Annotated in this window: 50 protein-coding genes and 1 riboswitch (2 of these 51 only partly in view); of the genes, 21 read left to right on the top strand and 29 right to left on the bottom strand. The window is 62.4% G+C overall.

Going from position 1 to position 56,837, the window contains the following annotated elements:
• On the top strand, window positions 1–181 hold the final stretch of the coding sequence (locus PQT43_RS17520) for a cytochrome b (RefSeq protein ID WP_102881143.1). The gene continues 371 nt to the left of window position 1, outside the view; 181 of the gene's 552 nt are visible here — the last part of the coding sequence; its start codon lies off the left edge, out of view; the stop codon is at window positions 179–181.
• 32 nt (window positions 182–213) lie between these two features.
• The gene (locus tag PQT43_RS17515) at window positions 214–810 is read left to right on the top strand and encodes a YceI family protein (RefSeq protein WP_031320659.1); all 597 of its coding nucleotides are present in this window, start codon (window positions 214–216) and stop codon (window positions 808–810) included.
• 303 nt (window positions 811–1,113) lie between these two features.
• Here PQT43_RS17515 and PQT43_RS17510 read toward each other — a convergent pair whose 3' ends face one another.
• The 4 genes from PQT43_RS17510 to ahcY form a co-directional block, all read right to left on the bottom strand.
• Window positions 1,114–2,991: a DEAD/DEAH box helicase gene (locus PQT43_RS17510; RefSeq protein ID WP_272754360.1), complete on the bottom strand. Its 1,878-nt coding sequence runs from the start codon at window positions 2,989–2,991 to the stop codon at window positions 1,114–1,116.
• A gap of 222 nt (window positions 2,992–3,213) precedes the next feature.
• A complete protein-coding gene (locus tag PQT43_RS17505; protein WP_110594367.1) occupies window positions 3,214–4,029 on the bottom strand; it encodes a substrate-binding periplasmic protein in 816 nt (271 codons plus the stop codon).
• Between the two features lie 120 nt (window positions 4,030–4,149).
• The gene (gene metF, locus PQT43_RS17500) at window positions 4,150–4,995 is read right to left on the bottom strand and encodes a methylenetetrahydrofolate reductase [NAD(P)H] (protein WP_102881139.1); all 846 of its coding nucleotides are present in this window, start codon (window positions 4,993–4,995) and stop codon (window positions 4,150–4,152) included.
• 189 nt (window positions 4,996–5,184) lie between these two features.
• Window positions 5,185–6,594, bottom strand: coding sequence for an adenosylhomocysteinase (gene ahcY / locus PQT43_RS17495; protein WP_102862047.1), 1,410 nt, complete (start codon window positions 6,592–6,594; stop codon window positions 5,185–5,187).
• A 21-nt stretch (window positions 6,595–6,615) separates the two neighbouring features.
• Window positions 6,616–6,722, bottom strand: a riboswitch (S-adenosyl-L-homocysteine riboswitch).
• A 199-nt stretch (window positions 6,723–6,921) separates the two neighbouring features.
• Here ahcY and PQT43_RS17490 point away from each other — a divergent pair.
• A complete protein-coding gene (locus tag PQT43_RS17490; RefSeq protein WP_060841501.1) occupies window positions 6,922–7,317 on the top strand; it encodes an acyl-CoA thioesterase in 396 nt (131 codons plus the stop codon).
• Window positions 7,318–7,435: 118 nt separating this feature from the next.
• Complete coding sequence (locus PQT43_RS17485; protein WP_102862046.1) at window positions 7,436–8,323, top strand: formate/nitrite transporter family protein; 888 nt, start codon at window positions 7,436–7,438, stop codon at window positions 8,321–8,323.
• On the opposite strand, the gene PQT43_RS17480 is transcribed toward PQT43_RS17485, so the two are convergent.
• Window positions 8,324–9,583 carry a cation:proton antiporter gene (locus PQT43_RS17480; RefSeq protein WP_123389898.1) on the bottom strand — a complete coding sequence of 420 codons (1,260 nt, stop codon included), beginning with the start codon at window positions 9,581–9,583 and terminating at the stop codon, window positions 8,324–8,326.
• Window positions 9,584–9,948: 365 nt separating this feature from the next.
• On the opposite strand from PQT43_RS17480, the gene PQT43_RS17475 reads away from it, so the two are divergent.
• The gene (locus PQT43_RS17475; protein ID WP_170001831.1) at window positions 9,949–10,782 is read left to right on the top strand and encodes an EamA family transporter; all 834 of its coding nucleotides are present in this window, start codon (window positions 9,949–9,951) and stop codon (window positions 10,780–10,782) included.
• Window positions 10,783–10,816: 34 nt separating this feature from the next.
• Window positions 10,817–11,200: an MAPEG family protein gene (locus tag PQT43_RS17470; RefSeq protein ID WP_102862043.1), complete on the top strand. Its 384-nt coding sequence runs from the start codon at window positions 10,817–10,819 to the stop codon at window positions 11,198–11,200.
• Window positions 11,201–11,266: 66 nt separating this feature from the next.
• Here PQT43_RS17470 and mltA read toward each other — a convergent pair whose 3' ends face one another.
• Entirely contained in the window at window positions 11,267–12,442 is a 1,176-nt protein-coding gene (gene mltA / locus PQT43_RS17465) for a murein transglycosylase A (RefSeq protein WP_267269046.1), read from the bottom strand.
• Window positions 12,443–12,574: 132 nt separating this feature from the next.
• On the opposite strand from mltA, the gene PQT43_RS17460 reads away from it, so the two are divergent.
• Entirely contained in the window at window positions 12,575–13,024 is a 450-nt protein-coding gene (locus PQT43_RS17460; RefSeq protein ID WP_025131121.1) for a c-type cytochrome, read from the top strand.
• Between the two features lie 67 nt (window positions 13,025–13,091).
• Here PQT43_RS17460 and PQT43_RS17455 read toward each other — a convergent pair whose 3' ends face one another.
• From PQT43_RS17455 to PQT43_RS17440, 4 genes are all read right to left on the bottom strand, one after another.
• Window positions 13,092–13,487, bottom strand: a complete 396-nt coding sequence (locus PQT43_RS17455) for a DUF1090 domain-containing protein (protein WP_102862041.1) — start codon at window positions 13,485–13,487, stop codon at window positions 13,092–13,094.
• 124 nt (window positions 13,488–13,611) lie between these two features.
• Window positions 13,612–15,294, bottom strand: a complete 1,683-nt coding sequence (gene ligB, locus PQT43_RS17450) for an NAD-dependent DNA ligase LigB (protein WP_272754359.1) — start codon at window positions 15,292–15,294, stop codon at window positions 13,612–13,614.
• A gap of 216 nt (window positions 15,295–15,510) precedes the next feature.
• Window positions 15,511–16,701, bottom strand: a complete 1,191-nt coding sequence (gene metK / locus PQT43_RS17445; protein ID WP_110594377.1) for a methionine adenosyltransferase — start codon at window positions 16,699–16,701, stop codon at window positions 15,511–15,513.
• 19 nt (window positions 16,702–16,720) lie between these two features.
• Window positions 16,721–17,716 (bottom strand): ArsR/SmtB family transcription factor, encoded by a 996-nt coding sequence (locus PQT43_RS17440; protein WP_110594379.1) that lies wholly within the window; start codon window positions 17,714–17,716, stop codon window positions 16,721–16,723.
• A 257-nt stretch (window positions 17,717–17,973) separates the two neighbouring features.
• Between PQT43_RS17440 and tkt the strand changes: the two genes are divergently transcribed.
• The 6 genes from tkt to fba all read left to right on the top strand — a co-directional run bounded on the left by tkt (window position 17,974) and on the right by fba (window position 24,309).
• Window positions 17,974–19,971: a transketolase gene (gene tkt / locus PQT43_RS17435; protein ID WP_102862037.1), complete on the top strand. Its 1,998-nt coding sequence runs from the start codon at window positions 17,974–17,976 to the stop codon at window positions 19,969–19,971.
• Between the two features lie 157 nt (window positions 19,972–20,128).
• Entirely contained in the window at window positions 20,129–21,208 is a 1,080-nt protein-coding gene (gene epd / locus PQT43_RS17430) for an erythrose-4-phosphate dehydrogenase (RefSeq protein WP_110652412.1), read from the top strand.
• Window positions 21,209–21,225: 17 nt separating this feature from the next.
• Window positions 21,226–22,389: a phosphoglycerate kinase gene (locus tag PQT43_RS17425; protein WP_159889477.1), complete on the top strand. Its 1,164-nt coding sequence runs from the start codon at window positions 21,226–21,228 to the stop codon at window positions 22,387–22,389.
• A gap of 32 nt (window positions 22,390–22,421) precedes the next feature.
• The gene (locus PQT43_RS17420) at window positions 22,422–22,643 is read left to right on the top strand and encodes a hypothetical protein (RefSeq protein WP_102881132.1); all 222 of its coding nucleotides are present in this window, start codon (window positions 22,422–22,424) and stop codon (window positions 22,641–22,643) included.
• A gap of 60 nt (window positions 22,644–22,703) precedes the next feature.
• Window positions 22,704–23,033: an MliC family protein gene (locus PQT43_RS17415; RefSeq protein WP_102862033.1), complete on the top strand. Its 330-nt coding sequence runs from the start codon at window positions 22,704–22,706 to the stop codon at window positions 23,031–23,033.
• A 211-nt stretch (window positions 23,034–23,244) separates the two neighbouring features.
• Complete coding sequence (fba, locus tag PQT43_RS17410) at window positions 23,245–24,309, top strand: class II fructose-bisphosphate aldolase (RefSeq protein ID WP_003229012.1); 1,065 nt, start codon at window positions 23,245–23,247, stop codon at window positions 24,307–24,309.
• Between the two features lie 73 nt (window positions 24,310–24,382).
• Here fba and PQT43_RS17405 read toward each other — a convergent pair whose 3' ends face one another.
• Window positions 24,383–25,054 carry a polysaccharide lyase family 7 protein gene (locus PQT43_RS17405; protein WP_102881131.1) on the bottom strand — a complete coding sequence of 224 codons (672 nt, stop codon included), beginning with the start codon at window positions 25,052–25,054 and terminating at the stop codon, window positions 24,383–24,385.
• 319 nt (window positions 25,055–25,373) lie between these two features.
• Here PQT43_RS17405 and PQT43_RS17400 point away from each other — a divergent pair, with 319 nt between their 5' ends.
• From PQT43_RS17400 to PQT43_RS17390, 3 genes are read left to right on the top strand one after another with little or no spacing between them, the layout of a single operon-like run.
• Window positions 25,374–27,497: a putative bifunctional diguanylate cyclase/phosphodiesterase gene (locus PQT43_RS17400; protein ID WP_267269044.1), complete on the top strand. Its 2,124-nt coding sequence runs from the start codon at window positions 25,374–25,376 to the stop codon at window positions 27,495–27,497.
• Window positions 27,498–27,539: 42 nt separating this feature from the next.
• Complete coding sequence (locus PQT43_RS17395) at window positions 27,540–28,052, top strand: M48 metallopeptidase family protein (protein WP_102881129.1); 513 nt, start codon at window positions 27,540–27,542, stop codon at window positions 28,050–28,052.
• A gap of 23 nt (window positions 28,053–28,075) precedes the next feature.
• On the top strand, window positions 28,076–28,372 hold the full coding sequence (locus tag PQT43_RS17390; RefSeq protein WP_102862029.1) for a winged helix-turn-helix domain-containing protein: 297 nt from the start codon (window positions 28,076–28,078) through the stop codon (window positions 28,370–28,372).
• Window positions 28,373–28,375: 3 nt separating this feature from the next.
• Here the strand turns inward: PQT43_RS17390 and PQT43_RS17385 are convergent, their stop codons facing one another.
• Window positions 28,376–28,828 carry a GNAT family N-acetyltransferase gene (locus tag PQT43_RS17385; RefSeq protein ID WP_102881128.1) on the bottom strand — a complete coding sequence of 151 codons (453 nt, stop codon included), beginning with the start codon at window positions 28,826–28,828 and terminating at the stop codon, window positions 28,376–28,378.
• Window positions 28,829–29,105: 277 nt separating this feature from the next.
• Between PQT43_RS17385 and PQT43_RS17380 the strand changes: the two genes are divergently transcribed.
• Window positions 29,106–29,843, top strand: coding sequence for a substrate-binding periplasmic protein (locus PQT43_RS17380; protein ID WP_102881127.1), 738 nt, complete (start codon window positions 29,106–29,108; stop codon window positions 29,841–29,843).
• A gap of 97 nt (window positions 29,844–29,940) precedes the next feature.
• Here PQT43_RS17380 and yccS read toward each other — a convergent pair whose 3' ends face one another.
• From yccS to betI, 9 genes are all read right to left on the bottom strand, one after another.
• Window positions 29,941–32,133 (bottom strand): YccS family putative transporter, encoded by a 2,193-nt coding sequence (yccS, locus tag PQT43_RS17375; protein ID WP_272754355.1) that lies wholly within the window; start codon window positions 32,131–32,133, stop codon window positions 29,941–29,943.
• Window positions 32,134–32,362: 229 nt separating this feature from the next.
• Entirely contained in the window at window positions 32,363–33,541 is a 1,179-nt protein-coding gene (locus tag PQT43_RS17370) for an NAD(P)/FAD-dependent oxidoreductase (protein ID WP_110594383.1), read from the bottom strand.
• 125 nt (window positions 33,542–33,666) lie between these two features.
• Entirely contained in the window at window positions 33,667–35,004 is a 1,338-nt protein-coding gene (dbpA, locus tag PQT43_RS17365; RefSeq protein ID WP_253084176.1) for an ATP-dependent RNA helicase DbpA, read from the bottom strand.
• Window positions 35,005–35,247: 243 nt separating this feature from the next.
• Window positions 35,248–36,678: a multidrug transporter subunit MdtD gene (mdtD, locus tag PQT43_RS17360; RefSeq protein ID WP_102881123.1), complete on the bottom strand. Its 1,431-nt coding sequence runs from the start codon at window positions 36,676–36,678 to the stop codon at window positions 35,248–35,250.
• A 75-nt stretch (window positions 36,679–36,753) separates the two neighbouring features.
• Window positions 36,754–38,091 (bottom strand): TldD/PmbA family protein, encoded by a 1,338-nt coding sequence (locus PQT43_RS17355; RefSeq protein WP_272754354.1) that lies wholly within the window; start codon window positions 38,089–38,091, stop codon window positions 36,754–36,756.
• The gene (locus tag PQT43_RS17350) at window positions 38,091–39,533 is read right to left on the bottom strand and encodes a TldD/PmbA family protein (RefSeq protein ID WP_110594386.1); all 1,443 of its coding nucleotides are present in this window, start codon (window positions 39,531–39,533) and stop codon (window positions 38,091–38,093) included. The genes PQT43_RS17355 and PQT43_RS17350 overlap by 1 nt, the downstream gene beginning before the upstream one ends.
• Window positions 39,534–39,774: 241 nt before the next feature.
• Window positions 39,775–41,478 carry a choline dehydrogenase gene (gene betA, locus PQT43_RS17345; RefSeq protein ID WP_102881120.1) on the bottom strand — a complete coding sequence of 568 codons (1,704 nt, stop codon included), beginning with the start codon at window positions 41,476–41,478 and terminating at the stop codon, window positions 39,775–39,777.
• Between the two features lie 174 nt (window positions 41,479–41,652).
• Window positions 41,653–43,125, bottom strand: coding sequence for a betaine-aldehyde dehydrogenase (gene betB, locus PQT43_RS17340; protein ID WP_102881119.1), 1,473 nt, complete (start codon window positions 43,123–43,125; stop codon window positions 41,653–41,655).
• Window positions 43,126–43,206: 81 nt separating this feature from the next.
• Window positions 43,207–43,827 (bottom strand): transcriptional regulator BetI, encoded by a 621-nt coding sequence (gene betI, locus PQT43_RS17335; protein ID WP_016966359.1) that lies wholly within the window; start codon window positions 43,825–43,827, stop codon window positions 43,207–43,209.
• Window positions 43,828–44,313: 486 nt separating this feature from the next.
• Between betI and PQT43_RS17330 the strand changes: the two genes are divergently transcribed.
• A complete protein-coding gene (locus PQT43_RS17330; protein ID WP_240322063.1) occupies window positions 44,314–46,266 on the top strand; it encodes a BCCT family transporter in 1,953 nt (650 codons plus the stop codon).
• 188 nt (window positions 46,267–46,454) lie between these two features.
• On the opposite strand, the gene choV is transcribed toward PQT43_RS17330, so the two are convergent.
• The 3 genes from choV to PQT43_RS17315 form a co-directional block, all read right to left on the bottom strand.
• Window positions 46,455–47,633 (bottom strand): choline ABC transporter ATP-binding protein, encoded by a 1,179-nt coding sequence (choV, locus tag PQT43_RS17325; RefSeq protein WP_253084015.1) that lies wholly within the window; start codon window positions 47,631–47,633, stop codon window positions 46,455–46,457.
• Window positions 47,630–48,475, bottom strand: coding sequence for a choline ABC transporter permease subunit (gene choW, locus PQT43_RS17320; protein WP_102862017.1), 846 nt, complete (start codon window positions 48,473–48,475; stop codon window positions 47,630–47,632). Before choW ends, choV begins: the two co-directional genes overlap by 4 nt.
• Window positions 48,476–48,540: 65 nt before the next feature.
• On the bottom strand, window positions 48,541–49,485 hold the full coding sequence (locus PQT43_RS17315; protein WP_102881117.1) for a choline ABC transporter substrate-binding protein: 945 nt from the start codon (window positions 49,483–49,485) through the stop codon (window positions 48,541–48,543).
• Window positions 49,486–50,179: 694 nt separating this feature from the next.
• On the opposite strand from PQT43_RS17315, the gene PQT43_RS17310 reads away from it, so the two are divergent.
• Both PQT43_RS17310 and PQT43_RS17305 read left to right on the top strand, forming a co-directional pair.
• Window positions 50,180–51,556, top strand: coding sequence for an L-serine ammonia-lyase (locus PQT43_RS17310; RefSeq protein WP_102881116.1), 1,377 nt, complete (start codon window positions 50,180–50,182; stop codon window positions 51,554–51,556).
• A gap of 447 nt (window positions 51,557–52,003) precedes the next feature.
• Window positions 52,004–53,107 (top strand): GlxA family transcriptional regulator, encoded by a 1,104-nt coding sequence (locus PQT43_RS17305; protein ID WP_060841469.1) that lies wholly within the window; start codon window positions 52,004–52,006, stop codon window positions 53,105–53,107.
• On the opposite strand, the gene aac(6') is transcribed toward PQT43_RS17305, so the two are convergent.
• Window positions 53,108–53,554 (bottom strand): aminoglycoside 6'-N-acetyltransferase, encoded by a 447-nt coding sequence (aac(6'), locus tag PQT43_RS17300; protein ID WP_253084014.1) that lies wholly within the window; start codon window positions 53,552–53,554, stop codon window positions 53,108–53,110.
• 65 nt (window positions 53,555–53,619) lie between these two features.
• Complete coding sequence (locus PQT43_RS17295; RefSeq protein ID WP_025131152.1) at window positions 53,620–53,883, bottom strand: hypothetical protein; 264 nt, start codon at window positions 53,881–53,883, stop codon at window positions 53,620–53,622.
• A 313-nt stretch (window positions 53,884–54,196) separates the two neighbouring features.
• On the opposite strand from PQT43_RS17295, the gene PQT43_RS17290 reads away from it, so the two are divergent.
• On the top strand, window positions 54,197–54,625 hold the full coding sequence (locus PQT43_RS17290) for a DUF4952 domain-containing protein (RefSeq protein WP_110594394.1): 429 nt from the start codon (window positions 54,197–54,199) through the stop codon (window positions 54,623–54,625).
• Window positions 54,626–54,877: 252 nt separating this feature from the next.
• On the opposite strand, the gene PQT43_RS17285 is transcribed toward PQT43_RS17290, so the two are convergent.
• From PQT43_RS17285 to PQT43_RS17275, 3 genes are all read right to left on the bottom strand, one after another.
• Window positions 54,878–56,038: a gamma-butyrobetaine dioxygenase gene (locus PQT43_RS17285; RefSeq protein ID WP_115581119.1), complete on the bottom strand. Its 1,161-nt coding sequence runs from the start codon at window positions 56,036–56,038 to the stop codon at window positions 54,878–54,880.
• A 25-nt stretch (window positions 56,039–56,063) separates the two neighbouring features.
• Window positions 56,064–56,540, bottom strand: a complete 477-nt coding sequence (locus PQT43_RS17280) for a thioesterase family protein (protein WP_110652404.1) — start codon at window positions 56,538–56,540, stop codon at window positions 56,064–56,066.
• A gap of 109 nt (window positions 56,541–56,649) precedes the next feature.
• On the bottom strand, window positions 56,650–56,837 hold the 3' portion of the coding sequence (locus tag PQT43_RS17275; RefSeq protein WP_267269038.1) for an L-carnitine dehydrogenase. Its footprint extends 778 nt past the window's final position; the window shows 188 of its 966 coding nt (coding positions 779–966); the start codon falls outside the window, past its right edge; the stop codon is at window positions 56,650–56,652.

Below are 56,837 nucleotides of genomic sequence, written 5' to 3'. Positions count from 1 at the left end.
GTTTGAAGTTCCTGCCCTGGTTTCCGGACTGCCGGACCAGGCAGATGTAGCAGGCGTGGTGCATCTGTACCTGGCCTGGGCGCTGGTGATCTTTGCCGGCATCCATGGTCTGGCGGCCTTGAAGCACCACTTTATCGATCGTGATGCGACCCTCAGCCGAATGCTGGGTCGCAAAGCCTGATGTTCAACCTCGACTCAAAAGGAATAGAAAGCATGTTGAAAAAGACTCTCGCCGCTCTGGCAATCGGATCGGCTGTATTGGCGGCCGGTCAAGTGATGGCAGCGGACTATGTGATCGACAAGGAAGGCCAGCACGCCTTCGTCGACTTCAAGATCAGCCACCTGGGCTACAGCTTCATCACCGGTACCTTCAAGGACCTGGACGGCAAGTTCAGCTTCGACGCGGCCAAGCCTGAAGACGCCAAGATCGAAGTCAATGTGCGCACCGCCAGCGTGTTCACCAACCACGCCGAACGTGACAAGCACATCACCAGCAAGGACTTCCTCGACGCTGGCAAGTTTGCCGATGCCAAGTTCGTCTCCACCAGCGTCAAGCCGACCGGCAAGAATGCCGACGGCAAGCTGACCGCTGACGTGGCCGGCGATCTGACCCTGCACGGTGTGACCAAGCCGGTTGTGGTCAAGGCCACCTTCCTGGGTGAAGGCAAGGACCCATGGGGCGGCTACCGTGCCGGCTTCGAAGGCACCACCAGCATCAATCGCCAGGATTTCGGCAAGATGATGGACCTGGGCCCGGCGTCCAACAACGTCGACCTGTACATCACCTTCGAAGGTGTGAAAGCGAAGTAATGCTTCGTCTGTAGCCGCTGCCGCAGGCTGCGATAAGGCCCGCAGGGCCTTCGCGATTCAATTCGCACAGCCCTTATTGGACTGATCGCAACCTGCGCCAAGGCAAAAAAGCGCCCCCGACCACAAATCGGGGGCGTTTTTTATTACCCGTCATGCAACCCGGTGAGCCTGGCAGGCCCTTGCGCCGGGTTCCCCGTCGTTCGCAGCCTGCGGCAGCGGCTGCAGAAAGCGCCCTCGACCAGCCGCCACAAAAAACGCCCCGGGTCTTGCGACCAGGGGCGTTTTTCATTGCAGCCTGCGGACTCAGCGATTGCGGGTCAGCAGTGCCGGCTTCTCGCCCCGTGGGCGGCTCGGCAACTGGTCCAGTTGCTCAGGCGTCGGGAAGCGATCGGCCTTGGACTCCTTGTGCATGATCTTCGGCTGGTTGCCCCGAGGATTCTGCACCGCCGGCTCCTGGCGTGGCTGTTCGTCACGGTTCGGGCGACGATTGCGCGACTCGTCGCGACGCCCCTGGCTGTCACGAGGGGCGCCGTTGCGTGGGCCGCCGCTGCGCTTGGCCGGTGCGGTGCCGGTGGTGCTGCCGTTGCTGTTGCGTGGGTTGCCGGAGCGACCCTGGCCACCACCAGCGCCGCCGCGTGGCGGATTGCCGGCACCGGCGCCCTGGGCCGGAGCCCCTGGACGGCGACCACGGCCCTGGTTGTTCTTGTTCTGGTATGGGCTGACGTAGTCAGCGCGGTTACCGAAGTTGTCCACGTCGTCGTCGAGGAACTCATCCGGTGCCCGGTCGGCACGTGGTGTCGGCTGGCGCTGTTCGCGGGCCGGAGTGCCTTCACGCGGTTTCTGCTCGCGGGCCGGGCGCTCGCCACGGGCCGGCTTGTCTTTGCCGCCCTTGTCCTTGCCCTTGTCCTTGCGACCACCGCCGCCACCGCCGCCACCGCCGCCGTTCGGGCCGTCGCCACGTGGGCCACGAGGATTGCGCGGGTTGCGTACGTCCGGACGCTCGCGCACTTCCGGCTTCTCGGCTTCCACGGCGCTGGCATCGAAGCCCATCAGGTCGCCATCGGCGATCTTCTGCTTGGTCATGCGCTCGATGCTTTTCAGCAGTTTCTCTTCGTCCGGAGCCACCAGGGAGATGGCCTCGCCCGAGCGACCGGCACGGCCGGTACGACCGATACGGTGCACGTAGTCTTCGTCGACGTTAGGCAGCTCGAAGTTGACCACGTGGGGCAGTTGGTCGATATCCAGGCCGCGGGCGGCGATATCGGTGGCTACCAGAATGCGTACGTCGCCGGCCTTGAAATCGGCCAGGGCCTTGGTGCGGGCGTTCTGGCTCTTGTTACCGTGGATCGCCACAGCGCTCAGGCCGTGCTTGTCCAGGTACTCGGCCAGGCGGTTGGCGCCGTGCTTGGTACGCGTGAACACCAGCACCTGTTCCCAGGCGCCAGCGGTGATCAGGTGCGCCAGCAGCGAGCGTTTGTGGCTGGCGGGCAGGCGGAACACCCGCTGCTCGATACGCTCAACCGTGGTGTTCGGCGGGGTGACTTCGATGCGCTCGGGGTTGTGCAGCAACTTGCCGGCCAGGTCCGTGATGTCCTTGGAAAAGGTCGCGGAGAACAGCAGGTTCTGACGCTTGGCAGGCAGGCGGGCGAGGACCTTCTTGACGTCATGGACGAAGCCCATGTCGAGCATGCGGTCGGCTTCGTCGAGCACGAGGATTTCCACGTGGGACAGATCGACGCTGCCTTGGCCGGCCAGGTCCAGTAGGCGGCCGGGGCACGCCACCAGCACATCGACGCCACGGGCCATGGCCTGGACCTGCGGGTTCATGCCGACGCCGCCGAAGATGCAGGCGCTGACGAACTTCAGGTCGCGGGCATACAGCTTGAAGCTGTCATGCACTTGCGCGGCCAGTTCGCGAGTCGGGGTCAGGACCAGTACGCGCGGTTGGCGCGGGCCGTGACGCTGGGATTTGTCCGGGTGACCGTTGGGAAACAACCGCTCCAGGATCGGGAGGGCGAAACCGCCGGTTTTACCAGTACCTGTCTGTGCCGCGACCATCAGATCGCGACCTTGCAACACGGCGGGAATGGCCCGCTGTTGCACCGGAGTAGGCTGGGTGTAGCCGGCGGCTTCGATGGCACCGACTAAAGCCTCGGAGAGACCGAGGGAAGCAAAGGACATGAGTAATCCTGTTTTAGTGAGGGCTTGGCCCAAAGGGATAATCTTGCCGGGCGTGAATGGCGTTTAAGAGGACGCAATCCCGTCCGGTCCTGCTGGCCTGAAGACTCTCCAACACAGGCTCGCGCGGGCCGGTTGGCTGCGCCGTAGCGGGGTGGAGAGGCCTTGAACAGGTTCCAGCGTCCGGGCGTGAGCCTGGCGGGAGGCCGGAGTATAACAGAGCAATCAGTATGCGCTGCTTTCCTGCTGCTCAACGGTTTTTTCTGACCCCCGGGTAGAGGATGACCTGACTGGGGGCAGAACAGGTTCCGCCCCGTACTTGGCGCTCAACTCGGCGTAGGCCGGTTCGCGCTTGAAGCGCTTGAGTTCGGCGCCGAAGCGTTGCACCAAAAGGTCCATCCCGGCGTTGCGGCGCAGCGCCAGGTACTGGCTCTGGCGGCTGATGACCGTAGGGTTCTGGCTGACCTGATCGCGAATGCCCAGGCTGTCCAGCAGATGCTGGCCCACTCGCTTGTCGGTGATCAACAGGTCGATGCGTCCCAGTAGCAGCTTGCCGAAGTTGGCTTCATGGGTCGGTGCCGGCTCGCGGTTGAACAGGGTCGAATTGCTGAAGTCATCGCTATACAGGTAGCCGGGAGAGGTGCCGATGGTCAGGCCCTTGAGTTCATCCAGGTGCTTGAACGGATGTGGGCGCTGCTTGGCGTAGAACATCACGAACTCCACATCCGAGAGAGGCTCGCTGGGATAGAGCAAGGTGCGGTCGCGCTGGTCGCTATGGAAGATATCCAGGGCTCCGTCGGCCTGGCCGGTTTCCAGCATGGCCAGGCAGCGTTTCCACGGTAGGAACTGCCACTCTACTTCTATCCCCAGACGCTGAAAGACAATGGCCGTGGTTTCGTAGTCCAGCCCCAGGGCCTTGCCGTTTTCCTCATAGACATAAGGCGCCCAGGGTTCGGTGACAATGCGCAGCTTCTCGCCATGGGCGGCGACGCTCAGGCAAGTGCAGAGGAGGGCTATCAGCAGCTGGGCAATGACGGACATTGCTGGAGATTACGACGAGAGATCATGCAATTGCTAGGGGGAGTTCCAGCCGCTCTGGCTCAAGGCTTGGGCAAATAAAAAGGCCCCGGTTTGCGCCGGGGCCTGGTGAAGTGTTGCCGATCAGCGCGGCAGCTTCAGGTTGTTCCAGATGGCCAGGCTCGGGTCGGCCTGGTTCAGGGTGTAGAAGTGCAGTCCTGGTGCGCCGCCCTGCAGCAGGCGCTCGCACATCTGGCTGATGACCTGCTCACCGAAAGCCTGGATGCTGGTGCTGTCGTCACCGTAGGCTTCCAGTTGCTTGCGGATCCAGCGAGGGATCTCCGCGCCGCAGGCGTCGGAAAAACGCGCCAGCTTGCTGTAGTTGGTGATCGGCATGATGCCCGGCACGATCGGGATGTTTACGCCCATCTTCTGCACGCGCTCGACGAAGTAGAAGTAGCTGTCGGCATTGAAGAAGTACTGGGTGATCGCACTGTCGGCACCGGCATTGGCCTTGCGTACGAAATGGGTGAGATCGTCTTCGAAGTTGCGCGCTTGCGGGTGCATCTCCGGATAGGCGGCGACTTCTATATGGAAGTGGCTGCCGGTTTCTTCACGAATGAAGCTCACCAGATCGTTGGCGTGGCGCAACTCGCCGCTGGCCATGCCCATGCCCGAAGGCAGGTCGCCGCGCAGGGCAACGATGCGCTTGATGCCAGCTGCCTGATACTGCTGCAGCAGACCGCGCAGGTCGTCCTTGCTGTCGCCGACGCAAGACAGGTGCGGTGCGGCAGGGACTTTTACTTCGCTCTCCAGTTGCAGCACGGTGTTGACCGTACGATCACGGGTCGAGCCGCCGGCACCGTAGGTGCAGGAGAAGAAGTCGGGGTTGTAGCTGGCCAGCTGACGGGCAGTGGCAAGCAGTTTTTCATGCCCAGCATCGGTCTTGGTCGGAAAGAACTCGAAGCTGTAGCGACGATCTTGGGACATGGAAGCAACCTCCAGCTACAAGCCGCAAGCTGAAAGCGCCAAGAGAAGCGTGGGTGCGCTCATCTCCTGATTCTGGAGCCTGTTGCCTGACACTGTTTAAGCAAATAGGGGCAAAGCGTGAGGCTTTGTGCGGCAAGCCCGGCTTGTGGCCCTGGCTTGCCGCTTGAAGCTCAACGCTTGCAGCTGCTCTTAGTAGCGATAAGCGTCTGGCTTGAACGGACCTTCGACGGTCACGCCGATGTAGTCAGCCTGTTGCTTGGTCAGTTGAGTGACCACGCCGCCGAAGCCGCGAACCATTTCCAGGGCCACTTCTTCGTCGAGTTTCTTCGGCAGGACTTCAACGGTCAGGCGCTCGGCTTTCTGGGCTGGCGACAGGTCGGCGTACTTCTGGCCGAACAGGAAGATCTGTGCCAGAACCTGGTTGGCGAACGAACCGTCCATGATGCGGCTTGGGTGACCAGTGGCGTTGCCCAGGTTCACCAGGCGGCCTTCGGCCAGCAGGATCAGGTAGTCGTCGTTCTGTGGGTCGAAATCGCCATGGCCGGTACGGTGGATCTTGTGTACCTGTGGCTTCACTTCTTCCCATGCCCAGTGCTTGCGCATGAAAGCGGTGTCGATTTCGTTGTCGAAGTGGCCGATGTTGCAGACCACGGCGCGCTTTTTCAGGGCCTTGAGCATGTTTGCGTCGCAAACATTGACGTTACCGGTGGTGGTAACGATCAGGTCGATCTTGCCCAGCAGGGCCTTGTCGATGCAGGCTTCGGTGCCGTTGTTGATACCGTCGATGAACGGCGAAACCAGTTCGAAACCGTCCATGCAGGCTTGCATGGCGCAGATCGGGTCGACTTCGGAAACCTTGACGATCATGCCTTCCTGACGCAGGGACTGGGCCGAGCCCTTGCCCACGTCACCGTAGCCGATGACCAGCGCTTGCTTGCCGGACAGCAGGTGGTCGGTGCCGCGCTTGATGGCGTCGTTCAGGCTGTGACGGCAGCCGTACTTGTTGTCGTTCTTGCTCTTGGTCACCGAGTCGTTGACGTTGATCGCAGGAATCTTCAGCTCGCCCTTGGCCAGCATGTCCAGCAGGCGGTGTACGCCGGTGGTGGTTTCTTCGGTCACGCCGTGAACGCGATCCAGTACCTGTGGGTATTTGTCGTGCAGCAGCTGGGTCAGGTCGCCGCCGTCGTCGAGGATCATGTTGGCGTCCCAAGGCTGGCCATCCTTGAGGATGGTCTGCTCCAGGCACCACTCGTACTCTTGTTCGGTTTCGCCTTTCCAGGCGAACACAGGAATGCCGGCGGCGGCGATGGAGGCAGCGGCCTGGTCTTGAGTCGAGAAGATGTTGCAGGACGACCAGCGTACTTCGGCACCCAGGGCAACCAGGGTTTCGATCAGTACGGCGGTCTGAATGGTCATGTGGATGCAGCCGAGGATTTTCGCGCCCTTGAGTGGCTGTTCAGCCAGGTACTTGCGGCGCAGACCCATCAGAGCGGGCATTTCCGACTCGGCGATGATGGTTTCGCGACGGCCCCAGGCGGCCAGGGAAATGTCGGCGACTTTGTAGTCGGTAAAATCTGCAGGCGTGTTTACAGCGCTCATGAAGAGCCTCCATTCGTAGTGTGCGAATGGGCGCCGTTGTGCGTTTAGTGTCCGTACAGGGAAGCCTGTACCGACAACGCCCCATCCGAGCCTGACAGGTCATGCCTGCTGCAGCGCCCCTCGGACAGGTGGCGGGAAAACGGTATCAAGTGCAGATGACCGTTTTGAAACGGTGGCGATTATAGCCGCCAGAGCCAGACTTCCAAAAGTGTTTCTGTCGCCTGGATGAAGATCGTTAATCGCGACCATAGTCGATGTTGCGTAGAGCATGACCGTCCGGTCTGCCATTATGCCGGGCATCAATTGGCAGGACGGTCAGGAGTGAATATGAATTTCCACACCCGCAAGTGGGTAAAGCCCGAAGACCTCAACCCCAACGGCACGCTGTTCGGCGGCAGCCTGTTGCGCTGGATCGACGAAGAAGCGGCGATCTACGCCATTGTCCAGCTGGGCAACCAGCGAGTGGTCACCAAGTACATCTCGGAAATCAACTTCGTCAGTGCCTCACGCCAGGGCGACATCATTGAGCTGGGCATCACCGCCACCGAGTTCGGTCGCACCTCCATTACCCTGACCTGCGAAGTACGCAACAAGATCACCCGCAAATCCATTCTCACCGTAGAGAAGATGGTCTTCGTCAACCTGGGTGAAGACGGCCTGCCGGCGCCTCACGGGCGCACCGAAATCAAATACGTCAAGGACCAGTTCAAGGACGAAGCCTGAACCCACGCGCCGGCGAGGGCCTTGACCCCATTCGCCAGCCTGAGGTCTCCAATCCGAACGGAACAGCCCTGAACCTCGCATGTCGTAACTCATACGACCCACCTGGTTCAGGACTCCCATGGACACTCGACACGACGGTAAAACCCCCGGTCTTTCGGCCGCGGAGCAGCAGGACGTCGACCGTAACCAGCCGCCCCGCGCGGCGGTCCTGCATGAAATCATCCGCACCCAGGGCGATCAGGAGCTGGAGCGCAGCGTCGCTGCCCTGTGGTGGTCGGCTTTGGCTGCCGGCCTGACCATGGGCCTGTCCCTGATGGGCATGGGCCTGCTCAACTCCCGCCTGCCGGATGGCGAAGCCTTCAAAGTGATCGCCAGCTTCGGCTACTGTGCGGGCTTTCTGGCGGTGATTCTCGCGCGCCAGCAACTGTTTACGGAAAATACTCTGACCGCGGTATTGCCGGTGATGAGCAAGCCGAGCCTGCAGAACTTCGGGCGGTTGTTGCGCTTATGGGGCGTGGTGCTGGTGGGTAACCTGTGCGGCACCTTGCTGGTGGCCTACGTGATGCTGCACCTGCCGATCTTCGACAGCCGAACCGACCAGGCCTTTCTGGAAATCGGCCGCAAGGTGATGGAGAACGACAGCTCGCAGATGTTCGCCAAGGGCATTATCTCCGGCTGGATGATCGCCACCATGGTGTGGATGATTCCGTCCATGGAGAGCGCCAAGATGTGGATCATCATCCTCATCACCTACCTGATGGCGCTGGGGGACTTCACCCACATAGTGGTGGGCTCGGCCGAAGTCTCTTACCTGGTGTTTGCCGGCGAGTTGGGGTGGCGGGATTTCTGGCAGGTGTTCGCCGGGCCGACCCTGGCGGGGAACATCATCGGCGGCAGTTTCATCTTCGCTCTGATCAGCCATGCCCAGGTGCGCAGCGAGAGCGGCACGCCGAACAAAAACGCGGATCGGGCAGGGGCACCCGATCCGCGACAGATCAAGAAGTGATCAGTGGGCCTCGGTCTTGGCTGCCGGGGTTTCCTGGGTGACATGGCGCACCAGCTTGCCGATGCTCAGACCCTGCAGCAGGATCGAGGACAGCACCACGATGTAGGTGATGCTCAGCACCAGGTCGCGTTCCGGCCCCAGGGGCAGGGCCAGCGCCAGCGCCACTGAGACGCCACCGCGCAGGCCACCCCAGGTCAGCACGCGAATGGTGCCCCGGGGCACGCTGCGCCAGCGGCGCAGCAGGAGGATTGCCGGGGCCACGGTCAACAGGCGCGACAGTACGATAGCCACTGCCAGCAGGCTCGCGGCCGCCAGGTGCAGCCAGTTGAACGGCAGCAGCAACAGTTCCAGGCCGATCAGGGCGAACAGCAGGGCGTTGAGCATGTCGTCCAGCAGTTCCCAGAAACCATCCAGGTAACGCCGGGTCATGTCGTTCATCGCCAGGTTGCGCCCCAGATTGCCGATGATCAGGCCGGCTACCACCATGGCGATCGGTGCCGATACGTGGATCTCGCTGGCCATGGCCGAACCACCGATCACTAGAGCCAGGGTCAGCATCACTTCGATCTGGTGCTGCTCGATGCTCTTGATCATCAGGTACACCAGGTAGCCGATCAGCCCGCCGAACACCACGCCGCCGATGGCTTCATGCACGAACAGCCAGGCAGTGGCGCTCACTGTCGGGGTTTCACCCAGTTGGGCGATGCCCAGCAGCACGGTGAACACCACGACCGCCGTGCCGTCGTTGAACAGCGACTCGCCGACGATAGTGGTCTTCAGCGGCTTGGAGGCGTTGGCGGTCCGCAGTACGCCCAGCACCGCGATGGGGTCGGTGGGGGAAATCAGTGCGCCGAACAGCAGGCAATAGAGGAAACTTACGTGCCAGCCGAACAGGCCGAAGATCCAGTAGGCCAGGCTGCCGATGACGAAGGTGGCGATCAGCACGCCGACGGTGGCCAACAGGCCGATGGGCCAGCGATAGCTGCGCAGATCGTTGAGGTTGACGTGCAGGGCGCCGGCGAACAGCAGGAACGACAGCATCCAGTTCATCAGCAGGTCGCCGAAGTCGATCTTGCCGATCAGTTCCTCGACATGCTCTTCCAGGCCGGGGAAACCGAGGTAGCTCAGTCCTTGCAGCAACAAGGAAAAGAGCAGGGCGGTGACCATCACGCCGATGGTCGGCGGCAGGCCGATAAAACGGAAGTTGACGTAGGTGAGCAGGGTGGTCAGGCAGATAAAAGCAGCGACAAGTTCAAGCATCCGGACTCCTTTGGATGATCGCAGGAAAAGCAGCCTGAACTCTTTCAGGCCAAAGGTTTGATGTGCCGGCGACGGGACGGGACACAGTTCGTTATGGCGCGGGAGTCCGCTCCCTTGCCACGGCAATGCTGTTGAGCCGCACCCATTGACCGCAGCGAGGGGGCGACGTTGCAGGCCTGGCGGTAAAAATGCCCCGGGCACGCCCATGCTGCCGAATTCGCTGTCGCCACTGCCAAAAAAGCGGGCAACCAGTGCAGGCCGGGCAGCCGGCATGCGAGGATTCCCGCTCTGTGGTCGGGCACTTTGCCCAAGCATGACCGTGCCGCACGAGATCCGATGACCTTCAGGCAAACAGGGAGTGTGAGGTGCTGGCGACAAGTCTGGTTCTGGTGGCGGCGCTGCTGCATGCGGCATGGAACACCCTGATCAAGTTCAGCGGTGAACGATTGCTGGTGGTGGCCTGCATGGACAGCGTGGCGTTGCTGTTCGTGGCGATCATGCTGTTTTTCCTACAGTGGCCGCCGCCGCAGATCTGGCCCTGGATCATCGCCTCGGCGGCCTTCGAACTCTTGTACCGCTATTTGCTGATCCAGGCGTATCGGGTAGGTGACCTGGGGCTGGTCTATCCATTGATGCGCGGCTTGTCGCCCCTGGTAGTGCTGGCCCTGACCCTGATTTTTGCCGGCGAGGTCCTGAGCACCCAGCAGATCCTCGGCATCCTGCTGATTCCTTTCGGCATGCTGTGTCTGCTCTGGCAAGGCGGAGGCGGCGCGCGCCTGCCCTGGAGCATGCTGCCGGTGGTGGCGCTGATCGGCCTGTGCATCGGTTGCTATACCTTTATCGACGGCCAGGCCCTGCGCCGCTGGTCGCACCCGCTGGACTACCTGACCTGGGTCACGCTGCTCAGCGCCTGGCCCTTTCCCCTGGTGGCTGTGGTGTGGAAGCGGCCCGCGTTCGCGCAGTTCTGGCGTGAGCAGTGGCGCTTGGGGCTGAGCGTCGGCTTCTGTGTACTGTTCAGCTACGCTCTGGTGCTTTGGGCCATGCAGTTGGGCTCGATTGCAGAAGCGGCGGCGCTGCGTGAAATCAGTGTGATTCTGGTGGTGCTGTTCGGTATGCGCTACCTGAAAGAACCTTTCGGCCGGCCACGGCTCTTAGCCTGTGGATTGGTGCTGATTGGCATGTTGGTGATGAAGTTCTGAACACTCCCTAAAACTCTAAAAAAGGATTTGCTCCATGACTGTCGCTTTCTGGTGTGTGTTGATCGCAATTGTTCTGCCCTACCTGTGTACCGCCATCGCCAAGGGCGCAGGCAAATACGGGCTTCGCTACAACCATGACCCACGGGCGTTCCTGAGTACCCTGGAGGGGCTGCCCAAGCGTGCCCACAACGCGCAGCTCAATGGTTTCGAGGTGACTCCGGCATTTGCTGCGGCGGTGATCATTGCCCATGTGGCGGGTAACGCCGAACTGGTGACCATCAACGTCCTGGCGGTGCTGTTTGTCACCAGCCGCCTGCTGTACATGATCTGCTACCTGGCGGACTGGGCGATCCTGCGGTCCCTGGTGTGGTTCGTGGGCATGGGCCTGATCGCCAGTTTCTTCTTCGTTTCAGTCTGAAACACCCTCTTGCCGGCGAAAGCGTCTTCATGGTCGCCTCCGCCGGCAAGCCGGCTGCTACTGGGGTCAAGGGGTATCGGGCACTTCCGGTACTTTGGGCAGCGCCGCGCCCTTGGGCCAGAGCATCCAGATCTGCCCCTGCTGCTTCATGTCGCCGGCCAGTTGCCCGGCCGCCTCGCCGGTGCCCCAGAACAAATCGGCACGGACTTCTCCGGTAATCGCGCCGCCTGTGTCCTGAGCGGCTACGGGACGTACCAGGCTGCTGCCGTCGGGACGAGTGGTGGACAGCCACAGCAGGCTGCCCAGGGGAATGACCTTGCGATCCACTGCGACGCTGTAGCCGGAAGTCAGCGGCACGTTCAATGAGCCACGGGGGCCTTCGTTGCTGTCCGGGTTGCGATTGAAGAACACGTAGCTTGGGTTGCTGCCCAGCAGTTCGGGAATCCGCGTCGGATGGGCCTTGGCCCAGGCGGCGATGGTGCCCATGGTCACGTCCTCTTTTTTCAGTTCCCCCTGCTCCACCAACCAGCGGCCGATGGGCCGGTACGGGTGGCCATTCTGGTCGGCGTAGCCGATCCGCAGTTGGCGACCGTCATCCAGCTGGATCCTTCCCGACCCCTGGATCTGCAGGAATTGCAGGTCCATCGGATCGGTCAGCCAGGCCAGCACCGGAGCCTTCACCCCCTTGGCTTCGATGGTCGCGGCATCGTCATAGGGCTTGAGCACCCGGCCTTCGAGGCGGCCCCTCAGGCGCTTGCCCTTGAGTTCCGGATAGAGGCTGTCCAGAGCGACGATGATCATGTCGTCCGGCACGCCGTACACCGGTACATTGGCCGTTCGGGTCTGGGTCAGGCTGCCGGGATACACCGGTTCGTAATAGCCGGTGATCAAGCCGGTGCTGCTGCCGCTGCCCGAGCGCAGCCCATAGACTTCCAGGTGTTCCTTGAGAAAGTCGCGGATGGCAGCCGGAGTCTGTGGCACGTTGGCCGCTGCAGCACAGGTGGCGCCCCACACCGGGTCGGCTTTCAGGCGGTTGCAGGCACTGCGCCAGGAGCCGAAGCCGGCCAGCAGGTCGTTATCGGCTACGCTGGGCAACGACTCCCAGGGCGTACTGTTGTAGGTGGCCAAGGCGTGGGTTGGCGCAAGCTTGCCGTTATCGCCGCCGTTGCAGCCGGCAAGCAGCGCCAGGGCTGGCAGGGTCCAGAGCAGGTGGCGACGCCAGCGGAGGAAGCTCGGGTTCATGCTGTATTTCCTTGAAGGGTTATCCACAGACTGGGTGGCAGTGGGCAACCCCTATTGTTAATAGGGCTATTGGTGTTTGCCGGGGAGGCGAGGATACTGGCCGCCGTTTCCGTGACCTGACCTGAAGCCACCATGACGCTAAAAAGACTTTCTGTTGTATTGCTGGCCTGCCTGACGCTTTCCGCCTGTGGCGGTGTCGATCCCAACTCTCCCCTGGGTCAGCGCAAGGCAATTTTCAAACAGATGCTCAAGACCGGCGAGGACCTGGGGGGCATGCTGCGTGGGCGGATTCCTTTCGACGGTGCGCGTTTTGCCGAAGGTGCGGTCAAGCTCGACAGCCTGTCCCATGAACCCTGGAAGCACTTCCCCGAGGTCAAGGAAGAAGATCACACCAGCGCCACCGATGACGTCTGGCGCAAGCAGGCGCGGTTCCAGGAGCTGGCACGCAACCTGGAGGCGGCCACCGGTGAACTGGTGACCATCAGCCAGGTCCAGCCTTACAAGGCCAGTAACCTGGGGCCGGCAGTGCAGAAGGTCGAGGATGTCTGCAGTGCTTGTCACAAAGAATTCCGCAATCACTGAGTGGCGGTTCTGACAAGGTGTTTTGCGCTGGCGAGGGAGCAGTCTCCCTCGCCACGACAAGCGCCGCTTACTTGTCCAGCTCGTCCAGGGCTTGCTGCAGTTCCTTGCGGGATTCGGCGAGTTTGTCCTTGCGCTTGTTGATCTTCTCCGAGTCGCCTTTCTTCATGGCTTTTTCCAGATCGGCCTGGCGCCGGCTGACTTCGTGCTTGGCTTCCAGCACCTTGTTTTCCCGATCCTTCTTCAGCGAGGCATCGGTGCAGTGGGCGTTGACTTCACTCAGGGCGCGCTCCAGGCCGGCTTGCTGATTGCTATTGCCATGAGCCTTGGCTTGTTCAATCTGGGTCATGATCGCTTGGCGCTTGGCGGCACAACCGGTCAGTTGCGGAGCTTGTTCGGCGGCCAGCAGGGGCGCGCTCATCAGGCTGCACAGGGTCAAGGCAGCGAGGGATGGAAACAGTTTCATGGAAGGCTCCAGGTGGAAAAAAGATCAAAAAATAACCAATTAAAATATTGACGCTGGCATCGGGAGTGGGGTGTTGGAACCCAATCCCGCCTGGGTGGTTCAACCTGCGCCCCAGGATGATGGATTAAAAACCTTCGATACCCGCTTCACTCAAGGTGGCACGCAGGGCCAGTACCTGTGGATCACGAAAGAATGCCATCAGTTGCGCAGCACGTTCCGCTCCTATTCCTGCCTCGTCCTGCCAGTCCTGGCTGCTTTTCAGCGCCAGGGTTTGCCATGGCCCGCTCAGGTCAGCTGAGCCACTGGGGGGCAGCCCCAGGGATTTCAGCCAGCGAGGGAAGGGTTGCTGTCTTGCCCGGTGCAGGCTCTCGAGTAAACGAGAGCTGCTGCGCTTGCCGAAGCCGGCAATGTTAGCAAGCTCCGCCTGATCCAGGGTCAGCCAATCCAACAGGCCTTTGATACGCCCTGTTTCAATCAGCCTGCTCCAGGTTCGCTCGCCGATATTCTGCAGGTCCAGGCCCTGTTTGCTGCCGAGCCAGGTCAGCCGCGCGAGAAACTGACTCTCGCAACCGGGAGAGGGCTGCCAGCAGCTCAAGCCATGAAAGTCCTCCTGGGCCGGAGCCTGGATGGCCTGGCGTTGCGGGCTCCTGAGTACCACGCTCTCCAGACGCGGAATGGTCAATCCGGCAAGGCTGATGGCCACCTGATCGCCGGGCGCTATATCCAGTGCCCGCCAGCGTTGTAGCGAGCCGACGCTGACGCGACGGATCTGTCGGTCGTCGAGGGTGACAGGCTCGATATCCAGCAAAGGGGTGATGCGTCCGGTGCGGCCGATGCGGAATCGCACCTGACGCACATGGGCCAGGGCCTGGGCGTAGGGATATTTCCACGCGGCGATCCAGTGCGGCGCTTTGGCCTGCCAGCGCTCGGCGGCCGGGCGCTGGCTCTGTCGCAGGATGATGCCGTCGCTGGCGAAGGGCAGGGGTGAGCGGTACCAGTGCTCTCGCCATTGCCGAGCTTCGCTGAACCCGGTGATGGGCCGGCTGTATTCACCGCCCTCGGGAAAACCCAGTTGCGCCAGTTGCTCCAGGCGTTCACTCAAGATGGCGGTGCCTTGAGGCCAGTCCCAGACAAACAGGCCGATCTGCTGTGCTTCTGCCCTCGACAGGTGTTTGCGTGCCAGCCATCCGGCGACCCGGCTGCGAGCATTGAGGCTGCCCGCGCGGGACTGGATGTGTTGCTCCAGTCGTTGATACAGCTCCCCTTGCAGCAGCAGGTCCACGGGCTGTGGCAATTGTTTGGGGATGGCCGGGATCTGACGGGCGCTGGCGCTCCAGTCATGGCCCAGCAGGCCGTCACCCCGACTTAACGCCTGGTGGAAGCGACCCTGACGGTAGATCAGGGTCACGGCCACGCCGTCGATCTTGGGTTGCGCCCAAACACCTTCGCGACCTTTTAGCCAGAGCTGGACGGCATTGTCATCGGGGAGTTTTTCCACTCCGGTGTGAGCAATAGGGTGGGGGATGCTGCCCCGGGCGTCGAGCAACGGCCGGTCCGCTGTCACGGGAATCTGTGGAAAGCAGTGCCGCAGGTTGGCCAGGCGCTGACGGGACTGGTCGTAGAGCTCGTCGGCTACAGGCGATTGGCCGTGCCGGTGGTAGCGGGTGTCCCAGTTCTTGAGCTGTTGTTGCAGGGCGGTGATTTCCAGGTTGGCCTGGGACGTTGGCCAGTCAGGACATTGGGCCTGAGCGGGTAGAGCGGCGAGGGCCAGAAGCAGCAGGAAGAGTCTTGGCAGCATGGGGAGCATCCTTGCTCTGATGGGCATGCGCTAAAGGCTAGAGGGGATTGGCTGTGGGCTTGGACGAAGGTGTTTGCCGGGTGTTTCATCGGGCGCCAAAACTCGTCGTCAATGGCGCAGGGCCCTGTATCGACGGTTGTCGGCTGGCTCTGCAAGGAAACCTTCAGCCACAAAAAAGCCCCGCCGGGCGAGCCGGGCGGGGCTTTGGATGTTGCCAGGTGAAGCTTACAGGCCGGCAGCAGCGCGCAAGGCGTCGGCGCGGTCGGTTTTTTCCCAAGTGAAGGTGGTGAAGGTGTCCTCACCCACGGTCTTGGTTTGTGGGGCACGGCCGAAGTGACCGTAGGCCGCGGTTTCCTGGTACATCGGGTGCAGCAGGTCAAGCATGGTGGTGATCGCGTAAGGACGCAGGTCGAAGTGCTCGCGTACCAGCTTGACGATCTTGTCGTCGCTGATCTTGCCGGTGCCGAAGGTGTTCAGCGAGATCGAAGTCGGTTGCGCCACGCCGATGGCGTAGGACACCTGGATCTCGCAACGCTCGGCCAGGCCGGCGGCAACGATGTTCTTGGCCACGTAGCGACCGGCATAAGCGGCGGAACGGTCAACCTTGGATGGGTCCTTGCCGGAGAACGCGCCACCGCCGTGACGGGCCATGCCGCCGTAGCTGTCGACGATGATCTTGCGGCCGGTCAGGCCGCAGTCGCCCACCGGGCCACCGATGATGAACTGGCCGGTCGGGTTGATGTGGAACTGGGTGTCTTTGTGCAGCAGCTCGGCTGGCAGCACGTGCTTGACGATCAGTTCCATCACGCCTTCACGCAGGTCGTTGTAGGACACTTCCGGGTTGTGCTGGGTCGACAGCACCACGGCGTCGATACCGACCACGATGCCGTTTTCATAGCGGCAGGTGACCTGGGACTTGGCGTCCGGACGCAGCCATGGCAGCAGACCCGATTTGCGGGCTTCAGCCTGGCGATGGACCAGTTGGTGGGAGAAGGCAATCGGCGCCGGCATCAGCGCTGCGGTTTCGTTGCTGGCGTAGCCGAACATCAGGCCCTGGTCGCCGGCGCCCTGATCTTCAGGCTTGGCGCGGTCAACGCCCTGGTTGATGTCGGGGGACTGCTTGCCAATGATGTTCATCACGCCGCAGGTGGCGCCGTCGAAGCCGACGTCCGAGCTGGTGTAGCCGATGTCGCAGATCACGTCGCGGACGATCTGCTCCAGGTCGACCCAGGCGCTGGTGGTGACTTCACCGGCGACGATCGCAACACCGGTCTTGACCAGGGTTTCCACCGCGACACGGGCATGCTTGTCCTGGGCAATGATGGCGTCCAGCACCGCATCGGAAATCTGGTCGGCGATTTTATCCGGATGCCCTTCAGACACGGACTCGGAGGTGAAAAGGGAGTATTCGCTCATCTCGACGGTTTCCTAAAATTTACCGATGGTGAGTGTCGCCAGCCGGTCGCTGAAAGTGGCGGACCTGGATCTGGAAACCATTACGTAAGCCTACATAGAGACTTTCCCCGGGAGTCAGTCCCGCAGCGCTGGCCCAGCGGGCCAAATCATCTTGTTCGAACCCTAGCCAGAGATCGCCGCAAGCCTCTTTGGCCCAACTCTGGTTGTGGCTGCACAAGTCTGTTACCAACAGGCTGCCGCCTGGTTGCAGCAATCGGGCCATTTGCTTGAGGGCTTCGGCCGGTGCGGCGAAATGGTGCAGGACCATATTCAGCACTACGCAATCGGCCGTCAGTGGCACGCCATCCAATGCATCGGCCAATTGCAGGCTGACGTTAGCCAATGTTTCGCGCTCACACAGCTGGCGCGCCAGTTCAAGCATTGCCGGACTGTTGTCCAGAGCGGTTACCTGGGCAAAGCGTCGGGCCAGTTCAGGGAGAAATCCACCGTCACCGGGGCCCACTTCAATGGCCGTGGCCATTGGCTTGAAACTCAGCTGGTCCAGCAGCGCGAGAACACTGTCGCGGTACTGGGGCAGTCCTGCGATCAGGTCCTGCTGGGCGCGGAATTTCTCCGCCACCCGGGAAAAAAAGTCTTGGCTGGCTGCGGCCCGTTGCCGGTGCACCAGGCCGATCCGGCCCTGGACATCCGCCGGCAGCCGCACCTGGTCCACTTCGTCCAGCAGTGCTGCGTGAAGCTTGCCCCCCAGGAGTTCGGTATGGGGCAGGGCGCGGCGATAGAAAATCGCATTGCCTTCACGGCGGGTCGCCACCAGGTTGGCCTGGGCCAGGACCTTCAAATGGTGACTCATGCCGGACTGGCCGATGGCGAAGATCTGAGCCAGTTCCAGTACACCGAACGAGTCGTTGCTCAGTGCGCGCAATACATTGAGCCTCAGAGGATCGCCGCCGGCCTTGCACAGGGCGGCCAGTTCGTCGCAATCGTCATGCTCAATGGAGGGTGCGTGCAGGTTCATAGGGGCGCAGTCTAGAGGTGCCTGCAAAGCCCTGCAACAGCAATATCAAAACTTTTTGATATTGCTGTTGCAGGGCTTTGCCAGAGCCGTTCGTTGCCTTGTCAACGAACGGCGAGCGGGTTTCTCCAGTGGATTGAGTGCTTATCCTTGGGAAAAACATGCCTGAGTGACTATCTGTCATTGCCCCCGCCAGACGCCTGAGGGAAAATGCAGGCCTTTTTTCCGTTTCGTTTTATTCAATCCTCAGGAGATCAGCGATGCCCAGCCGTCGTGAGCGTGCCAACGCCATTCGTGCCCTCAGCATGGATGCCGTGCAAAAAGCCAACAGCGGCCATCCAGGTGCCCCCATGGGTATGGCGGATATCGCCGAAGTACTTTGGCGTGACTACCTCAAGCACAACCCGAGCAATCCATCCTTCGCCGACCGTGACCGCTTCGTGCTGTCCAACGGTCACGGCTCGATGCTGATCTACTCGCTGCTGCACCTGACCGGCTACGACCTGTCGATCGATGACCTGAAGAACTTCCGCCAACTGCACAGCCGCACTCCGGGCCACCCGGAATTCGGCTATACCCCGGGTGTGGAAACCACCACTGGCCCACTGGGTCAGGGCCTGGCCAATGCCGTGGGCTTCGCCCTGGCGGAAAAAGTCCTGGCGGCGCAGTTCAACCGTCCAGGTCACGACATCGTTGATCACCACACCTACGTATTCCTGGGTGATGGCTGCATGATGGAAGGCATTTCCCACGAAGTAGCCTCCCTGGCCGGTACCCTGGGCCTGGGCAAGCTGATCGCCTTCTACGATGACAACGGCATCTCCATCGACGGTGAAGTCGAAGGCTGGTTCACCGACGACACGCCGAAGCGTTTCGAAGCCTACAACTGGCAAGTGATCCGCAACGTCGACGGCCACGATCCGGAAGAGATCAAGACCGCCATCGACACCGCGCGCAAGAGCCCGTTGCCGACCCTGATCTGCTGCAAGACCACCATCGGTTTCGGTTCGCCGAACAAGCAGGGCAAGGAAGACTGCCACGGCGCACCACTGGGTGCCGAGGAAATCGCCCTGACCCGCGCTGCACTGAAGTGGAACCATGGCCCGTTCGAAATCCCGGCCGACATCTACGCCGAGTGGGACGCCAAGGAAGCCGGTCGCGCCGTGGAAGCCGAGTGGGATCAGCGTTTCGCTGCCTACTCCGCTGCGTTCCCTGCCGAAGCCAATGAACTGGTACGTCGCCTTGCGGGCGATCTGCCCGCGGACTTTGCCGAGAAGGCCAATGCCTATATCGCTGAAGTCGCGGCCAAGGGCGAAACCATCGCCAGCCGTAAAGCCAGCCAGAACACCCTGAACGCCTTCGGCCCGCTGCTGCCTGAATTCCTCGGCGGTTCGGCCGACCTGGCCGGTTCCAACCTGACCCTGTGGAAAGGCTGCAAGGGCGTCAGCGCTGAAGACGCCAGCGGCAACTACATGTACTACGGCGTGCGCGAGTTCGGCATGACCGCCATCATGAACGGCGTTGCCTTGCACGGTGGCCTGGTGCCTTACGGCGCGACCTTCCTGATGTTCATGGAATACGCACGCAACGCCGTGCGCATGTCGGCGCTGATGAAGCAGCGGGTGATCCATGTCTACACCCACGACTCCATCGGTCTGGGCGAAGACGGTCCGACTCACCAGCCGATCGAACAACTGACCAGCCTGCGCAGCACCCCGAACCTCGACACCTGGCGTCCAGCCGATGCCGTGGAGTCGGCGGTGTCCTGGAAGTACGCCCTGGAGCGCAAGGACGGCCCATCGGCGCTGATCTTCTCCCGCCAGAACCTGCAGCACCAAACCCGTGATGCCGGGCAGATCGCCGACATCAGCCGCGGTGGCTACGTGTTGAAAGACTGCGCAGGCGAGCCTGAGCTGATCCTGATTGCCACCGGTTCGGAAGTGGGCCTGGCGGTCCAGGCTTTCGACAAGCTGACTGAGCAGGGCCGCAAGGTGCGCGTGGTTTCCATGCCGTGCACCAGCGTGTTCGACGCTCAGGACGCGGGCTACAAGCAATCGGTTCTGCCGTTGCAGGTCAGCGCGCGGATCGCCATCGAAGCTGCTCACGCCGACTTCTGGTACAAGTACGTGGGTCTGGAAGGCCGGGTGATCGGCATGACCACCTACGGCGAGTCGGCGCCTGCGCCGGCCTTGTTCGAAGAGTTCGGTTTCACCCTGGACAACATCCTGGGCCAGGCCGAAGAGCTGCTGGAAGACTAAAAAAGCACGCGGTGGCCCAGCCACCGCGATCCCTTTGTAGGCGCTGGCTTGCCAGCGATTCGCGGCCTGCCTGACACGCCGCTGATCGTTGGCAAGCCAGCTCCTGCGATGGGGTGCGTATAACAAGTTCGTCTGCCTGTGCCTGATCGAGAACCCCATGCCTCAATCGCGTCCCTATAAAGTTGCACTCAACGGCTACGGCCGGGTTGGTCGTTGCGTCTTGCGTGCTCTGTTCGAGCGGGGGGCTGCGGCTGGATTCGAGATCGTCGCCATCAACGATCTGGCCGACATGGCCAGTGTTGAATACCTGACACGCTTCGACTCGACCCACGGCCGGTTTCCCGGCGAGGTGAAGGTCGATGGCGACTGTCTGCATATCAATGGCAACTGCGTGAAAGTGCTGCGCAGTGCCACCCCCGAAGGCATCGATTGGGCGTCCCTGGGCGTCGATCTGGTGCTGGAATGCTCCGGTGCCTACCACACCCGGGCAGACGGCCAGCGTTTCCTCGACGCCGGCGCGCCACGGGTGCTGTTCTCCCAGCCGATGGCCAGCGAGGCGGATGTCGACGCCACCATCGTTTACGGGGTCAACCAGGAGTGTCTGACCGGCGCCGAGCTGCTGGTCTCCAACGCCTCCTGCACCACCAACTGTGGTGTGCCGCTGTTGCGCCTGCTGGATCAGGCCATCGGCCTGGAATATGTGTCGATCACCACCATTCACTCGGCGATGAACGACCAGCCGGTGATCGACGCCTATCACCACGAGGATCTGCGTCGGACCCGTTCGGCGTTCCAGTCGGTGATCCCGGTGTCCACTGGTCTGGCGCGTGGTATCGAGCGCTTGTTGCCGGAACTTGCCGGGCGAATTCAGGCCAAAGCTGTGCGAGTGCCGACGGTCAATGTGTCCTGCCTGGATATCACCATGCAGACCGTGAGCGATACCGACGCCACCGAGGTCAACCGGATTCTGCGCGAGGCCGCCACCAGCGGTCCGCTCAAGGGCTTGCTGGCCTATACCGAGTTGCCTCACGCCAGCTGTGATTTCAATCATGATCCCCATTCGGCGATCGTCGATGCCAGTCAGACCCGCGTTTCCGGCCCTCGGCTGGTGAACATCCTGGCCTGGTTCGACAACGAATGGGGCTTTGCCAACCGGATGCTGGATGTTGCTGGGCACTACCTGCAAACAGCCACTCCACGCTCTGACTCTAAACTCTCTGTTTCTGAACAACAGTAACCCAGGAATTGCGACCCATGACCGTGTTGAAGATGACCGACCTCGATCTGCAAGGTAAGCGCGTACTGATCCGCGAAGACCTCAACGTCCCAGTCAAGGACGGTGTTGTCACCAGCGATGCGCGGATCCTGGCTTCGCTGCCGACCATCAAGCTGGCCCTGGAAAAAGGCGCGGCGGTGATGGTCTGCTCGCACCTGGGCCGCCCGACCGAAGGCGAGTTCTCTGCCGAGAACAGCCTCAAGCCGGTAGCCGATTACCTGAGCCGCGCCCTGGGCCGTGAAGTGCCACTGGTGGCCGACTACCTGGGTGGTGTCGAGGTCAAGGCCGGCGACATCGTGCTGTTCGAAAACGTGCGCTTCAACAAGGGCGAGAAAAAGAACGCCGACGAACTGGCCCAGCAATACGCTGCCCTGTGCGACGTGTTCGTGATGGATGCTTTCGGCACCGCGCACCGCGCCGAGGGTTCGACCCATGGCGTGGCCAAGTTCGCCAAAGTAGCCGCTGCAGGTCCCCTGCTGGCTGCTGAGCTGGACGCACTGGGCAAGGCCCTGGGCAACCCGGCCAAGCCGATGGCGGCCATCGTTGCCGGTTCCAAGGTGTCCACCAAGCTGGATGTGCTCAACAGCCTGAGCCAGATCTGCGACCAGTTGATCGTCGGTGGCGGCATCGCCAACACCTTCCTGGCCGCTGCCGGGCATCCGGTGGGCAAGTCGTTGTACGAGCCGGACCTCTTGGACACCGCCCGAGCCATCGCCGCCAAGGTCAGCGTACCGCTGCCGGTGGACGTGGTCGTGGCCAAGGAGTTCGCCGAAAGCGCCGAAGCTACCGTCAAGCTGATCGCTGATGTTGCCGCTGACGACATGATCCTCGACATCGGTCCACAGACTGCCGCGCAGTTCGCCGAGCTGCTGAAATCCTCCAAGACCATCCTCTGGAACGGTCCTGTAGGCGTGTTCGAATTCGACCAGTTCGGCAACGGCACCCAGGTGCTGGCCCAGGCCATCGCCGACAGCGCCGCGTTCTCCATTGCTGGCGGTGGCGACACCCTGGCGGCCATCGACAAGTATGGCGTGGCCCAGCAGATCTCCTACATTTCTACCGGTGGCGGCGCTTTCCTCGAGTTCGTCGAGGGCAAGGTACTGCCGGCGGTTGAAGTCCTGGAAGCCCGGGCCAAGGCCTGAGATTCCCGTTGGCCGGGCAAAGGAGTGTTCTGATGGTCAAGACATTGCCACTGTTGATCGCCGCGGCTTTGCTGGCGGGGTGCTCCGGCACTCCCCAGGCAAAATCGGCCGATGAGGCCGGTGAGCCGGACAAAGGCTGCTATCAGGCCGATTGGCAGGCCGAAACGGCGCCGGTGATTAACAAGCGTCTGGGCCCAGAGGGCCTGGAGAAGTACGAGACACCGTCAAAGACCAGGGAACAGGGCTGCCCTTGACGGGTCGGATTGGATAACGCAACGCGCTGGGGCCTGTGGGCTGTCAGCCGAGGAACATCGATGAAAGGTTTGATCGCCGTGGCGATGCTGGGCTTGCTGGCAGGGTGTGCCAACCTGAACCTGCTCAAGTCGCCGGCTCCCGACAACTGGACGACCTGGGTGTGTGACAGCCAGGCACAAGTGCTTTGGCGCTACACCGACGACAGCCGCAAGGCGGTCGACGTGCGCCTGGGGGGCGACGATCAGGTTCGGCGCCTTAAGCTTGAGCCCAGTGGTTCGGGTTCGCTGTACAGCGATGACATGCTGGCGTTTCACGTCAAGGGTGAAGAGGGCCTGGTTTACTGGGTCGCCACCAATGACTTGATCGGCCGCGGCTGCAAGGCCCAGTAGGAGCTGGCTTGCCAGCGAAGGCGGCCTTCCAGACCTGTGCAAGGTTCAAGGCCCCTTTCGCCGGCGAGCCGGCTCCTACAGGGCTGTAGAGATTTGGTTTTAACGGATACAACAGGGCGGGCTGACCCCCGATCTGCAATCACTTGAATAGCAGTCGCCGCTACGGCAGGCTTGCACGATTAACGACCCTCGACCGGGAGAGACACACACAATGGCACTCATCAGCATGCGCCAGATGCTGGACCACGCAGCCGAGTTCGGCTACGGCGTTCCAGCCTTCAACGTCAACAACCTTGAGCAGATGCGCGCCATCATGGAAGCCGCTGACAAGACTGACTCCCCGGTGATCGTTCAGGCGTCCGCCGGTGCGCGCAAGTACGCCGGTGCGCCGTTCCTGCGTCACCTGATCCTGGCGGCGATCGAAGAGTTCCCGCATATCCCGGTGTGCATGCACCAGGACCACGGCACCAGCCCTGACGTCTGCCAGCGCTCGATCCAGCTGGGCTTCTCCTCGGTCATGATGGACGGCTCCCTGGGCGAAGACGGCAAGACGCCGACCGACTACGAATACAACGTGCGCGTCACTCAACAGACCGTGGCCATGGCCCACGCCTGCGGCGTGTCGGTAGAAGGCGAGCTGGGCTGCCTGGGCTCCCTGGAAACCGGCATGGCCGGTGAAGAAGATGGCATCGGTGCCGAAGGCGTGCTGGACCACAGCCAGATGCTGACCGATCCGGAAGAGGCCGCGGACTTCGTCAAGAAGACCCAGGTCGACGCCCTGGCCATCGCCATCGGAACCAGCCACGGTGCCTACAAGTTCACTAAGCCGCCTACCGGCGACGTGCTGGCCATCGACCGCATCAAGGAAATCCACAAGCGCATCCCCAACACCCACTTGGTGATGCACGGTTCTTCGTCGGTTCCGCAGGAGTGGCTGGCGATCATCAACCAGTACGGCGGCGACATCAAAGAAACCTACGGCGTGCCGGTTGAAGAAATCGTCGAAGGCATCAAGTACGGCGTGCGCAAGGTCAACATCGATACCGACCTGCGCCTGGCGTCCACCGGTGCCATGCGTCGCCTGATGGCCACCAACCCGAGCGAGTTCGACCCGCGCAAGTTCTTCGGGGCCACCGTGACCGCCATGCGCGACGTGTGCATCGCCCGTTACGAAGCCTTCGGCACTGCCGGCAACGCTTCGAAGATCAAGCCGATCTCCCTGGAAGCAATGTTCCAGCGCTACCTCAAGGGTGAGCTGAACGCCAAGGTCAACTAAGCCTTAGCGTCATCCGGAAAGCCCGCAGCGATGCGGGCTTTTTTGTGCCTGGGATTCCTGCACAGAGACGGGGTTAGATTTTGTTGTGGTCGATATCCAGCTTGGAGAAGGTCACCTTGCCGCCCTCGCTGGTGTAGCCGCTGTTGTCCTGGACATAAACGCCAGCCTTGAAATACAGCGGCTTGTCGCGCCAGGTGGCGCTCAGCTGGCCATCCCATTGATAGCCCGCAGCACTGATCCCCAGGGCACCACCGGGGCTCAGGTGGATCAGGTAGGAAAACTCCCGATCCATGGGCACGTTCCTGGCGACGGTGATGACCCGGCCTTCGTCGTCATCCGGGCGCATGCGCACCTTGGCCACGACATTGCCGCTGCCCTGGCTGGTCTTGTACTGGTACTCCACTTTCACCAGGGGCTTGGTGCTGTTGTAGGCATGGATCTGGCCGACGACGATCTTGCCCGACGAGGGCACCTGCTTCACTGCCAGGGTGGCGTACAACAGGTTGTCGGCCTCGGGATAGGTCCAGTTGCGCAGGGTGCCGTTGGAATAGGTTTCCCGCAGCTCGGTGCGCGGGTAGATGGCGTTCTCGGTTTTTGATCCGGTCACCGGCGACCAGAAGAACAGGGTGCCGCTATCGGAGTGGAAGTACTGGTCCTTGAAGCCTTTGACCAGGGTGGGGGTGTCAATGGTTGCCGGTGGGCTGCCGACGGGAACGCTGAGGTTCCAGGTTGCCAGATCGATCATGGTGAGAGGTTCCGCAAGGAAAGGTCTGGTGCAGGTCGCCGAGGGCTTTAGCCTGCGCTTCTTCGGGCGTCTTTATAACGCAGAACGGATGCCGGGCGAGGTCCGTACGGCGGATATCTGACGTCAGCAAAATATCGAAATGCCATCCTTCCCGGTTTTTATGCTGCACAACTGTGACCGTTAGTCGGGAGTCGGCGCCATTGGCGGAGCGATGACGTGATGGCGGCTTCTGCTTTTCAAGATCCGGGTCTAGAGTGAGTCCACAGTTTTAGCCAGGTTTTCTCACCCGCTCAGTCTTACTACAGGCAAGAGAAGCAGCATGGAATGCGTGCATCCGGATGTGGCCGAAGGCCACTCCACTCTTCTGATCGTTGATGACTATCCTGAAAATCTCCTAAGCATGCGTGCTCTGTTGCAGCGCCAGGACTGGCGGGTGATGACCGCTGCCTCCGGTGTCGAGGCCTTGGGCCTGTTGCTCGAGCATGAGGTGGATCTGGTGCTGCTGGATGTGCAGATGCCCGGCATGGATGGTTTTGAGGTGGCTCGACTGATGCGCGGCAGCCAGCGTACCCGGCTGACACCGATCATCTTCCTCACCGCGAACGAGCAGTCCCAGGATGCCGTGATCAAGGGCTACGCCAGTGGCGCGGTGGACTACCTGTTCAAACCCTTCGACCCGCAGATCCTCAAGCCCAAGGTCCAGGCTTTGCTGGAGCAACAGCGCAACCGCCGAGCCCTGCAGCACCTCAGTCATGATCTGGAGGTGGCGCGAGCGTTCAACGCCGCGGTGTTGGACAACGCCGCCGAAGGCATCCTGGTGGTGGACGAAGGCGGCCATGTGCGCTTCGCCAATCCAGCGGTCTCGCGCTTGCTCAATGCCCAGGTGCAAGATCTGGAAGGCTCGCCCTTCCTCGATTACCTGCAAAAGCCCCACGTCCCCGACTGGAACGAATCCGAACTCTACGCCTGCTACCGCAGGGGCGAGACCTATCGTCTGCATGACGCCCTGTTGCGTACCGTCCCCGGTCAGCAGATCTGCGTGGCCCTGTCCTGCGCGCCCCTGCCCAGCGAACAGAAGGCCATGGTGGTGACCTTGCTGGACATGTCCGAGGTTCGACACCTGCATCAACAGCTGGAGTACCAGGCCGTTACCGATCCGCTGACGGGCCTGCTCAACCGGCGCGGTTTCTATCAGACCGTGGAGAACATCCTGCTGCGCAGCGATCGCTCGGGAAAGTCTCTGGTCCTGCTCTACCTGGACCTGGACGGCTTCAAACGAGTCAACGACTCCCTGGGGCACGATGCCGGTGACCGGGTGCTGCGCTGGGTCTCCGAGCAGTTGAAGGAATGCCTGCATTCGTTCGACATTCTTGGGCGCATGGGCGGCGACGAGTTCACGGCCCTGCTGGAGCTGAGCTTCCCGGAGCAGGCGGCAAAAATCGCCGAAAAACTGATCGAACGCCTGTCCATCAGCCAGCAGATCGATGGCATGGAGGTGGTGCTGGGGGCCAGCATTGGCATCGCCATCTACCCTGACTGCGGTTCCAATCTGGATGGCCTGTTGCGCGCGGCGGATATCGCCATGTACGAGGCCAAGCGTGCCGGCCGTCAGCAGTACCGTTACTACGACCATGAAATGAACGGTCGTGCCCGGTCCCGGCTGATGCTTGAAGAAAGCGTGCGCAGCGCGGTGGAGCGCAAGGAGTTCACCCTGGTGTATCAGCCCCAGGTGGCCATTGCCGATGGCCGCTTGCGAGGGTTCGAGGCGTTGCTGCGCTGGCGGCACCCGAGTGTCGGCGATGTACCGCCGGGGCTGTTTCTGCCGTTGTTGGAAGAGGCGCGGTTGATCAGCCGCCTGGGCAGTTGGATCTATCAGCAGGGCGCCGCTCAGCGCAAGGATTGGGAACAGGTATTCAGCCCGGACCTGGTGTTGGGTGTCAGCCTCAGCGCTACCCAGTTCGGCATGCCCAACCTGGCAACCGAACTGCGCCAGGTGTTGTTGCGCCATGGCCTGCAGCCTCGTCAGCTGGAGGTGGAGGTGACCGAGGCGGCACTGACCCAGAACCTCGACGAGACTCGCAAGCAGTTGCAGCAGTTGCATGAGCTGGGGGTGCGGGTGGCCCTGGACGATTTCGGATCAGGCAGCTGCTGTCTGGCGTACCTGCGTGACCTGCAGTTGGACACCCTCAAGCTTGACCGGCACCTGATCGCTCGCCTGCTGACTTCGCCGCGAGATGCCGCCATCGCCCGCAGCGTGATCGACCTGTGCAAACAGTTCGGCCTGCTGGTGATTGCCGAAGGCGTGGAAACCCTCGAGCAATACGAGTGGCTCAAGGCCAGCGGTTGTGAATACGTGCAGGGTTTCCTGGTGGCTCGCCCCCTGACTGCCAGCAGTGCCAGTCAATTTGCCCAGCCTTTTGACTGGAGCGCGTTGCCGGCCTGAATTCGCTACACTGGCGCTCTTTGCACCTTGCGTTGCCCCTTCATGACTGCACTCAAATACCTTCAGGCCTACCCCGTCGCCCTGCAACAGCAAGTGCGCCAGCTGATCGACGAAGATCGCCTGGGGGACTACCTGAGCCGGCGCTATCCGCACAAGCACGCGGTACAGAGCGACAAGGCGTTGTACAACTACGCTCTGGAACTGAAGCAGGAATACCTGCGCAACGCCCCGGCCATCGACAAGGTGCTGTTCGATAATCGCCTGGACCTGACCCACCGCGCCCTGGGCCTGCACACCACGGTGTCCCGGGTGCAGGGCGGCAAGCTCAAGGCCAAGAAGGAGATCCGCATCGCCTCCCTGTTCAAGGAGGCGGCGCCGGAGTTCTTGCGGATGATCGTGGTGCACGAGCTGGCGCACTTCAAGGAATCGGACCACAACAAGGCGTTCTACAAGCTCTGCGAGCATATGCTGCCGGGCTATCACCAGCTGGAGTTCGACCTGCGGGTCTACCTGACCTGGCGCGACCTGCAAGCCAAGGCGGGAGCGGCGGATTAGTGCTTAGTGAAAGGGAGTAGGCGATGGATGTCAGCAAGACCAAGAGCAGTTTCTACCGCCGCCTGTATGTGGCGTATCTGATCGACAGCGGCCTGGCCAGCAGTGTGCCGGCGCTGACCGAGGTCACGGGCATGCCCCGACGCACCGCCCAGGACACCATCGCCGCCCTGGCGGACCTGGACATCCTCTGCGAGTTCGAGCAGCAGGATGGCGCCCGCAATCATGCCGGGCGCTACCGGATCCATAGCTGGGGAGCCATCGACAAGGGCTGGATCGAGCCCAATCTGCGGCAGATCAAGACAGTGCTGGGTTATCCCTGAGTCTCAGGCCCGGCGCATGCCGATATGGGGAATGCCGTCCTCAAGGTATTCCTCACCCGCGACGATGAAGCCGTAGCGTCCGTAGTAATCCTGCAGATGGGCCTGGGCCGAGAGGTAGATCGGGGTTTCTGGCCAGTGCCGTTGCGCCTGTTTCAGCGCCTGCTCCATCAGGGCATGACCCAGGCCCTGGCCACGGGCCTGTTCGGCGATCACTACGCGGCCGATCACGACGTCGCCGCCTTGGGAGATCGGGTCCAGCAGGCGCACATAGGCCAGCAGGCGGTCGTCGTCCCAGGCCATCAAGTGGCAGGTATCGCCTTCAAGGTCGCGGCCGTCCACTTCCTGGTAGGGGCATTTCTGTTCCACGACAAAGACTTCGGTGCGCAGTTGCAGGATGGCGTACAACTGTTCCTTGCCCAGATCGGTGTGATGCTTGCAGACCCATTCGATGGTCATCTTCATATCCTGTAGAAAGTGCTGTGCGAAATACTAGGCACATCGCCGCCGGATGTCTTGTCGAGCAGCACCCAGAGGCTGTTTCTGTGAGTTAGGTCAAAATGCCACTATTGTTGTTACTGGCCTTTGTCTTCTTTGTGTAATCTGTTTTCAAGTCCTGTGCAGCGGTTCTGATGAGCTAGTGTTAGGGGCTGGGCTGCCCTGTCGAATACCGGCAGGGGCCCTCGAGTGTCGGCTGGAACGCGCTGGGCCCTGTGCCCGCTAAGGATCTTTTAGCATGCTGCGATTGCATCGAGCTTTGGCTTTGATCGGATTGCTGTTGCTGGGCCACAGCGCTTCTGCGGAGAAGCTGCGCCTGGTCGCTGACGCCTGGCCCCCCTTTACCGACGCGACCCTGGTCAACGGCGGGGTGGCCACCGATATCGTCAGCACCGCCCTGTCCCGTGCCGGCTATGCCAGCGAGTTCGAACAGGTGCCCTGGGCCCGGGCTCTCATGGGGGTTGGCGAGGGACGCTACGACGTACTGGTCAATGCCTGGTACAACGAAGAGCGCACCCATCTGGGGCAGTTTTCCTCGGAATACCTGGTCAACCGAGTGCGCTTCATCAAGCGCAAGGATGCCTCGCTGGAATACAACAACCTCAAGCAACTGCATCAGTACCCGGTGGCGGTGGTGCGTGGCTACGCCTATTCGCCGGAGTTCGACAACGACCCGAACCTGCAGAAAGTTTTGGTGCATAACTTCGCCATGGCCGTGCGCATGCTGGCGGCGGACCGGGTCAAGCTGACTCTGGAAGACGAATACGTCGCCCGCTACTACCTGGCCCGGGAATCGCCTCGGGTGCGCAACGCGGTGGAGTTCCTGCCCAAGCCCCTGAGCGAGAACGGCCTGCATATCCTGGTCAGCCTGAAAAACCCCGAGCATGCGCAGATCGTTGCCAAGTTCGACCGGGAAATTGCCGCCATGAAGGCCGACGGCAGCTACGACCGCCTGTTGCGCCAACACGGTATGTAACCGAACAGGGGGGCTGTCTGTAGGAGCTGGCTTGCCAGCGAAAGCGGCCCCGGACCTTGCATAAATCTTGCGGCCCCTTTCGCCGGCAAGCCGGCTCCTACGATTTTGCGTCGTCGCTGGTGTCTTTGATCAGGTGCGCCGCCAGGGTCCGCAACGGGCCCAGTTGTCGACAGATCAGTGCCAGCTGGGTCTGCACCAGACGCTGGCCTTCGTCGATTTCATCCGGCATCTGCTCCAGCTCATTGGCCAACGCTTCCTCGGCATCGCTCTGGATGGCGATCGGGGTCTTGTTGGCCAGGCCCTGGGCAATCTCGTCGATGCTCGCCGCCAGGCTGACCCCGGCACCGTCGATCAGGTGCTCGCGGACTTCCCCCGGCAGTTGGGTTTCCCGGTGCGCGCCCAACCCCGACAGGTAGCTGAGCAAGGTGTGGGACAGCACCAGGAAGCGGAACCCCACGTCGGCTTCCTTACGGAAATGCCCCGGCTCCATGAGCATGTTGGCCAGGGTGGTGGACAGCGCCGCGTCGGCGTTGTGGGCGTTGCGCCGGGCCAGGCGGTAGGCCAGGTCGTCGCTTTTGCCTGCGGCGTACTGCTGCATGATCTGGCGCAGGTAGATGCTGTTGCAGCTCAGGGTGTTGGCCAGCACCTTGTTCAGGCGTCGGCCCTGCCAGTCCGGCAGGAACAGGAACACCGCCAGCCCGGCGATCAGACTGCCCAGCAGGGTATCGAACAGCCGCGGCAGGAACAGCCCGTAACCGTCGCCCACCTGGTTGAAGCAGAACAGCACCATCAGGGTGATGGCGGCTGTGGCCAGGGTGTAGCGGGTGGTGCGGTTGGTAAAGAACACCACCCCGGCGGCGATGGCGAACAGCGATTGCACCAAGGGGCTCGGGAACAGGTCGAACAGCGCCCAGGCGATGGTCAGGCCGATGGCGGTGCCGACGATCCGCTGCCCCAGCTTGCGCCGGGTGGCGCCGTAGTTGGGCTGGCAGACGAACAGCGTGGTGAGGATGATCCAGTAGCCCTGGGATGGGTGGATCAGATGCACCATGCCGTAGCCGATACTCAGCGCCAGGGGCAGGCGCAGGGCATGGCGGAACAGCAGTGACGTCGGTGTCAGCTGGGTGCGCAGGCGAGTCCAGACATCCTTGAGGTTGCGCGGCGAGCGGTCCAGCAGGCTGCTGTCGGTGGCATCGGCCAGGGCGTCGGGGTTGCTGGCGTCGCTGAGCAGGCGGTCGAGGGTGCCAAGGTTGGCCGCCAGGGCGCGCAGCGAGCGCAGCAGCCCGCGCCAGGCCGGGTTGCTCTGGATGCGCAGGTGTTCCAGGGAGGCGTGCAGATCGCTCAGGGCCTCGGCGAAGCTGGCGTCATAGACGAACGGCTGGCGCAGCTGGATGGATTCGGCCAGGGCGCGGCAGGCCTTGCCCTGCTGGCGCAACAGGCGCTGGCAGCGAAACAGTACGTCGCTGTGGAAGAAGGCGTCGGTCAGGGCGTTATAGGGGTAGTGAGACGAACTGGCGCGCTCGTGGATGTCCTGGGCCAGGAAGTACAGCTTCAGGTAGCGGCTGACTTTCGACCCCGGCCGGCCATTGCCCACCCGGTGCAGGATGATCTCCTTGGCGGCGTTGAGGGCGGCCACGACCTTGCCATTTTGCTGGGCCAGCTCCAGGCGCCGGGCTTCCACATCCAACTGGCGGATTGGCTCGAACAGGGATGACTTGAGCTTGAGGTAGAAACCCAGCTCACGAAACAGCCGGGCCAGGCTCTGCTGCACCGGCTGGTTGGAGAACAGCGCCTGCCACAGGACCGAGAGCAGGCCATACCAGGCCGCGCCGGCCACCAGCAGCAGCGGCTCGTGCCAGAAATCGATCACCGCGCCGCCGCGCTGGTCGACGCCGATCATGGTGTAGACCGAGAGAATCAGGGTCGCCGAGGCGATGGCGCCATAGCGTTCCCCCAGAGCCCCGAGCATGGTCAGGCCGAAGCTGGCCAGGGCCAGGGCAATGGCGAAGATCCAGGGGTAGGGGAACAACAGTTCCACCGACAGCGCGGCGATGCTGAAGCACACCAGGGTCACGGCCAGGGCGTTGAGCCGGCCTTGCCAGCTGTCGTCGGTTTCGGCCAGGGCGCTGGCGATGATGCCGAGGAACAGCGGAATCAGTAGGCCCATCTCATCCTGATACCAGCACAGCGCCATGCTGCCGGTCAGGGCGATGAACACCCGTACGCTGTAGCTGAATTTATCCAGCGCCCAGAGGCGGCGCAGAGACTGACGAAAAGAAGTCGATGACATGGAGTGGGACAGGCCTTCCGGGGCGATGCAGCTAAATTGAGCCAGTATTGACGACGGCGCAATGCCGCCGTCACATCGGCCGACAAATTCTGTTGCCGTTGCCGGTCGGGCGCCTGTAGCCGCTGCCGTAGGCTGCGAACGACCCGAAGGGGCGCGGCGATTCAAGGTCCGTTGAGGTCCTGCGGACCTGTCGCAGCCTGCGGCAGCGCCTACAGGGATACACAGCGGCTCAGACGTATTGCGCCGCCGCGTAGCCCGAGGCCCAGGCCCACTGGAAGTTGAAGCCGCCCAGGTGGCCGGTGACGTCCAGCACTTCACCGATGAAATACAGCCCCGGGCTCTTCAGCGATTCCATGGTCTTGGACGACACCTCGCGGGTATCGACCCCGCCCAGGGTCACTTCGGCGGTGCGGTAGCCCTCGGTGCCCGCCGGCACCAACTGCCAGCTGCCGAGTTTTTGCGCCACGTCCGCCAGTTCCGCCGGGGTGTACTGCTTCATCGGCTTGGAGACGAACCAGTGCTCGGCCAGCAGTCCCGCCATCTTCTTGGTGAAGATTTCCCCCAGCAGGGTTTTCAGCTCGCTGTTGGGGCGCTCGGCCTGCTGCTGTTGCAGCCAGCCCAGGGCGTCGTGGTCTGGCAGCAGGTTGATCTCGACACTGTCGCCGGGTTGCCAGTAGGAGGAAATTTGCAGGATCGCCGGGCCGCTGAGGCCACGATGAGTGAACAGAATGTTTTCGCGAAAGCTCTGCTCGTTGCAGCTCACCAGACAGTCCACCGAGGTGCCCGACAACTCGCTGCACAGCTCCTTGAGCTGGTCGGTGATGGTGAAGGGCACCAGGCCGGCACGGGTCGGCAGCAGTTCATGGCCGAACTGCTTGGCGACCTGATAGCCAAAACCGGTAGCGCCCAAGGTCGGGATCGACAGGCCGCCGGTGGCGATCACCAGGGATTGGCACTGCACCGCGCCCAGGGTGGTCTGCAACAGATAGCCCGACTCCATTTTCTCGATCTGCTGGATCGAGGTGTCCAGGCGCAGTTCGACGCCGACCTGATCGCATTCGTCGAGCAGCATGCCGAGGATGTCGCTGGACTTGTTATCGCAGAACAGCTGGCCGAGTTTCTTCTCGTGGTAGGGCACGCCGTGCTTGGCCACCAGGCCGATGAAGTCCCACTGGGTGTAGCGGGCCAGGGCCGATTTACAGAAATGCGGGTTCTGCGAAAGGAAGTTGGCGGGCTCGGTGTACATATTGGTGAAGTTGCAGCGGCCACCGCCGGACATCAGGATTTTCTTGCCGGCCTTGTTGGCGTGGTCCAGCAACAGCACCTGACGGCCCCGGCCGGCCGCGGTCAGGGCGCACATCAGGCCGGCCGCGCCAGCGCCGATGATCACGACTTGGGTAGAACGCAAAACGGTGTCCTCGCACAAATTTGTGTAGGAGCGAGCTTGCTCGCGATAACGGTGCCGGGTTCAACCTCGATGTCGGCTGTTCGGACGCTATCGCGAGCAAGCTCGCTCCTACAGGGACGGTGGGGTTAGAGGACGCGCACGCGCAGCGAACGGCCCTTGATCTTGCCGTTGTTCAAACGTTGCAGCGCCTGCATGACCACGGTGCGTTCAACCGCCACATACGACTGGAAGTCGAAGATCGCGATCTTGCCGACCTGGGCGCCCGGGATGCCGGCGTCGCCAGTCAGTGCACCGAGAATATCGCCCGGACGCACTTTGTCCTTGCGCCCGCCCGCGATGCACAGCGTGCTCATCGGTGGCTGCAGCGGGGCGCCGCCCTGGGACTTGAGGTTGTCGACCTGATCCCAGTTCAGCGGGGCTTTCTGCAGCTGTTCGATGGCTTGCGCGCGATGGGCTTCGGACGGTGCGACGAGGCTGACCGCGATACCTTTTTCGCCAGCGCGACCGGTACGGCCAACGCGGTGAATGTGGATTTCCGAATCGCGGGCCAGCTCGACGTTGATCACCATGTCCAGCGCATCGATGTCCAGGCCACGGGCGGCCACGTCGGTGGCGACCAGTACCGAAGTACTGCGGTTGGCGAACATCGCCAGCACCTGATCGCGGTCACGCTGTTCCAGATCGCCGTGCAGGCCGACGGCGGAAATGCCTTTGGAGGTCAGGTGATCGACGGTTTCCTGCACTTGCTGCTTGGTGAAGCAGAAAGCGACGCAGGAAGCCGGGCGGAAGTGGTGCAGGACTTTGGTCACTGCGCTCATGCGTTCTTCCGGGGAAATCTCGTAGAAACGCTGTTCGATCTGCGTGTCGTCGTGGAACGCTTCGGCTTTCACCGTCTGCGGATCACGCATGAACTTCGACGCCAGTTGCTTGATGCCCACCGGGTACGTGGCGGAGAACAGCAGGGTCTGCCGGCGCGACGGGGTCTGCTCGATGATGTCTTCGATGGCGTCGTAGAAACCCATGTCGAGCATGCGGTCGGCTTCGTCGAGGATCAGCGTGTTCAGGCCATCAAGCACCAGCGAACCCTTGCGCAGGTGTTGCTGGATACGCCCCGGGGTGCCGACGATGATGTGGGCGCCGTGTTCCAGGGAAGCGATCTGCGGACCGAAGGACACGCCGCCGCACAGGGTCAGGACCTTGATGTTGTCTTCGGCACGGGCCAGGCGCCGGATTTCCTTGGCCACCTGGTCGGCCAGCTCGCGGGTCGGGCAGATCACCAGGGCCTGGCAGCCGAAGTAGCGCGGGTTGATCGGGTTCAGCAGGCCGATGCCGAAGGCCGCGGTCTTGCCGCTGCCGGTCTTGGCCTGGGCGATCAGGTCCATGCCCTTGAGGATCACCGGCAAGCTCTGCGCCTGGATCGGCGTCATCTGGGCATAACCGAGGGAGTCGAGGTTAGCCAGCATGGCGGGAGACAGGGGCAAAGTATTAAAAGCGGTGGCAATGGTGGTCACGGGACTGGCCTGCAAAACAAAATGTCGCGCAGTGTATCAGCCTCGCTCCCATAACCTGCAAATTCTGGACGAGCAACCGCGCAAAGGTGGTTTTGTGTAGGAGCTGGCTTGCCAGCGAAAGCGGTCGCGAGCTTGGTGCAATGCTCGGGGGCCTCTTCGCCGGCGAGCCGGCTCCTACGGAGGGAGGTGTGCGGCTCAATGCTCGATGTGCTGTTCCTCGACCTTGCGCGCCCTTCGGCCATCGGTGGGCGACAGCTGGAGGAAGATCGCCGCCGCCAGCATCGCCATGATGCCCACGGTGAGAAAGGTCAGCTGGAAGGCGCCGAGCACGGTGTTCACTCCGTCATTGCCTACTTGTGCAGTAAAACCGCCCAGCAGCGCACCGGCACAGGCCACCCCCAGGCTCAGGGACAACTGCGCTACCACCGACAGTAAGCTGTTGCCGCTGCTGGCGGCGGCATCGTCGAGGTCGATCAGGGTCACGGTGTTCATCGCGGTGAACTGCAGCGAGTTGATCGCCCCCAGCACCGCCAGCATGCCCAGCAGCAGGGGATAAGGCGTGTGCTCGCTGACCAGCCCCATGCTGGCCAGCATCAGCCCCAGGGCCAGGGTGTTGCCGGTGAGCACGATGCGGTAGCCCAGGCGCTCGATCAACGGCCGGGCAATGGACTTGGCCAGCATCGCCGCGGCCGCCAGGGGCAGCATGCTCATCCCCGCCTGGGACGGTGAATAACCCAGCGCCACCTGCAGCAGCAGCGGCACCAGGAACGGCAGGGCACCGCTGCCCAGGCGGGCGAACAGGTTGCCGAGGATGCCCACGGCAAAGGTCCGCACCTTGAACAGCGAAGGGGCGAACAGCGGGGTGTCGATATGCCCGGCCCGTAGCCAGTAGGCGGCCAGGCAGGCCAGCCCGGCAAACAGCAGCAACATCACCCGCAGGTGTGGCAGGTGCAGTTCCCCCAGGCCTTCCATGGCGATGGTGATCAGCACCATCGCCGCGCCGAACAGCACAAAGCCCAGGCCATCGAAACGGGTGCGCTCGCTGCCTCGCAGGTCGGGGATAAAACGCCACACCGCATAGCAGCCCACCGCACCCACTGGCAGGTTGATCAGGAAGATCCAGTGCCAGGTCAGGTACTGCACCATCCAGCCGCCCATGGTCGGGCCGATCAGCGGGCCCAGCAGCCCGGGAATGGTGATGAAGCCCATGATCCGCACCAGCTCCGAGCGCGGGTAGGCTCGCAGCACCACCAACCGTCCCACCGGCAGCATCAGTGCCCCGCCCAGGCCCTGGATCACCCGGGCGCCGATCAGTTGGCTCAGGGTGTTGGACATCGCGCACAGCAGGGAACCGATGCTGAACAGCAAGATGGCGCCGAAGAAGATCTTCTTGGTGCCGAAGCGGTCGGCGATCCAGCCCGATGCTGGGATCAGCAGGGCCACGGTGAGCATGTAGGCGATGATCACCCCCTGCATGCGCAGCGGGTCTTCCGCCAGGTCCTGGGCCATGGCCGGCAGCGCCGTGTTGAGGATGGTGCCGTCCAGGGATTGCATGAAGAAGGCGATGGCCACCACCCAGGGCACCCAGCGGGCGGTGGTGGCATCGAGAGGCGTGCGTTCGGGCATGGGATCTCCCAAGGGCAGCGGCAAGCGGCAAGCCATAAGCTTCAAGCTTGCCGCTTACAGCTTGCGGCTTGTCGCTTACAAGGTGAGGGTCAGGCGACTGACCAGGGCTCCGGGCAAATGCATCGAGGCGGTCTGGCGCTGGCCGTAGGTGCTGGCCGAAAGCAGCAGTTCCCGTTGCGCCGTCAGGGCCTCCAGTTGTGAACCCAGCAGGCTGTAGACGCTGTCATCGAAACGCATGGTGCTCACCGGGGCCTGGATCTCGCCGTTCTCCACCCAGAAGGTGGCGAAGCGGGTCATGCCGGTCAGGCGCGCTGCCGGCAGGTCCGAGTAGTTGAGGTACCACAGGTTGCTGATGTACAGGCCGGTGCCCAGTTGCTTGAGGATCTCCTGCTGCGACAGCTGCCCGGCGGCCATGTTCAGCGCACTGGGGTATTCGCTGCTGCCGGCGCCGTTGCTGGTCAGGCCGTACTCGGCGGCGCTGCGGGAGTTGATCAACTGGGCGTTGGCATTGCCGGCGGCGATCAGCGACAGGTCGCTGCGCGGGTAGCCCTCATCGGAAAAGGCCGGACTCAGGGAGCCGCTGACCTGTTCGTCGAGGGACACCAGGGGGCTCAGGGCGGCATCGCCCGCGTAGAGCTTCTGCAGGGGGCTGTGCTTGCTGGCAATGGACTGGGCCGAGAACCCGCCCCAGGCCAGCATGCCCATGATCTCCTCCAGGGCCGCCGGTGCCAGGTAGGCGCGGTACTGCCCCGGCGTCAGGGTGCGCAGCGGTCGACCGAGGAACTCCAGTTGCTGACGGGCCTGGTCGAAGCGCTGGGCGAAGGCTGCGTCGTCCCAGGCGTGTCCCGCGTAGCTGGCCTTCACCGCTTCGCCATTGGCGTGGAACAGGCTGAAGTCGAAGTTGAAGCTGTTGGCCTGATGCCAGCCGAAGGCTCCGGCGGAACTGGCAAAACCTCGGCTGATGGGGCCGGCGGCATAGATGCCCACCAGATCCAGGCCGGCACCGGCGCGGCCGATCTGTGCCACCACCTGCTCGCTATCGGGCAGCGGATGGTCCTGCACGTGGTGGGATTGCCATTGGGCGTGATTGAGCATCAGGTACGGGTCCGCTGGCAGCAGCGGCAGGGTTTCGCGCAACTGTTGCAGGGCTTCGACCAGGCGCTGACGGTCCACCTCGGGGTCGTTGCTCAAGGTGATGCTCAAGTCGGCGTGGCGTCCGTCTTCGATCAGCTTGAAGTGCAGGCTGGCCTGTTGCACCTGCCCGGCCTGACGCACCTTGGCGTGGTTGAAACGGATGAACTCCGAGGACTCGGCCGAGTAGCTCAGAGTGAACTGTTCCGATTCCTTGATCGCGTCCTGCAGCCACTGCACCCATGCCTTGAACTGCTCGGCCTGATTCATCGTCCTGTTCATCAGGCGTCTCCTCCGAATACGTCAATCTTGCTGAACACGCAGGCCGGCGAAGCGTGGCCGACGCGGATTACCTGGTTGGGCTCGCCCTTGCCGCAGTTGGGCGTGCCCAGGACCTGGAAGGTGCTGCGATCGCCCACCGCGCTGAGGTTGCGCCAGAACTGTGCGGAAATACCCCGGTAGTTGGGGTTCTTGACCACGCCCTTGAGCTCGCCGTTTTCGATCAACTGGCCCCATTCGCAGCCGAACTGGAACTTGTTGCGTGCATCGTCGATGGACCAGGAGCGGTTGGTGGACATCAGGATGCCGTGTTCGATCTGGCCGATCAGGCGGTCCAGGGGCTGGTCGCCGGGCTCGACGTTGAGGTTGGCCATGCGGTCGATGGGGGCGCGGTTCCAACTGCTGGCGCGGCTGTTGGCAACGCCGTCGAGGCCACTGCGGTATTGCGACAAGGCACTGCCCAGGGGACGTACCAGCAGCCCCTCGCGGATCAGGAACTGCTTGCTGGCGGCGCTGCCATCGTCGTCATGCCCATAGCTGGCCAACTCCTCGGGAATCTGTGGGTCGAAGGTCACGTTGAGCAGGGACGAGCCATATTGCAGGCGGCCGAAATCTTCCTGTTTGACGAAACTGGTGCCGGCGTAGTTGCGCTCGTCGCCGAGGATGCGGTCCAGTTCCAGGGGGTGGCCGATGGACTCGTGGATCTGCAGCATCATCTGGTCCGGCATCAGCAGCAGGTCCCGCTGGCCTGGCGGGGTGTTCGGCGCCAGCAGCAGTTGCAGCGCCTGGTCGGCCACCCGTGGCGCCGCGCCCAGCAGGCCGCAACGGCTGATCACATCACCGGCGCCCTGCTGGCCGAAGTTTTCCCGGCCCAGGCTGCGGGTCTGGCTGTCGCTACCGTCGTAGGCGGTGACATCCAGGCCCGGGTAGACAAACCGCTGAGCCTGGCGCAGCTCGGCGCCGGCGCTGTTGAGGTAGATCTGCTCGACCTGGGTCACGCCGATGCCCACTTGCCAGTTCACCAGGCGCTCGTCCTTGGGCACCGAGGCCGATTCGTCGCCCAGCAGCTGGTAGCAGTCGCTGAGGGATGGGAAGGGCTGGTCCAGATTCGGCGAAAGGTAGTCGCCACGGTGGCTGGATACCGGTTGCTCGCGCAGGTCCAGCAGGGCGTGGGCGGCGATCACCCGAGCCAGGTGTTCGGCGCGGTCGAGGGCGGCTTGCAGGCCGCCTTGCGAGAGGTCACTGGTGGCGGCGTAGGCTTCCACACCACGCACCCTTGCGGTCAGCATCGCCCCTTCGTCGCGGCCCAGGCTCGGTGGTTCGGCAACGTTCTTGCGCACTGACAGGTATTGGTCCGACTCGCGCACGTAGCGCAGGGAAAAGAATTCGGCGCCCGTGCGCAAGGCAGCAAAGCGCTGCTTGAGCTGGGGGTGAAAGTCGAACATGGAGAACCTCCTTGTGAGACGCGATAGCGGGCGGGTCTTGTCGCCAGCAAACGGAACGCTGCCCGGCGGCTCCTACAGATATAGGCGTCGGTGGACTCCGGGGCGAAGGGGATGGGCAAGTTGCAGAACTGTAGCTGCTGCCGGAGGCTGCGATCAAGGAGGCAGTGCGGGCAATGCGGGGGCAGGAAATACGCGGGGAGGTGAAAAAGGCACCGACCCTTGCGGTCGGTGCCCGTACTGCTTACTGCGCGGTCGGAGTGATATCGCGCATTGGCTTGCCACGCACCGGGGCGTTGCCCGCTACGTAGTAGTCGGCCTTGCTGCGGGGCAGCGGCTGACGGCCACGGATCTTGTCGGCGATTTTCTCGGCCATCATGATGGTCGGCGCGTTGAGGTTGCCGGTGGTGATGATCGGCATGATCGAGGCATCCACCACGCGCAGGCCTTGCATGCCGTGCACGCGACCCTGGCCATCCACTACCGCCATGTCGTCGGTGCCCATCTTGCACGAGCAGGATGGGTGGAACGCGGTCTCGGCGTGCTCGCGGATGAACGTGTCCAGTTGCTCGTCGGTCTGCACCTCGATGCCCGGGCTGATTTCTCGACCGCGGAAGGCGTCCAGGGCCGGCTGTTGCATGATTTCCCGGGTCAGGCGGATGCCGTCGCGGAATTCCTGCCAGTCCTGCTCGGTGGCCATGTAGTTGAAGAGGATGCTCGGGTGCTGGCGCGGGTCCTTGGACTTGATCTGCACGCGACCACGGCTCGGCGAGCGCATGGAACCCATGTGCGCCTGGAAACCGTGCTCTTTCACGCCGTTGCTGCCGTTGTAGTTAATCGCCACCGGCAGGAAGTGGTACTGGATGTTCGGCCATTCGAACTCTTCACGAGTGCGAATGAAACCGCCGGCTTCGAACTGGTTGCTGGCGCCGATGCCGGTGCCGTTGAACAGCCATTCGGCACCGATGGCCGGCTGGTTCCACCACAGCAGCGATGGGTACAGCGACACCGGTTGGGTGCAGGCGTACTGCAGGTACAGTTCCAGGTGGTCCTGCAGGTTCTCGCCGACGCCCGGCAGGTCGTGGACCACCGGGATGTCCAGGCTTTCCAGCAGGGCGCGGGGGCCGACGCCGGAGCGTTGCAGCAGTTGCGGCGAGGCGATGGCGCCGGAGCTGACGATCACTTCCTTGCGGGCGCGGGCTTCCACGCGCTCTTCGGTGCTGCCTTGCAGGTAGCTCACGCCGACTGCGCGCTTGCCGTCAAAGAGGATCTTGTCGGTCAGGGCGTGGGTGACGATGGTCAGGGTCGAACGCTTCTTGGCGATGTCCAGGTAACCGCGGGCGGTGCTGGAGCGACGACCTTTAGGGGTGACCGTACGGTCCATCGGGCCGAAGCCTTCCTGCTGGTAGCCATTCAGGTCTTCGGTGCGCGGGTAACCGGCTTGTACACCGGCTTCGACCATGGCGTGGAACAGCGGGTTGTTGCCGGCTTTGGGCGTGGTCACGCTGACCGGGCCTTCGCCGCCGTGGTAGTCGTTGGGGCCGATGTCACGGGTTTCCGCCTTGCGGAAGTACGGCAGGCAGTCCAGGTAGGTCCAGTCTTCCAGGCCTGGCAGCTTGGCCCAGCCGTCGTAGTCCATGGCGTTGCCGCGGATGTAGCACATGCCGTTGATCAGCGACGAGCCACCCAGGCCCTTGCCGCGACCACACTCCATGCGACGACCGTTCATGTGTGGCTCTGGATCGGTCTCGTAGGCCCAGTTGTAGCGACGGCCTTGCAGTGGGAAGGCCAGTGCCGCCGGCATCTGGGTACGGAAGTCGAAGCGATAGTCCGGGCCGCCGGCTTCCAGCAGCAGGACGGTGACGCCTTCGTCTTCAGTCAGACGGGTCGCCAGGGTGTTACCGGCAGAGCCGGCACCCACAATGATGTAATCGAATTCTTGGGACATTGAATGCACCCTCTTTGAGATTGGTCAGGTCGCACGATCAATAGGCCTGTAGCTGCTGCCGAAGGCTGCGATCGGCCGCGCAGCGGACGTGCTTCGGCGATCGCAGGAAGGTCCTTCGGACCTTTTCGCAGCCTGCGGCAGCGGCTACAGGGGTTGTCGTTCAGGCTGGGTGTCTTAGAACACCGAGGCGTAGTCGCCCAGCTCGACCTGTACCGACTTGATGCGGGTGAAGTTGTTCAGCGAGCTGATGCCGTTCTCACGGCCAACACCCGATTGCTTGTAGCCGCCAACCGGCATCTTGGCGTCGGATTCGCCCCAGGCGTTGATCCAGCAGATACCGGCTTCGAGCTGATGAATCACGCGGTGGGCGCGGTTCAGGTCCTTGGTGACGATACCGGCAGCCAGGCCGAAGTCGGTGTCGTTGGCGCGGCGGATCACTTCTTCTTCGGTTTCGTAAGTCAGGATCGCCATCACTGGGCCGAAGATTTCTTCACGGACGATGGTCATGTCGTCGGTGCAGTCGGTGAACACGGTCGGTGCAACGAAGGCACCCTTGGCGAATTCGCCGTCGGTCAGGCGCTCGCCGCCGCACAGTACGCGGGCACCTTCTGCTTTGCCCTTGGCGATGTAGCCCAGCACGCTTTCCATGTGCTGGAAGCTGACCAGCGGACCGAAGTTGGTGTTTTCGTCTTCCGGGTTGCCGATGCGGATGCGCGCTACGCGCTCGGCGATCTTGGCTTCGAAAGCGGCTTTCAGGTGGCTCGGTACGAACACGCGAGTACCGTTGGTGCAGACCTGACCGGAGCTGTAGAAGTTGGCCATCATGGCGGTGTCGGCGGCGCGATCCAGGTCAGCGTCGTCGAAGATGATCAGCGGCGACTTGCCGCCCAGTTCCATGGTCACGTCTTTGAGCGAGGAGCTGGAAGCGCTGGCCATGACTTTCTTGCCGGTGTCGGTGCCGCCGGTGAAGGAGACTTTCTCGATGCGCGGGTGCTCGGTCAGCCAGGTGCCGACTTCACGGCCGCTGCCGGTCAGGACGTTGAACACGCCAGCCGGTACGCCGGCTTCGGTGTAGATCTCGGCCAGTTTCAGGGTGGTCAGCGAGGTGACTTCGCTGGGCTTGAAGATCATCGCGTTACCGGCGGCCAGGGCTGGCGCGGATTTCCACAGGGCGATCTGGATCGGGTAGTTCCAGGCGCCGATGCCGGCGACCACGCCCAGAGGCTCGCGACGGGTGTAGACGAAGGAAGTGGTGCGCAGCGGGATCTGCTCGCCTTCGATGGCCGGTACCAGGCCTGCGTAGTATTCCAGCACGTCAGCGCCGGTGACGATGTCCACGTACTTGGTTTCGGAGAAGGCTTTACCGGTGTCCAGGGTTTCCAGAGCGGCCAGTTCGTCGTTGCGCTCGCGGAGGATTTCCACGGCACGACGCAGGATGCGCGAACGCTCCATGGCAGTCATGGCGGCCCAGATCTTCTGGCCTTTTTCGGCGCTGACCACGGCGCGTTCCACATCTTCCTTGGTCGCACGCTGCACTTGTGCGAGAACTTCACCGTTGGCCGGGTTGATGGCATCGAAAGTGGCGTCGCTGCCGGCATCGGTGTAGCCGCCGTCGATGTAGAGTTTTTGCAGTTCGAAACGGGCCATAGTGTCCTCGCAAGTGCATTAAGTAGTGGGCTTGACCACCGGGCGTATCCCGAAGTTCAGGACACGTTGATCAGTGGCGGGTCAGGGGCCGAGCGTCTCTTTTGTGCTCTGGCGCTCCTGCTTAGCCAGTTGTAGATCCATGTATTCGTAAGCGATCCGTATCGCCTGGTCGGTGTCGAATGCATCACCCGACAAGGCACCACGCAGCCACAAACCGTCGATCAAAGCCGCCAGGCCGCGAGCTGCCTTGCGCGCATGGTAGAGCGGCAGGGCACGGCGGAACTGGCAACACAGGTTGGAATACAAGCGGTGGTCGTTGATCCGCTGCAACCTGTGCAAATCGGGCTGGTGCATGCTGGAAGCCCAGAAGGCCAACCAGGTTTTCATTGCCGGGCCGTTCACCTGGCTGGCATCGAAGTTGCCCTCGATGATCACTTTCAGGTGAGCGCGCGGGCTGTCGTCCGTCAGGGCCTGGCGGCGTGCTCTGACGCCTTCGTTGAGCATGCTCATGATGTAACCCATCGTCGCTGCGATCAGGCCGTTCTTGTCCCGAAAGTAGTGACTGATGATGCCGTTTGAAACACCGGCCAAACGGGCGATCAGCGCAATGCTGGCGTCCCCCATTCCGACCTGATCGACGGCCTGTAGCGTGGCTTCGATCAATTGCTGGCGGCGTATGGGTTGCATACCGACCTTGGGCATCTGATACCTCTCCTTAGGCCTGTCGGCGGGCGTATGACGCCGGTCGACTTGTGGGCCAGTCTATTTTGTTTTGATTGAACGTTCAATCAACAAAGAATAAGATCTGCGACAAATCGTCGCTGCCTGGGGAGGTTTTCCTACTCGCGGACGGCGGGAAAACGACCTCCGAAATAGCCCAAAACTTACACGTGGCATGGCGTGGACCGGCAAGAGTAAGGACGTGTTGAAGGGGCAGGACGCTCCGGGGAACAGGCGACGAGCTGCAGGTTCGTCACTGACCTTGGATGCGGGTGCGCAACGCGGCTTTTGCGGTTTCGGGCTTTTTCGGGGTGTCTTTATATCACCCGATGATCGGCTGCCAACTAACCGATTGGTCGGGTGCGGTGTTGCCTTGTGTCCTTCTCTCGCACTGCCTGGAGCATCTGTGCAATGAGTTCTGCCTCTCTTATAAAGACCCCACCGGAGAAGGTGCGGGTCAACGGTTGGGTGTTCTACACCTCCACCGCGCTGATCCTGTTGTTGACCGCCATTCTGATCATCGCCCCGCAAGAGGCCGGCCGACTGCTGGGCATTGCCCAGGCCTGGTTGTCTCGCAGCTTCGGCTGGTACTACATGGTGGTGATCGCCGCTTACCTGGTGTTCGTGGTGGGCCTGGCGTTCTCCTCCTACGGCAAGCTCAAGCTGGGGACCAAGCAAGACACCCCGGACTTCAGCTACGGTGCCTGGGCCGGGATGCTGTTCTCTTCCGGTATCGGTATCTCGCTGCTGTACTTCGGTGCTTCCGAGCCCCTGGATCACTACTTCAACCCGCCTGAAGGCGTACCCGGTAGCAACCTGGCCGCACGCCAGGCGTTGCAGCTGACCTTCCTGCACTGGGGCCTGCATGGCTGGGCGATCTACGCCCTGGTGGGCCTGGCGGTGGCGTACTTTGCCTATCGTCATAACCAGCCGCTGGCGCTGCGTTCGGCGTTGTATCCGCTGGTGGGCGAGCGCTGGGTCAAGGGCGCGGCCGGCCATGCGGTGGACGGTTTCGGCATGTTCGTGACCCTGCTGGGCCTGGTGACCAACCTCGGGATTGGTTCGATGCAGGTGTCTTCCGGCCTGGAAAACCTGTTCGGCATGGAGCACAGCAACACCAACCTGCTGATCGTGATCATCGTCATGAGCACGGTGGCCACCATCGCCGCGGTGTCCGGTGTGGAAAACGGCATCCGCCGCCTGTCCAACCTGAACATCGTGCTGTTCAGCGGCCTGTTGATTTTCGTCCTGCTGTTCGGCCCGACCCTGCACCTGCTCAACGGCTTCGTGCAGAACATCGGCGACTACCTCAACGGTGTGGTGCTCAAGACCTTCGACCTCTATGTGTACGAAGGCGACAACGCCAAGTCCGACCGCTGGCTGGGCCTGTGGACCCTGTTCTACTGGGCCTGGTGGATTTCCTGGGCGCCATTCGTAGGCATGTTCATTGCGCGTATTTCCCGTGGTCGCACCGTGCGTGAGCTGGTCGCCGGCGTGCTGCTGATTCCCCTGGGCTTCACCCTGGCCTGGCTGTCGATCTTCGGTAACTCGGCCCTGGACCTGGTGGTCAACCAGGGAGCGGTGGAACTGGGCAAGACGGCGCTGGAACAGCCGTCCATGGCGATCTACCAACTGCTTGAGCACTACCCGGCCTCGAAGATTGTCATCGGTGTCTCGATCTTCGTCGGCTTCGTGCTGTTCCTGACCCCCGCCGACTCCGGCGCGGTGATGATGGCCAACCTGTCCTGCAAAGGCGGCAACGTCGACGAAGACGCCCCGCACTGGCTGCGGATCTTCTGGTCGGTGGTGATCACCCTGGTGACCATCGGTCTGTTGTTCGCCGGTAACTTCGAAGCCATGCAGACCATGGTGGTGCTGGCCGGCCTGCCGTTCTCGGTGGTGCTGATCTTCTTCATGTTCGGTTTGCACAAGGCCATGCGCCAGGACGTGCAGATCGAGCAGGAACAAGCGCAATTGGCCGAGCGCGGTCGCCGTGGTTTCAGCGAGCGCCTGACCCAGCTGGACCTGCAACCGACCCAGTCGGTGGTGCAGCGTTACATGGACAAGCACATCAGCCCGGCGCTGCAGGAAGCCGTCGCGCAACTGCGCACCCTGGGCCATGAAGTGCAGACCAACCTGGGCAAGTCCAAGAGTTTGCTGGGCCTGCGGGTGGAAATGGAGGAAGGCAATCCCTTCGTCTATGAAGTGAGCCTGGACGGCTACCTGGCGGCACCGAGCGAATCGGCCCAGCCGGAAGGGGCGGACAGCGAAGTGCGCAGTCGTTTCTACCGCGCCGAGGTGTACCTGCACAACGGCAGCCAGGAATACGACTTGATGGGCTTCACCCAGGAGCAGATCACCCGTGATGTGCTCGATCAGTTCGAAAGCCATCGGCAGCTCCTTGGCCGGGTCTATAGCTGAGTGAAGTAACGGACCGCTCCCGAGGGGGCGGCTCCACCCGCTGTAGGAGCTGGCTTGCCGGCGAAGGCGCCCTTCAAGGGGGCTACAAGGCTTCAGGGCCTGTTCGCTGGCAAGCCAGCTCCTACAGAAGGGCGTGTGTCGATAAAGCAAAACGCCGCGATTGCTCGCGGCGTTTTTGTGTCTGCGGCTTAACCCAGGTTCTTGCCGAGCAGCGCGTGGTAGAGCTCGCTGTCGCCGAGGATGCCGACGACTTTCTGGTTGTCGTGGAGCACCAGTTTGTTGCCGGTCTGGTAGCGGATCTGCAGGGCGTCGCGCATGCCGATGTTGGAGTCCACCAGGGTCGGGCGCCGGCCCAGTTCTTCCACCGCCTGCCCCGGAGTCCAGTTCTGCAGGTCCATCTGCGAGCCGTTGCGGCGGGCGCCCTTGATGGTGTTGCCCTCCGCCAGGTCGAGCCAGGAGTCGCCGCCCGGGTCCAGGCACACGGAGCCGTTGACCCGCTTGCAGTTGTCCAGGCTGCGCATCAGGCTGCGACCGCAGAGCACGTTCAACGGGTTGGTGTGGGCGACGAAGGTGCGCACATAGTCGTCCGCGGGGTTGAGCACGATCTCTTCCGGCTTGCTGTACTGGATGATCCGCCCGTCTTTCATGATGGCGATGCGGCTGCCCAGCTTCAGGGCCTCGTCCAGGTCGTGGCTGACAAACACGATGGTCTTGCTCAGCTTGCGTTGCAGTTCCAGCAGCTCGTCCTGCAGACCCTGGCGGATCAGCGGGTCGAGGGCCGAGAAAGGTTCGTCCATCAGCAGGATATCGGCGTCCATGGCCAGGGCGCGGGCCAGGCCCACACGCTGCTGCATGCCGCCGGACAGCTCGTCGGGCTTCTTGTTGCGCCACTGGGTCAGGCCCACCAGCTCAAGTTTCTCGTCCACCAGCTTGCGCCGTTCCTTCTCCGGTCGGCCCTGCATCTCCAGGCCGAAGCTGATGTTCTCGCGCACCGTCAGCCAGGGCATCAGGGCGAACTTCTGGAACACCATGGCGATGCGCTGGGTGCGCATCATCTTCAGTTCGGCGGGGGAGCAGGAGGCAATGTCGATCTGCTGGCCTTCGTGTTCGACGAACAGCTTGCCGCGGCTCACGGTGTTCAGGCCGTTGATGCAGCGCAACAGGCTCGACTTGCCGGAACCGGAGAGGCCCATCAGCACGCAGATCTCGCCTTTCTGGATGTCCAGGCTGGCTTTTTCCACGCCTACGATCTGCCCGGTCTTCTTCAGGATTTCGTTGCGGGTCATGCCCTGGTCCAGCAGCTTGAGCGCCTCCCGTGGGTCCTTGGAGAAGATAACGTCTACGTTATCGAAGCGGATTATGCTCATGCGTCACCCCCTACTTTGGCTTCAGGTTGTTTGCAGATGCGGTCGAGCATGATCGCCAGCAGCACGATCGCCAGGCCGGCTTCGAAGCCCAGGGCAATGTCGGCGGTGTTGAGTGCGTTGACCACGGGTTTGCCCAGGCCGTCGGCGCCGACCAGGGCGGCGATCACCACCATCGACAGCGACAGCATGATGCATTGGGTAATACCGGCGGCGATGCTCGGCATGGCGTGGGGCAGCTCAATGCGCGACAACAACTGACGGCGCGAACAGCCAAAGGCCTTGCCCGCGTCCATCAACTCTTGTGGAACATCGCGAATGCCCAGGTAGGTCAGGCGGATCGGCGCGGCAATGGCGAACACCACCGTGGAGATCAGGCCGGGTACCACCCCGAGGCCGAACAGGGTGAGGGTCGGGATCAGGTAGACGAATGTGGGGACGGTCTGCATCAGGTCCAGGACCGGACGCATCATGGTGTAGAACAACGGCTTGTGCGCGGCGACGATTCCCAGGGGCACGCCGATCAGCACGCAGACCAGGGTGGCGAACAGCACCTGGGCCAGGGTTTCCATGGTTTCCTGCCAGTACCCCAGATTGAGGATCAGCAGGAAGGACAGCACGACAAATACAGTCAGGCCCCATTTGCGCTGGATCAGGTGCGCCAGCAGGGCAATCAGGCCGATCAGGGCCAGGGGATTGAACCAGGTCAGCGCGAACGTCACGCCGTGGATCATGGTTTCCAGGGTGGTAGCGATCGCATCGAAGGTGCTGGCACCGTGTTTCGTCAACCAGTCTACGAAAGCCGCGATGTACTGGCCCAGGGGGATTTTCTGATCAGTGAGCATGGTATTGAACGTCCGCATGCAAGGAAAAAACAGCCCGGGCGGGCAAGCCCGCCCGGCGTAAGCGATTACTGGGCAAGCTTGGCCTTCACGGCTTCCAGGCCGGGTTTACCGTCAATGGTGGTCACGCCAGCGAGCCAGGTATCGAGCACCTGTGGATTCTTTTTCAGCCAGGCCTTGGCGGCCGCGTCAGGCTTCATCTTGTCGTCCAGCACGTTGCCCATCAGGGTGCTTTCCATGTTCAGGGTGAACGACAGGTTCTTCAGCAACTGGCCCACGTTGCTGCACTCGGTGGTGTAGCCCTTGCGGGTGTTGGTGTAGATGGTGGCCTGGCCGAAGTTGGGGCCGAAGAAGTCGTCGCCACCGGTCAGGTACTTCATCTTGAAGCGTGTGTTCATCGGGTGCGGTTCCCAGCCCAGGAACACCACCGCGGTGTCGCGACGCTGAGCGCGCTCAACCTGGGACAGCATGCCCGCCTCGCTGGACTCCACCACCTTGAAGCCGGCGTCCTTGAGGCCAAAGGCGTTCTTGTCGATCATCGTCTGGATGGTGCGGTTGCCGTCGTTGCCCGGCTCGATGCCGTAGATCTTGCCGTCCAGCTCCTTCTTGAACTTGGCGATGTCGGCGAAGTCTTTCAGGCCTTTGTCATACAGCGACTCGGGAACTGCCAGGGTGTACTTGGCGTTTTCCAGGTTGGCGCGCACGGTCTCAACGGTGCCGGCATCACGGTAGGGCTTGATGTCGTTTTCCATGGTCGGCATCCAGTTGCCGAGGAACACGTCCATGTTCTTGCCGTCGGCCAGGGACTTGTAGGTCACCGGCACGGAAATCATCGTGGTCTTGGTCTTGTAGCCCAGGGCGTTGAGCACAACGCTGGTGGTGGCGGTGGTCACGGTGATGTCGGTCCAGCCGACATCGGAGAAGTTTACGGTGCTGCATTGCTCCGGTTCTGCGGCGTGTGCCAGAAGCGGCAGACTCAGCATGGCGGCCAACAACAACGGGGAACCTTTCATAGGGGGGACTCCTGGATGTTTTTCTGGCGGCGTATGGACCGCGCTTATAAGTGTGGCGGTTGGTGTGCCGGGGACAGCTCTACCACCGTGCCCAGGGGCTGTTGACGTTTGGTGACGAGCCGCGTTGCTGGGCCAAACTGTGCGAGGCAAGGCGCGGAATGCCGCCAATGGTTGTTCCCTTGGCAAATCCCGCAACGCAGCCTCGCGCAGTTTGGCACGCAACCCGCAGGGACGGGGCCCACTTGGCACAGGGCCGTGTTGCTCGGAGCTTATTGGGAACAACCAAACTACGCTCCTCGCGCCTTGCCCTGTGCCAAGTGGGCCTCCGTCGCGGCCTGTCACCAAACGTCAACAGCCCCTTTCAATCGAGTCGAGACTGATCATGTACCAGTGAAAAACTGTCGCCTACAGGGTGCGTCGTATCCAGTACAGGGAGGGTCGCATCCAGTGTCGGTGAGGTCGCTTACAGTGTTTTTGGGCATTTTTTCCTGCATCTGAGCCGCAAAAAACGCCCAGAACCCGAGCCTCGCGCCAGGCGGCGTTGGTGGACATGAGTGAGTCGGTGTCAGACGTCGCGAGGCGCGGTAAAAGCCTGATGATGCGCCCTTCTCGGCGGATTGCAGCTTGAGCGTAGCAGCTCCGTCAGAGGGCGTTTTCAGCGCCTGGACTGTGCTCATCGAGGAGTTACGCAGTAATGGCTATCAGTGTTTTCGACTTGTTCAAGATCGGCATCGGGCCTTCCAGTTCCCACACCGTCGGGCCCATGCGCGCCGCGGCGTTATTCGTCCAGGTATTGAAGGAACGCCATCTGCTGGAGCAGGTGCGGCGGATCGAAGTGCAACTGTTCGGTTCGTTGTCGGCCACCGGCATTGGCCATGGCAGCGACAACGCGGTGATCATGGGCTTGATGGGGGAGTGGCCCGATGCGATCGACCCGTCGCTGATCGGCCCGCGCATCGAACGGCTCAGGGAAACCCACACCCTGTTGCTGGACGGACGGCTGGCTGTGCCGTTCACCTGGTCCCGGGACATGCGCCTGCTGGACGAAAACCTGCCCTTTCACCCCAACGCCATGACCCTGGTGGCCGAAGGTGAAGGCGGAGAGCTGTTGCGCGATACCTATTATTCAGTGGGCGGCGGTTTTGTCGTCGACCAGGCCCAGGCCAGTAGCGGCGTGGCGGACCTGGATCGTAGCGAGCTGCCTTACGATTTCTCCAGTGCGGTGGAACTGCTCAGCCTGTGCCAGAAGCACAACCTGCGAGTCGCCGAACTGATGCTGGCCAACGAGAAGGTCTGGCGTTCGGAAGAAGAAATCCGCAGCGGCCTGATGACGCTGTGGCGCGCGATGCAGGATTGCGTGGAACAAGGGCTCAAACACGAAGGCATCCTGCCCGGCGGGCTCAATGTGCGTCGGCGCGCGGCCAAGCTGCATCGCAGCCTGCAGGAGCTCAATAAACCCAATGTGATCGGCTCGACCTTGAGCGCCATGGAGTGGGTCAACCTGTTCGCCCTGGCGGTGAACGAAGAGAACGCCGCCGGTGGACGCATGGTCACCGCGCCCACCAACGGCGCAGCGGGGATCATTCCGGCGGTACTGCACTATTTCATGAAGTTCAGCGAGGACGTGACCGACGCCAACGTGGTGGACTTTTTTCTGGGCGCGGCGGCCATCGGCATCCTGTGCAAGAAGAACGCTTCGATTTCCGGGGCCGAAGTCGGTTGCCAGGGCGAAGTGGGTTCGGCCTGTGCCATGGCCGCGGCGGGCTTGGCGGAGATTCTCGGGGCCACGCCCGAGCAGTTGTGCAACGCCGCGGAAATTGGCCTGGAGCATAACCTCGGCCTGACCTGCGACCCGGTGGGCGGGCTGGTGCAGGTGCCCTGCATCGAGCGCAACGCGATTGCCGCGGTGAAGGCGATCAATGCCGCGCAGATGGCCTTGCGCGGCGATGGCCAACACTTCATCTCCCTGGATCGGGTGATCCGCACCATGCGTGATACCGGGGCGGACATGCATGACAAATATAAAGAGACTTCTCGCGGTGGGCTGGCGGTGAGTGCGGTGGAGTGTTGAGTCTGCACGGGGCGTTACGCCGGCTACTGCACAGGGACGGCGGCGCGCCCAAATTGCTCATCAGAGGAGGGGCGCGCCACCTTTTAGCGCGTCGTGAATAGACAAGTGGCCAAGCGGGCTGATGGACCTCGGCGTCCGTCGCTCGGTTGTGCTTTGAGTGACACTCGCCAGTCCTGGCCCGACGCATCGGTCGCGCAAGTGCTACCTAACTGCTCACCGCTGCGCCTGCCGCCTTCTGTGCGGTGATTCCGGCGCTTCTTATCCGCACATTGCCAAGGGCTATATAGACGCGTCGCGACGTCGTTTTCAGGAGTTATTGAATGCCCATTCAACTTTAGGCATGGCAATTGCTCTGTGAATATCAAGCCCGCCTCCGATGAGTCGCAGGGCACATAAAAAGAGCCTCCGCCTGAGGCCATCACCCGCTTTGTGTGAGGAGATATCGCGATGACGTCGTTCAACTCCGGGGCCCAACCCCAGAACCGTGCGCCTCAATCCATCGGCTTTCTGCTGCTGGACAATTTCACGCTGATTTCCCTGGCCTCCGCAGTCGAACCCCTGCGCATGGCCAACCAACTGTCCGGCCGCGAGCTGTATCGCTGGACCACCCTCAGCGTCGATGGCGGTCAGGTCTGGGCCAGTGACGGTCTGCAAATCACCCCCGACGCCTCCATGCACAAAGCCCCCAGCCTCGACACCGTGATCGTCTGCGGCGGCATCGGCATCCAGCGCACCGTGACCCGTGAACATGTGTCCTGGTTGCAAAGCCAGGCTCGCCAGTCGCGCCGCCTCGGCGCGGTGTGCACCGGCAGTTGGGCCCTGGCCTGCGCCGGTCTGCTGGACGGCTTCGATTGCAGCGTGCACTGGGAATGCCTGGCGTCGATGCAGGAAGCCTTCCCCCGGGTCGCCATGAGCACCCGCCTGTTCACCCTCGACCGCAACCGTTTCACCAGCTCCGGCGGCACCGCGCCGCTGGACATGATGCTGCACCTGATCAGTCGCGATCATGGCCGTGAGTTGTCAGCGGCGATCTCGGAGATGTTCGTTTACGAGCGCATCCGCAACGAGCAGGATCACCAGCGCGTGCCCCTCAAGCACATGCTTGGCACCAACCAGCCCAAGCTCCAGGAAATCGTTGCGCTGATGGAAGCCAACCTCGAAGAGCCGATCGATCTGGACGAGCTGGCGGTGTACGTGGCCGTGTCCCGGCGGCAGTTGGAGCGGCTGTTCCAGAAGTACCTGCATTGTTCGCCGTCGCGCTACTACCTCAAGCTGCGGTTGATCCGCGCGCGGCAACTGCTCAAGCAGACGCCGATGTCGATCATCGAAGTGGCGTCGGTGTGTGGTTTCGTTTCTACGCCGCACTTCTCCAAGTGCTACCGCGAGTACTTCGGTATTCCGCCCCGTGACGAGCGCATCGGCTCCAACACCACCCAGCAGGTGGCGATGATGCCGCTGCCGCAAGCCATGGTCCTGGCGCCGCTGTCCGGCCCGCTGTCGGCCTTGAGTCAGGCGCGCAACGAGTCGACCTTCGCCAGCGTGCGTCTGTAGTCACAGACGCTTCTTGAAATACACCACGCGTTCGGTTTCTTCGAAACCCAGCGCGTGGTGCAGTGTCTGGCTGGCCAGATTGTCCAGGCTGGTGTCAGACGCAATCTCCACACACCCGGCCTGGCGTCCCCACTGGCTGACCTGCTCGATCAGTTGCTGGGCAACGCCCTGGCGACGGTGCTCGGGAGCCACATAGATTCCTTCGAGAAACACCACCGGCGAACTCTCGCTGCCGTTGACGTAGTCGTGGCGCAGCGCCGCCTCGGCCAGGCCGATGGCTTCACCGTTCTGGGCAAAGGCCAGCCAGCAGCCATAGCGCTCGGGTGCGGCCAGCATCTGGCGGATTTCGGCCAGGTGCTCCTCTGGCGGACAGTCGGGCCACAGGCCCAGGCGCAATTGCAGCCAGCTGGCCGCGTCGGCGGATGAGCCGGGCTGTATCGGGATCATGAGTGCTTGCCTGTTTTCGCCAGAGGGACGCGCACTCTAGCAATCCGCTCAGGGCACAGGGAGACTCACGCGCGTTTTTGCTGCAGGTACTCGGCCAGGGCCGGCAGCAACTGGCGATCAATGGCCTGGCGCACCGCGGGAAGAATGGTCGCATTACCGGTGAGCATCTGCTCCACCATGCCCTTGAGCGCCTTGGCCCGTGCATCGCTCAAACCGCGCACCGCACATTCACAGGCCTGCTCGGCGCTGGCGCCTGCGGGCATCTCGAAACCCAGGGCCCGGAGTTGTCCCAGCAGGTCGTCCTGATCAATCAAATCCGCATGCATCATGACGCTCATCCTTATTCAGGTAACGTGGTCGTCAGTCGATTCTGGTTGGCCGTCCGGGTGGCGGCAAGGGCAGATGGTCGCGATGGCCCGTTTACCTATGAACAGGTCGTTTTCGGCTAACTCGATGGCTGATGGCCGGTTGCAACAGCGTCTGGAAAAAGACGGTCAATCAAGTCTCGCGGCGCTTGCGTGTGATGGCCCGGGCTTGCATAAGGGTGGATATTGAGCCGTGCTGGCGCTCAAGGACCCCCGCCGCAAGCGGCGGGGGTTGGCAGGATGGCCGTTGGGGCAGAAATATAGGGAGCTGTAGTGGATGAAAGTGATGTTCAACCTGGGTTTGGCCTGTTTGTTGTGGCTGGTTTGCAGCGCGGCTGCGGCAGCCACCGAGTGTGGCGATTTTTTGCGGGCCATGACCGATCCGCCGAAATCCCTGGAGTTTTTTCACTGTGAGTCGCAGCCCGAGGATCAGGGCGCACCGCTGACCGCGAGGTATCGGGTCAAAGGTCAGGATGCCCATCAGGTAGAGCGCTATCTGCAGCGGGAACTGGGGCTGCAGGAGGGGCTCAAGTTTGTCTGCTGTGGCTGGGAAACGAAGGGGTTCATTTCCTATAGGGATAAGAAGACCGGGCGTCATTATCAGATCGGCATGGGCTCTGAAGAGACGCCCTACAACCAGCGCCGGGATTGGCACAAGATCGGCTATTTCTACGTGACGGTGGTGTTCTATACCGAGGACATCTGAACCCCTGCAATGACCCTATTGCCTACGGGCAGGTCGTTTTCGGCTAACTCGCGAGCAGGCAGAGTGGGCAGACTGCAACCAGCTCGCGCCGTGTTGGTTTGGTCACCTTCTCACCGCAGCTCCTCAGCAGTAGTCCCTGCCTCGATCCTGTCACGGCTTGATCGGGGCTTTTTTTTGCCTGTGGAGGTTTTGCCGGCAAGCTTCGCTGGCCAGCCGGCTCCTGCGGGGAGCCGGTGGCCGGTGGGATGGGGATCAGCGCTGCAGGACCAGGATCCTGGAGAGCAGCTCGTCGCGGTCGATGTAGCAACCCTGGAAATGCCGGGCGCCGCTGGACGGGTCGAAGGCGTTGCGGGCATGCAGGGTGCGGCGGTTGTCGAAGCACCAGAGTTGTCCCGGGTCGAGGCGGCGGATGACCCGGAACCGCGTCTCTCGGGTCATGGCGATAAATCGACGGTAAGCGTGGTACAGCCGGGGCATCTGCTCCACCGAGGTGTCGAAAGGCCCCCGCAGGAAGTTGGCCATGCGGATCTCCGCCACCCGGCCCAGGGCATCCAGGGCAATGATCGGCGCCAGGCAGCGGTAGTCGCTGTGGCGGTCCTTGTTGCGAAATTCCACGGGTGTTTCACACAGCGTCAGGAAGGCCTCGGGGTCTTCACGGCGCAAGGCATCGGCGATGGCGAAGCCGTCGACGAAGATACTTTCACCGCCCACGGCGTCATTGACCAGGCAATGCAGGAACTGCAGTCCCGGTTGCAGCTCGCGGGTGGGCAGGTCGCTGTGCAGCGGCAGGTTGAAAGCGGTGTAGGCGTTGCTGTCGGCATCGGCCTTGGATTGCACGTTGAACAGCACGCCGAAGTTGCTCTCGCGGATAAACGAGATGCGTCGGGCGATCAGGGCCAGCGAACCGGGTTCCGTGGGGGCGCCCCGGACCTGGGTCAGGCCGGTGTCGCGCAGGGCCAGCAGCCATTGCAGCAGAGCCGCAGGATCGTCCATCAGGGCCTGATACTCGAATACCGGTAGTTGCAGGCTGCTGTCCCACAACTGGCTGTGCGCCTTGTGGGCGCGGCGCTCCTCGCGGGATTGCTCGTCATAGGCATGGGCCCGCAGCCAGCCGGGATCGAAGCGGCTACGGTGGCCGTCCGACCATTCGAGGCACAGGCAGCCCTGGCTGTCGATGTGCGCCCCGTGGCAGCCGAGGTCCTCGGCCACATCGACGATTTCCAGCACCTGTTCACGGGTCACGCTGTAGACGCATTCCGGGCAGGGGCAGTTGTCCCGCAGCCATTGATGGTGAAAGGGGCTGAGGCGGCCATCGGCCCAGTGCACCTGGACCCGGTCCGGCAGTACCTGGACGGCGCTCAACGGGCTGATCAGCGGATAACGGCGATAGTCGGCAAGGGCGGCGATGTTCACGGCGATCTCCTTTTCGGGCTGGTTGTCATTTTTCCGTTGGCAGGCCAATCACCCGGCCGATGTAGGTGGGACGCGGCAGCTCGGCCTGCTCGGCCGCCATGGTTTGCAGGCGCTGCAACACCGCTTCGTCGAACGGCGCGGAGCGGGGGCCGGCGAGGTCGACGTGGAGCAGCATCTGTTCGTTGCCGGCCAGCTCCTGGGGATCACCGACCTTGTGCAGGCTGTGATACAGGTGCAGGCGCTTGCGGTCGTGGCCGATGATCCGGGTATGGACTTCGACCTCGGTGTCGAGCTTCACCTCGTGCAGGTAGTTCAGGTGCAGTTCCAGGGTGAACAGTGAGTGGCCGCTGGCGTCGCGGTTGTCGCTGTCGAGCCCCAGGCGATCCATCAGTGCATCGGTGGCATAGCTGAAGATCAGCAGGTAGAAGGCATCACGCAGGTGGCCGTTGTAGTCGACCCAGTCTTTGATGATGCGGGTGCTGTAGGTGGTCAGGGCAGGCATAGGATCACCGGATAACGGTAGGAGCCGGCTTGCCGGCGCAGGCGTCCGTTGGGTTTGCGCCTGGCTTGAGGGCCTATTCGCTGGCAAGCCAGCTCCTACAGGGGTTGGGTTAGTCGTGAAAGTGCATGCCGTGCTTGGCCTTGGTGGTTTTCACCGCCTCCAGCACCGCCAGCAGGCAGTCATCACGATAGCGCTCCAGGGCCGAAATGCTGTGGCTGCCCAGTTGCTCGGCGGTGCCCTCGACCACGTCATCGATCAGTTTGTCGGTCAGCTCCGGGGCCGGCAGGTAGGTCCAGG

This window comes from Pseudomonas sp. BLCC-B112, from assembly GCF_028550695.1.
Taxonomy (GTDB): domain Bacteria; phylum Pseudomonadota; class Gammaproteobacteria; order Pseudomonadales; family Pseudomonadaceae; genus Aquipseudomonas; species Aquipseudomonas danubii.
Note: the sequence above shows the minus strand (reverse complement) of the source record. Positions and strands in the feature narration are given on the sequence as shown.

What these genes read in the sequence shown, in the direction of transcription:
- betI (WP_016966359.1), bottom strand. Translation starts at nt 43,827, where the DNA reads ATGCCCAAGGTCGGTATGCAACCCATACGCCGCCAGCAATTGATCGAA.
- PQT43_RS17510 (WP_272754360.1), bottom strand. Translation starts at nt 2,991, where the DNA reads ATGTCCTTTGCTTCCCTCGGTCTCTCCGAGGCTTTAGTCGGTGCCATC.
- PQT43_RS17485 (WP_102862046.1), top strand. Translation starts at nt 7,436, where the DNA reads ATGGACACTCGACACGACGGTAAAACCCCCGGTCTTTCGGCCGCGGAG.
- PQT43_RS17505 (WP_110594367.1), bottom strand. Translation starts at nt 4,029, where the DNA reads ATGTCCGTCATTGCCCAGCTGCTGATAGCCCTCCTCTGCACTTGCCTG.
- PQT43_RS17380 (WP_102881127.1), top strand. Translation starts at nt 29,106, where the DNA reads ATGCTGCGATTGCATCGAGCTTTGGCTTTGATCGGATTGCTGTTGCTG.
- PQT43_RS17280 (WP_110652404.1), bottom strand. Translation starts at nt 56,540, where the DNA reads ATGCCTGCCCTGACCACCTACAGCACCCGCATCATCAAAGACTGGGTC.
- ahcY (WP_102862047.1), bottom strand. Translation starts at nt 6,594, where the DNA reads ATGAGCGCTGTAAACACGCCTGCAGATTTTACCGACTACAAAGTCGCC.
- yccS (WP_272754355.1), bottom strand. Translation starts at nt 32,133, where the DNA reads ATGTCATCGACTTCTTTTCGTCAGTCTCTGCGCCGCCTCTGGGCGCTG.
- PQT43_RS17400 (WP_267269044.1), top strand. Translation starts at nt 25,374, where the DNA reads ATGGAATGCGTGCATCCGGATGTGGCCGAAGGCCACTCCACTCTTCTG.
- PQT43_RS17310 (WP_102881116.1), top strand. Translation starts at nt 50,180, where the DNA reads ATGGCTATCAGTGTTTTCGACTTGTTCAAGATCGGCATCGGGCCTTCC.
- PQT43_RS17420 (WP_102881132.1), top strand. Translation starts at nt 22,422, where the DNA reads ATGGTCAAGACATTGCCACTGTTGATCGCCGCGGCTTTGCTGGCGGGG.
- PQT43_RS17440 (WP_110594379.1), bottom strand. Translation starts at nt 17,716, where the DNA reads ATGAACCTGCACGCACCCTCCATTGAGCATGACGATTGCGACGAACTG.
- PQT43_RS17415 (WP_102862033.1), top strand. Translation starts at nt 22,704, where the DNA reads ATGAAAGGTTTGATCGCCGTGGCGATGCTGGGCTTGCTGGCAGGGTGT.
- betA (WP_102881120.1), bottom strand. Translation starts at nt 41,478, where the DNA reads ATGTCCCAAGAATTCGATTACATCATTGTGGGTGCCGGCTCTGCCGGT.
- PQT43_RS17290 (WP_110594394.1), top strand. Translation starts at nt 54,197, where the DNA reads ATGAAAGTGATGTTCAACCTGGGTTTGGCCTGTTTGTTGTGGCTGGTT.
- PQT43_RS17460 (WP_025131121.1), top strand. Translation starts at nt 12,575, where the DNA reads ATGACGCTAAAAAGACTTTCTGTTGTATTGCTGGCCTGCCTGACGCTT.
- PQT43_RS17470 (WP_102862043.1), top strand. Translation starts at nt 10,817, where the DNA reads ATGACTGTCGCTTTCTGGTGTGTGTTGATCGCAATTGTTCTGCCCTAC.
- PQT43_RS17425 (WP_159889477.1), top strand. Translation starts at nt 21,226, where the DNA reads ATGACCGTGTTGAAGATGACCGACCTCGATCTGCAAGGTAAGCGCGTA.
- choV (WP_253084015.1), bottom strand. Translation starts at nt 47,633, where the DNA reads ATGAGCATAATCCGCTTCGATAACGTAGACGTTATCTTCTCCAAGGAC.
- tkt (WP_102862037.1), top strand. Translation starts at nt 17,974, where the DNA reads ATGCCCAGCCGTCGTGAGCGTGCCAACGCCATTCGTGCCCTCAGCATG.
- PQT43_RS17490 (WP_060841501.1), top strand. Translation starts at nt 6,922, where the DNA reads ATGAATTTCCACACCCGCAAGTGGGTAAAGCCCGAAGACCTCAACCCC.
- PQT43_RS17480 (WP_123389898.1), bottom strand. Translation starts at nt 9,583, where the DNA reads ATGCTTGAACTTGTCGCTGCTTTTATCTGCCTGACCACCCTGCTCACC.
- PQT43_RS17515 (WP_031320659.1), top strand. Translation starts at nt 214, where the DNA reads ATGTTGAAAAAGACTCTCGCCGCTCTGGCAATCGGATCGGCTGTATTG.
- epd (WP_110652412.1), top strand. Translation starts at nt 20,129, where the DNA reads ATGCCTCAATCGCGTCCCTATAAAGTTGCACTCAACGGCTACGGCCGG.
- PQT43_RS17350 (WP_110594386.1), bottom strand. Translation starts at nt 39,533, where the DNA reads ATGTTCGACTTTCACCCCCAGCTCAAGCAGCGCTTTGCTGCCTTGCGC.
- ligB (WP_272754359.1), bottom strand. Translation starts at nt 15,294, where the DNA reads ATGCTCCCCATGCTGCCAAGACTCTTCCTGCTGCTTCTGGCCCTCGCC.
- mltA (WP_267269046.1), bottom strand. Translation starts at nt 12,442, where the DNA reads ATGAACCCGAGCTTCCTCCGCTGGCGTCGCCACCTGCTCTGGACCCTG.
- PQT43_RS17295 (WP_025131152.1), bottom strand. Translation starts at nt 53,883, where the DNA reads ATGATGCATGCGGATTTGATTGATCAGGACGACCTGCTGGGACAACTC.
- metF (WP_102881139.1), bottom strand. Translation starts at nt 4,995, where the DNA reads ATGTCCCAAGATCGTCGCTACAGCTTCGAGTTCTTTCCGACCAAGACC.
- PQT43_RS17385 (WP_102881128.1), bottom strand. Translation starts at nt 28,828, where the DNA reads ATGACCATCGAATGGGTCTGCAAGCATCACACCGATCTGGGCAAGGAA.
- PQT43_RS17390 (WP_102862029.1), top strand. Translation starts at nt 28,076, where the DNA reads ATGGATGTCAGCAAGACCAAGAGCAGTTTCTACCGCCGCCTGTATGTG.
- PQT43_RS17315 (WP_102881117.1), bottom strand. Translation starts at nt 49,485, where the DNA reads ATGAAAGGTTCCCCGTTGTTGTTGGCCGCCATGCTGAGTCTGCCGCTT.
- PQT43_RS17395 (WP_102881129.1), top strand. Translation starts at nt 27,540, where the DNA reads ATGACTGCACTCAAATACCTTCAGGCCTACCCCGTCGCCCTGCAACAG.
- PQT43_RS17405 (WP_102881131.1), bottom strand. Translation starts at nt 25,054, where the DNA reads ATGATCGATCTGGCAACCTGGAACCTCAGCGTTCCCGTCGGCAGCCCA.
- choW (WP_102862017.1), bottom strand. Translation starts at nt 48,475, where the DNA reads ATGCTCACTGATCAGAAAATCCCCCTGGGCCAGTACATCGCGGCTTTC.
- PQT43_RS17455 (WP_102862041.1), bottom strand. Translation starts at nt 13,487, where the DNA reads ATGAAACTGTTTCCATCCCTCGCTGCCTTGACCCTGTGCAGCCTGATG.
- fba (WP_003229012.1), top strand. Translation starts at nt 23,245, where the DNA reads ATGGCACTCATCAGCATGCGCCAGATGCTGGACCACGCAGCCGAGTTC.
- dbpA (WP_253084176.1), bottom strand. Translation starts at nt 35,004, where the DNA reads ATGCTGGCTAACCTCGACTCCCTCGGTTATGCCCAGATGACGCCGATC.
- PQT43_RS17355 (WP_272754354.1), bottom strand. Translation starts at nt 38,091, where the DNA reads ATGAACAGGACGATGAATCAGGCCGAGCAGTTCAAGGCATGGGTGCAG.
- mdtD (WP_102881123.1), bottom strand. Translation starts at nt 36,678, where the DNA reads ATGCCCGAACGCACGCCTCTCGATGCCACCACCGCCCGCTGGGTGCCC.
- PQT43_RS17305 (WP_060841469.1), top strand. Translation starts at nt 52,004, where the DNA reads ATGACGTCGTTCAACTCCGGGGCCCAACCCCAGAACCGTGCGCCTCAA.
- betB (WP_102881119.1), bottom strand. Translation starts at nt 43,125, where the DNA reads ATGGCCCGTTTCGAACTGCAAAAACTCTACATCGACGGCGGCTACACC.
- metK (WP_110594377.1), bottom strand. Translation starts at nt 16,701, where the DNA reads ATGAGCGAATACTCCCTTTTCACCTCCGAGTCCGTGTCTGAAGGGCAT.